This window comes from Mesobacillus subterraneus, from assembly GCF_000934845.1.
In the GTDB taxonomy this organism is placed as follows: domain Bacteria; phylum Bacillota; class Bacilli; order Bacillales; family Cytobacillaceae; genus Mesobacillus; species Mesobacillus stamsii.
Genome location: NZ_JXIQ01000020.1, coordinates 1 through 47,277 on the forward strand (window position 1 = coordinate 1; position 47,277 = coordinate 47,277).

Consider the following 47,277-nt stretch of genomic DNA (forward strand, 5'->3'; position numbering starts at 1 on the left):
GCATAAGGGTATCTTTCGGCATTTGGATGCAGTTTAGATACTAGTTCCAGTTTTTTTCTTTTGTATAAAGAATAGTGTCTTCCGTTCCAATCAATAGTCCCGATTATCATCCAAACCCAAAAAAAGACCGGGCGAAGTTTGCCCGGTTTTTCTCAACAATTACAATTATTGCAGCTGCTGCCCGCTATATGGGAATTGATTAGTATATCCCTGGAACTGCTGGTGGGATTGCTGCAACTTTTGAGCTTCGGCTGCTTCTACTCCATACCAGCCTTTTTTAAACATCAGATTATACAGGCTCCGCTGTGCGTTAGATGTTTCCGTGTAAATTGCGAGAATATCCTGATAAAGTTGGTCGTGGCTCAATTCTTTAAGAGCGGTATCATAGCCCTGAGTCATGTACTTTTCCGTTGTTAACATATCATTGATGAAATCGCGGTCATTCATCTGCGGTGTCTTCTGAACTTTTGTTTCCGGATTTTGGATTTTCTGTTCGTTCATGCGTTTTTTCCTCCTGTCTCCATTTTACTGCCTTCCAGGCACTTGAGGATTCATCTGGTTTTGCGGGCTGTTCAGGTGCGTAAGGATTTTCTCGTAATGCTTTTGGTGCATTCGCCCGCAATTTTCGATTTCCATTTTCAGCTCCTGATCCTGGCATTGCTGTGCAAAAAAATGTGCTTTTTTCATGGCTAGTAAATTCCAAGACAGCATATCTGTTAAGTAGAGAGAATCCTTTGTCGATACAACGGATGGCGGCGTTTGCAGGATTCCTTGCTGCTGGCTTTGAAAATTCATGTTTTGCTGCTGCATAGTAGAACCTCCTGTTTTCTAATCATTCCTACGAATAGTAGCGTTCCCGAGGCGAAAAAAAATATGCAATACAGGATTTATCAAAAAGAACATTCTCCTACAAAAGTCATATTCAAAATGATAAAAAAATGATAAAATGATTTTGCAAAATCGATAGAGATAGAGCAATTTTTTTACCACGTGTTGTAATCGTTTTCATTTAGGGGAGGAAAAAAGCTATGGAACAATTAATGAGGAATTTCTTTCTTTTTTTATCAAAAAATAAATTTTTCACGAAGATGGCAAAACAATATGGCCTGCGGCTAGGGGCAAAACGCTTTGTTTCAGGAGAGACAATCGATCAGGCTGTGACAGTCATCAAAGAGCTAAATGCAAAGAAGCTTGCGGCGACTGTCGATTATCTCGGTGAATTTGTGGACAGTGAACAAGAAGCCAACGAGAGAGCGGAAAGTTCAATCGCTACGATCAACGCAATTGGCCGGGAAAAACTAAATGCTCAGATGAGTGTCAAAATGACTTCTCTCGGTTTTGATATCTCTGAGGCAGTTCTCATGAACAATATGCGCCGAATCATGGATGCTGCCCAAAAAAACAATGTGTTTGTCACCATCGATATGGAAGACTACGAACGCTGCCAGAGGACGCTGGAGATTTTCAAGCAGCTGAAAACAGAATACGATAATATCGGAACCGTCATTCAGGCTTATCTATACCGGACGGAAAAAGATATCGAAGATTTGAATCCATACTCTCCAAATCTCCGTCTGGTGAAGGGAGCTTACAAAGAGTCACCGGAAGTAGCGTTCCCTGATAAAAAGGATGTCGATGAGAACTTTAAGAAAATCATTAAGATGCATCTGCTGAATGGAAATTATACAGCAGTTGCCTCACATGATGACAATATCATCAACTTCACAAAGGAATTCGCCAAGGCAAACAATATTCCGAAAAGCCAATTTGAATTTCAGATGCTGTTTGGAATCATGCCGGAAAGACAGCTCCAGCTTGCAGAAGAGGGCTATACGATGCGTGTGTATGTGCCTTTTGGAACGGACTGGTATGGCTATTTTATGCGCCGCCTCGCAGAACGCCCGGCAAACGTAGCCTTTGTTTTAAAAGGAATGCTCAAAAAGTAACCTTCAGGCTGACATGTGTCAGCCTGTTTTTCTTTATTTTTTGTATTGACTATTCTGGCTGTTTTGCTTTCTTTCGCCGCCCTGACTCATGGATGGTCCAGCGTTTCCTTTTACACTGGCAGCGCTGACTCCCGCTTTTGATGGATTCTTTTTCAATCTTGCCATGATGATCTCCCCCTGGTTAAAGAATTATTTATAGGGTACCCAAATCTTTCAAAATAACCAGGAGCACGAAAGTTTCAAAAAATTTTATTTTTTCCGCACCTTATTATTGCGCAAATTTTTTAAATATTTTATAGTAGTAAGTAACAGAACACATTTACATGCATATTTTTTTTGATGCAAAAATGAATGAGTATTCATTCAAAAAGAGTCAAAGGGGGAGACAAATGTGATGCGACAAATTCAAAAGGCAGCGGTGCTTGGTTCAGGTGTCATGGGATCAGGAATTGCCGCACATCTGGCAAATATCGGTATTCCGACATTGCTGCTGGATATTGTACCTCGGGAATTAACAGAACAGGAAAAAGCAAAAGGCCTGACACTTGATGATAAGCAGGTGCGCAACCGAATCAGTGCAGGCGCGCTGCAGAAGTTATTGAAGCAAAAACCGGCACCTCTGACCTCCAAAAAGAACCTTGCACTGATCGAAGCTGGCAACTTCGAAGACGATATGGAAAAACTCAAGGATGTTGACTGGGTGATTGAAGTTGTCGTTGAAAACCTTGAAATTAAAAAGAAAGTTTTTACAGATGTAGATCAATACCGCAAGCAGGGAAGCATCATCAGCTCCAACACCTCGGGAATTTCCGTCGAGGCAATGGCAGAGGGACGTTCTGAGGATTTCAGGAAGCATTTCCTGGGCACACATTTCTTCAACCCGCCGCGCTACCTGAAGCTGCTTGAAGTAATCCCAACGAAAGATACAGACCCGGAAGTCCTTGCGTTTATGAAGCAATTCGGGGAAGACAGACTTGGTAAAGGCGTTGTTGAAGCGAAGGATACCCCAAACTTTATTGCTAATAGAATTGGCACTTATGGATTGCTGGTAACAGTTAGAGAAATGGGAAAAGGCGGCTACAGTGTTGGTGAAGTTGACTCTGTTACTGGTCCAATGATTGGACGCCCTAAAAGTGCAACCTTCCGTACATTAGATGTGGTTGGACTCGATACATTCGCACATGTTGCAAAAAACGTTTATGACCAGGTGGAAGGGGAAGAAAAGGAAGTTTTCGAAGTTCCTGAATTTATGAAGAAGATGCTCGAGAACGGCTGGCTTGGCAGCAAATCAGGGCAGGGCTTTTTCTTAAAGCAGGGCAAGGAAATCCTTGAACTTGACCCACAGACATTGGAATATGGGCCGCGCAAGAAATTAAAAACAGCGTCTACTGAAACGGCCAAACAAGAAAAAGGGCTTGCCAATAAAATGAAAGCGCTTGTTTATGCAAAAGACAGAGCTGGCGAGCTTTTATGGAATATTTTCAGCCCAGTACTGATCTACTCTGCAGACTTATTGGGCACGATTGCTGACGATATTGTTGCGGTAGACCGTGCAATGAAATGGGGCTTTGGCTGGGAAATGGGGCCTTTTGAAGCATGGGATGCACTTGGCGTGGAAAAAGCAATCAGCAAGATGGAAGCAGAAGGCAAGGCCGTCCCTGCATGGGTAAAAGAAATGGTCGAAAAAGGCTTCCCTTCTTTCTACAAAGAAGAAGATGGCAAGCTGAACTATTACCATAATGGGGAGTATGTAGCTGTAGAAGAGAATGCAAAGGTCATCAACCTTAAACTTTTAAAGAAACAAAGAGGTGTCATTAAAAAGAATGGCGGAGCCAGCCTGATCGACCTTGGAGACGGGATCGCACTGCTCGAGTTCCACTCACACAGCAACGCAATCGGACCTGACATCCTCCAGATGATCCATTTCGCGATTGACGAAGTAGAAAAAAACTACAAAGGTCTGGTGATCGGCAATCAGGGCAAGAACTTCTCCGTTGGTGCGAACCTGGCGATGATTTTGATGGAAGCGCAGGATGATAACATTTGGGATCTTGAAATGGTCGTTCGCCAATTTCAGCAGACGACGATGAGAATCAAATATAGCTCCAAACCAATTGTTGTTGCTCCATTTGGAATGACACTTGGCGGCGGTGCTGAAATGTGCTTGCCGGCAGCCCATATCCAGGCATCAATGGAAACGTATATGGGACTTGTTGAAGCTGGCGTAGGTCTCATCCCAGGCGGAGGCGGAAATAAGGAATTATACATCAAGCACCTTCAAGGCCTGCCAAATGGTGTTGATTTTGACCTGCAGAAGGTAGCCAATAAAGTATTCGAAACAATTGCGCTGGCGAAAGTGTCTACTTCAGGAGAGGAAGCTCGTGAAAATAACTTCCTGAATGAAGCGGATGGCATCAGTGTCAACAGGGATCATCTGCTATATGATGCAAAACAAGCTGCATTGAATTTATACGAAAGAGGGTATCGAGCACCGGTTAGAAAGAAAGTGCCAGTAACAGGCGAGCCGGGGTATGCAACCTTATTGCTAGGTGCTCAAACGATGCACCTGTCAGGTTATATTTCTGAGTATGACCTGAAAATCGCCAAGAAACTTGCTTATGTTATTTCCGGTGGCAAAGTGCCATATGGAACAGAGGTAGATGAGCAATATTTGCTTGATCTGGAAAGAGAAGCGTTTCTGAGCCTTGTAGCTGAACCAAAATCACAGCAGCGCATGCAGCATATGCTCGTAAAAGGAAAACCATTGCGCAATTAATAGATGGTCAGTTTTACCATCCGAGGAAAGAGAGGGAATGAGATGAGAGAAGCGGTAATTGTAGCCGGAGCCCGAACACCGGTTGGAAAAGCAAAAAAGGGAACGCTTGCTAATGTCCGGCCCGATGATCTAGGAGCTCTTGTAGTAAGAGAAACCCTAAAAAGAGCGGGCAATTATGAAGGAAATATTGATGATTTAATCATCGGCTGTGCAATGCCAGAAGCAGAGCAGGGTTTGAATATGGCACGAAATATTGGTGCACTTGCTGGTCTGTCCTATGAGGTCCCGGCGATTACCATCAACCGTTATTGTTCTTCTGGACTTCAGGCAATTGCAAATGCATCCGAGCGCATCATGCTTGGCCATGCAGACACGATCATTGCCGGCGGTGCGGAATCAATGAGCATGGTACCGATGATGGGCCATGTCGTTCGCCCGAATTCGAAATTGGCTGAAACAGCCCCACAGTACTATATGGGAATGGGCCATACTGCCGAGGAAGTAGCCAAGAAGTACGGAATTTCTCGTGAAGAGCAGGATGCTTTTGCGGTACGAAGCCATCAGCGCGCGGCAAAGGCTATTCAAGAAGGAAAATTCGAAGAAGAAATCGTTCCGGTTGAGGTAACCCATCGTACAGTTGGGAAAGACAATAAGCTTGTCGAAAAAACCTTTCAATTCAAACAGGATGAAGGCGTGCGTCCGGATACGAACATGGAAACGCTCGCAAAATTGCGCCCGGCCTTTCATATTAACGGTACAGTAACTGCAGGAAACTCTTCACAGACTAGTGACGGAGCAGCGGCTGTCATGGTGATGGATCGTGAAAAGGCGGAATCACTTGGATTAAAGCCACTCGCTAAATTCCGTTCGTTCGCGCTTGGCGGGGTACCACCTGAAATCATGGGCATCGGCCCTATCGTAGCCATTCCAAAAGCATTGAAGCTTGCTGGACTGCAGGTCTCTGACATTGGTGTATTCGAACTGAACGAAGCATTCGCTTCCCAGTCGATCCAGGTTATCCGTGAGCTAAGCCTCGATGAAGAGAAAGTCAATGTTAACGGCGGAGCAATCGCTCTCGGCCACCCGCTCGGAACGACAGGTGCGAAGCTTACTTTAACCGTAATCCATGAAATGAAACGCAGAAAGGAGCAATTCGGCGTCGTGACGATGTGTATCGGCGGCGGCATGGGGGCAGCTGGAGTATTTGAACTATTGTAAACGAAATAATCCGGAGGGGTTCCATTCCCTCTAAAAAATAGATAGGAGGAATTAGCAATGAGCAATCAAACAGAAAACCTTGTAAAAGGCGGAAGCTTCTTAATCGAAGAGGTGTCATATGATCATGTTTTCACTCCAGAGGATTTCACAGATGAGCATAAAATGATTGCAAAAACAACGGAGGATTTCGTCACTAATGAAGTATTGCCTCAAGTGGAATACATTGAGCAGCACGAATTCGACCGCACGGTAAAATTATTAAAAGAAGCGGGAGAACTGGGCCTTTTAGGAGCAGACGTTCCTGAAGAGTATGGCGGCCTGAGCCTTGATAAAATCAGCTCCGCTTTGATTGCTGAGAAAATGGCTGTAGCAGGAGGATTCTCCATTTCTCATGGGGCACATGTTGGAATTGGTTCACTGCCAATCGTGCTTTTCGGAAAGGAAGAGCAGAAGCAAAAATACCTGCCAGAACTTGCGACCGGTGAGAAGTTGGCAGCATACGCCCTTACTGAGCCGGGATCAGGATCGGACGCTTTAGGGGCAAAGACTACGGCAAAGCTAAATGCTGAAGGAACTCATTATGTGCTGAATGGCGAAAAGCAATGGATCACAAATGCTGGTTTTGCAGATGTCTTCATTGTCTATGCAAAAATCGACGGCGAGCAATTCACCGCCTTCATTGTGGAAAGAGAATACCCTGGAGTGTCAGTAGGTGCTGAAGAAAAGAAAATGGGTATTAAAAGTTCCTCTACACGCACCTTGATTTTAGAGGATGCACAAGTACCTGTAGAAAATGTCCTTGGAGAACCAGGAAAAGGCCATCTGATAGCCTTCAATATCCTAAACATTGGACGGTATAAGTTAGGAGTCGGCGCAACTGGCGGTGCGAAGCATGCATTCGGGCTAACGGTAAAATACGCAAACCAGCGCCAGCAGTTCAAGACACCGATCTCCCAATTCAATTTGACAAAAGAAAAGCTTGCGACAATGGCTTCGAAAATCTATGCAACCGAAAGCTCTGTCTATCGTACAGTAGGCTTGTTCGAAGAAAGAATGAACCAGTTGTCTGAAGAAGAAATCAACAATGGGAAAGCGGTTGCTGACTCCATCGCAGAGTACGCAATTGAATGCTCAATGAACAAAGTCTTCGCAACAGAAACGCTTGACTATGTTGTAGATGAAGGCGTTCAGATTCACGGTGGATACGGCTTCATGCAAGAGTATGAAATCGAAAGAGCTTATCGTGATTCAAGGATTAACCGCATTTTTGAAGGTACAAATGAAATCAACCGCCTGCTGGTACCGGGAACATTCCTGCGCAAGGCAATGAAGGGCGAGCTTCCACTATTGCAAAAAGCCCAACAGCTTCAGGATGAGCTGATGATGCTAATGCCTGAAGAGCCAGGAGAGGAGCCATTGGCACAGGAGAAATACCTGGTGAAAAATGCGAAGAAAATTGGCTTGTTGGCAACTGGATTGGCTGCACAAAAGTTTGGCAAAGCGTTGGAGAAAGAACAGGAGATTCTCGTCAATATTGCGGATATCATTTCGAATGCTTATTCGATGGAATCTGCAGTGCTTCGTACAGAAAAGGCCATCGCTAAGGATGGAGTGGAGAAGAACAAACAAAAGCTTCTTTATACGCAAATTTTCTGTCAGGAAGCATTTAATGAAATTGAGCAGGATGCAAAGGAAACGCTTGTCGCAACAGAAGAAGGCGACACCCTTCGTATGCTGACTTCAGCATTGCGCAAGTTCACAAGACACACTCCAATCAATGTCATCGCAAAGAAGCGAGAAGCAGCAGAAAAGCTGATCACTGTCGAACGCTTTGTCGTATAACATTCGTACTTCCAACACTCCTCTCGATCTCGAGAGGAGTGTTTTGTTCAAATAGCAGGATTTTTGCAAACTTTGTTGAATTTATGAAAAGGATGTTAAATTCATGCGCTGAAAGATAGTATTGCACCTAGATTATATGTTACTATCCGTTTATAGGGTTTTCTTTATGGGATACTAGCAAGGGGTGGGGAAGTCTTGGGAAAAACATTTTATTGGTACCCTAAATGTAGTACATGCAGGAATGCGAAGAAATGGCTGGACCAGCATGAAGTGGCCTATAACGAAGTACATATAGTTGAAAATCCGCCACCTCAGTCGCAGCTGGAAGAAATGCTTGCAAAAAGCGGTCTCGAGATCAAGAAATTTTTTAACAGTAGCGGCCAAAAATACCGCGAGCTCGGGATGAAAGACAAACTCAAGACAGCATCCAAAAACGAACTGCTGGCGCTGCTGGCATCTGACGGTATGCTCATCAAACGCCCGCTCATGACAGATGGGGAAAAAGTGACCGTTGGTTTCAAAGAGGATGAGTATGAACAAGCGTGGCTGTAATTTTGGTCCCATCGATATTAATCGATAGAGATATACAATTGGAGGGATAGTCAATGAGTACACCAAAAGATTTACGTTATTCTGCAGAACACGAGTGGGTAAAAGTTGAAGGAGAAAAGGCTCGCGTGGGCATTACCGATTTCGCTCAATCCGAGCTAGGGGACATCGTCTTCGTCGAACTTCCAGAAGTCGGCGACGAGATCACTGTTGACCAGCCATTTGGAAGCGTGGAATCAGTGAAAACCGTATCAGAGTTATATGCACCGGTAAGCGGCAAAGTGATTGAAATCAACGAAGAATTGAATGACAGCCCTGAGTTCGTTAACGAATCTCCATATGAAAAGGCATGGATGATTACAGTGGAACTGACAGACAGCAATGAAGTAGACAAGCTGATGACACCAGAACAATACGAAGAAATGATCAAAGAATAATGTATTGCCGACGCCTTGAGCATTCAAGGCGTTTTTTTTCAAAAAATAAGGATCTGCTGCTTAGACCAAATCTTTGCAATCTCAAGTGGAAACAGTAACAATAGTTGTAAAGTAATTATTTTCTGGTGCATAGGTGGTTATGGCGATGGACAAAAATCTTAAGGTGATCATAGTAGAAGGTTCGTCAGATAAAAAGAAAGTACAGACCGTACTGAAAGAACCAGTGGAAATTATTTGCACGAATGGCACAATCGGTGTTTCAAAGCTTGATGAACTGATAGATTCGCTGGTTGATAAGGATGTTTATATCCTTGTAGATGCTGATGCTTCAGGTGAAAAGCTAAGGAAGCAATTCAAAAGAGAGTTTCCTGAGGCAAACCATTTATACATTGACAGGATGTACCGGGAAGTGGCGACTGCACCAGAAAAACATCTTGCAACTGTTTTAATTGGAGCAAATATTGATGTGCATGCAGAGTACTTAGAAAAAGGATGACTCAAAAATGGAAGATTGGAACAAAACGGAAATCGAAACTTTTCTTGCAGAAAAGCACACAGGGTACCTATACTTTTACACCCCAATATGCGGTACTTGTCAGTTGGCAAGCAAAATGCTGACGGTGATCGAACAGCTGCTACCTGAACTCCGATCCGGAAAAGCAGATTTGAACTTCCTTCCTGAAATGGCTGAACGATTTGAAATAGAAAGTGTACCATGTTTGATTTTAATAAAAAACGGAGAGGTACAGGAGAAAATCTATGCCTTTCAATCCGTTCCTTATTTATTTGAAAAATTAACAGAATTGCAAGGCTGATGGCAAGGGACAAAATCCGGCATTCCAATTATGAAAACCGCCAAATGACCGTGGTTCTTTGGAGATATTTCTCGGGAAATGAAGAATTTTGCCGAATTAGCAAATTCATTCTGAAAAATGAAAATAGATTGACCTACATTTTCGATCGTGGTATCATCACTTTAACGCAATGAAAACAAACTGAATATTCTTATCCAGAGAGGCGGAGGGACTGGCCCGAAGAAGCCCGGCAACCGGTTGGTAAAACACGGTGCTAATTCCTGCAGAGTAAATACTCTGAAAAGATAAGGAGAGTTGATAAATGGCCCTCTTCTTAAGAAGAGGGCTTTTTGTATCACCTTTCCGAAAATTTTATGATTGGAGAGATGAAGATGGCAAATGAGCAAAAAAATTACAGAATCGAAACGATTGGTGTACACGGAGGACAGTCTCCAGATCCGGTAACGGGAGCTAGAGCTGTGCCGATTTATGCTAGTAATGCATTCCAGTTTGAAAACACAGATCATGCAGCTGATTTATTCGCACTCAAGGAGCCAGGCTATATTTATTCGCGAATTCATAACCCTACCGTCACGGCACTGGAGGAAAAGGTCGCCTTGTTGGAGGGGGGAGTTGGAGCCCTTGCCTTGTCAAGTGGTATGTCTGCAATTACGTTGGCGATTTTAAATATCGCCCATGCAGGGGATGAAATTGTCGCTGCTTCTAACCTGTACGGAGGGACTTACAATCTATTTGCCGTAACATTGCCGAAATATGGAATTACCGTTCACTTTGTGGATTCCGATGATCCTGGAAATTTCAGGAAGGCCATTACCCCAAAAACAAAGGCGGTCTACGCAGAAACAATTGGAAATCCAAGTCTTAGGGTATTGGATATAGAAGCTGTCGCGGAGATTGCGCATGAAGCTGGTGTTCCGCTGATCATCGATAATACTTTTGCGACGCCCTATTTATGCCGGCCGATTGAATATGGAGCAGACATTGTCATTCACTCAGCTACCAAGTGGCTTTTAGGCAATGGTACAGTTATGGGCGGAATCATTGTCGACGGTGGGAAATTCGATTGGAAATCCCCTAAGTTTCCTGGTTTCAATGAACCCGACTCTAGCTACCATGATATTGTTTATAGTGAAGCCATAGGAGCCGCCGCATATATTGTGAAAGCAAGGGTCCAGCTGCTTCGTGATCTTGGTCCGGCCATCAGCCCGCAGAGTGCCTTCCAATTGAATCTTGGAATCGAAACATTGCATGTCCGGATGAAAGAGCATGTTGCGAATACGCGGAAGATAGTAGACTATCTTGAGTCACATCCAGCCGTTACTTGGGTCACCTACCCTGGCCATGACTCTCACCCTGATAAGCATCTGGCAGATCGATACCTTCCAAAAGGTGCTGGGTCAGTGGTGATATTTGGAATAGAAGGTGGCCGAGAAGCAGGTGCGAAACTGATCAACGCCTTGACATTATGGTCCCATGTTGCCAATGTCGGCGACGCGAAGAGCTTGGTTATCCATCCTGCAAGCACTACCCATCAGCAGCTCGATTCAGACGGACTCAAAGCTGCGGGTGTTCCGGAAGATTTAATTCGTCTTTCTGTTGGCATTGAAAATAGTGATGATATTATCGCTGACCTCGAGCAGGCTATTGAAAAGGCAACGGGAGTACTTGGGATACCTGCAAGAGTATAATATCAAAGGACCATGAGAAAAAGAATTTTGAAATAATTTTATTGACACCCATTTTTGTTCCGTGCTACAATCACATTCGTAACTAAAATAGCTAGTAAAAATTTAATAGCATACTCTTATCAAGAGAGGTGGAGGGAAGTGCCCGTTGAAGCCCGGCAACCATCAGTAAGCTTGCTTATCTGAAATGGTGCCAATTCACTCAAAGCTGATTGCTTTGGCAGATGAGAGAAAGGATACCGCCTACGACTATGCCTTTCTGCTTATTTGCAGAAAGGCTTTTTCATGAATTTTTTGGTTGCTGAATGGGAAAATAGATTGATAACCTTCCTATTATACTAGGGTATTTTTCAGGTGGATAGAACGGTTGCGAAAGAGGGGGAGTCAATTGATTACGATAAAAAAAGCTAGAAAGATTTATCCTTCAAAAAAAGGCGAAGTCAAGGCGGTAGATGATGTTAATCTTGAAGTAAAAGAAGGCGAAATCTTCGGGGTCATTGGATATAGCGGCGCAGGAAAAAGTACCCTAATTCGTATGTTAAATGGGCTTGAAATTCCAACATCAGGATCTGTCATTGTTGCAGGCAGGGAAGTTTCCAAGATTAAGGGTGCAGAATTAAGAAAAGCAAGACAGGAAATCAGCATGATATTCCAGCATTTCAATCTCCTTTGGTCGAGGACGGTTGCAGATAATATTGCATTCCCTCTCGAAATTGCAGGAGTGCCGAAAGCTGAAAGGGACAAAAGGGTAAAAGAATTGATCTCGCTTGTCGGTCTTGATGGCCGGGGAGATGCTTATCCTTCGCAGTTAAGTGGCGGGCAAAAGCAGAGGGTCGGGATCGCCAGGGCGTTGGCGAATAATCCAAAGGTTCTTCTAGGGGACGAAGCGACTTCCGCACTTGACCCACAGACAACCGACCAAATTCTGGATCTTCTTGTCGATATCAATAAGCGGCTGGGGCTTACCATCGTCCTGATCACCCATGAAATGCATGTCATCCGCAAAATTTGTCACCGAGTAGCAGTCATGGAGGGCGGCAGAATCGTTGAGACAGGACATGTCTTGGATGTGTTTAAGAATCCGCAGCAGCCAATTACGAAAAGGTTTGTCCAACAAGTAACGGAACCAGAGGAAACAAAGGAAACGGTAGACCATTTACTCGACCGGTATCCGCATGGACGGGTGATCCAGCTGACATTCGTAGGCGAAGGGGTCGAGCAGCCGCTAATTACCAATTTGATCCGTAAATTCGAGATAACGGTTACGATTGTACAAGGAAAAATTTCCCAGACACAAAACGGGTCATATGGAATTTTGTTCATCCATCTTGATGGAGAAGAAGAAGAATTGGACAATGCAATTACATTTATCGGCCAGCATGAAGTCGGAGTGGAGGTGATTTCAAATGGCTGAAACTTTGTTTCCAAATGTTAACTGGGACCGCATGTGGGGAGCGACAGTTGATACACTATACATGAGTGCCATTTCTGTGGTCGCTACCTTCCTAATAGGAGCCATCCTCGGACTGCTGCTCTTTTTAACTGCTACAGATAATATATGGGGAAACAAACTGATTCATGTGGTGCTGAGCGCTGTGGTGAATATTTTTCGATCGATTCCATTTATTATTTTGATCGTCCTGCTCATTCCTTTTACGAAAATCATCGTCGGATCAATGATTGGCAAAAATGCTGCATTGCCAGCGTTAATTATCGGATCCGCGCCATTTTATGCTAGGATGGTTGAAATTGGTTTGCGTGAGATTGATAAGGGAGTTATTGAAGCTGCAAGATCCATGGGAGCTAAAACGACAACGATCATCTGGAAGGTTCTTCTTCCAGAATCAATGCCGGCCTTGGTTTCAGGCATTACAGTGACAGCGATCGCGCTTGTAAGTTACACGGCGATGGCAGGAGTCATCGGTGCGGGCGGTCTTGGAAATCTCGCCTATTTGGAAGGATTTCAGCGAGGTCGCAGCGATGTCACACTGATGGCAACCATCATCATCTTAATCATCGTATTTTTAATCCAGATTATCGGTGATTCCATCACAAGGAAATTAGATAAAAGATAAAAGGAGAGAAAGAAAATGAAAAAATGGTTAGTAGCATTTTTAGTATTGATTTTGACAACAGGCCTTGCAGCATGTGGTTCATCTGCAGGAAAAACAGACAGCGGCAAGGAGGACAGCAAGAAAATTGTCGTTGGGGCGTCCAACGTACCTCATGCAGAAATCTTGGAAAAAGCGAAACCGCTTCTTGAAAAACAAGGATATCAAATGGAAATTAAGACATTCAATGACTATGTTGTTCCAAACCAGGCATTGGATTCAGGAGAACTGGATGCCAACTATTTCCAACATATCCCGTACCTGGAGTCACAAATGGCTGACAATGGCTATAAGTTTGAAATTGCAGGGGGAATCCACATCGAGCCCATCGGAGTATATTCTAAGGACTACAAAAGTCTTGAGGAACTGCCAAAAGGTGCGCTAATCATTATGAGCAGTTCAGTGGCCGACCATGGCAGAATTTTGACAATGCTGGAAAAAGAGGGTCTGATTACACTTAATGATGGCGTGGAAAAAGTAAAAGCAACCATTGACGACATTAAAGACAACCCTAAGGAATTGAAGTTTGGTACTGAATATGAACCAGCATTGCTTCCGCAAATTTTCAACAATGGGGAAGGCGATGCTGTTCTGATCAACTCAAACTTTGCGATTGACGCTGGATTGAACCCATTGAAGGATTCGATTGCGATTGAGGAAAGCGATTCTCCATATGTGAACGTAGTTGCCGTCCGTGAAGGCGATGCAGACAAGCCAGCAATCAAAGCGCTTGTGGAAGTTCTTCACTCAAAGGAAATCCAAGACTTCATCCTTGAAAAATATGAAGGCGCAGTCGTACCCGTCAAAGAATAATACCGGAAGAGAGCAGGCGAAAAACCTGCTCTCTTTTTTGACCGCTTCTTAACAGGAAAGGCTCTATTGGAGAGGATTTTGGCAGTATTGTAAGAATGGCAGAGATGAACTCCCCAGAGGCCTTCTTATTCCATTCCATCCAAATATTAACGGTTTTAATCGCTTTGATAGTGGTAAATAAAAGGTGTTACGATTGGAATGTCAAAAAAACGCTTCTTAAAAAGCGAAAAACCGAAGGGATGATTCACTATTAGTCAGCTAAAACTGAACTACACAAGTGAAATGGAAAAGGCAATGCATGGAGCACATGGGATTAGTTACGAAGTTTACAGCATGGACCATGACGCAAGAATGGAAGTCGAAAGAAAACGCGAGCAGGATTATATCAAAAGTCAACGGATGGTCGCCGATCTGGACAGAAGAGTCCACTCCTAAACAACGAAATAGTAAATGGAAACCAGTGTATAGTGCACTGGTTTCTTTGTTTTTGTTGTGAATATGGAAAAACCCGGTTATTTTGACAGGTTTGGGTCGATGGAGTGAAAAGTTGTCAAGAAAGCAACGGTTTCTTGACAACTTATTGGAACTAATAAAAAAAGCTGTCAAAATTATTCGAATGAGGATAACTGCCCAGATGCTTTCGAGTACATTTTTTTACAAGAGAAGGCAAAAATAATACAAGCTTGTGAAGCTTTGTCTGATAAAATATAGGTAGACTGTTGCAGCGCCGTTTTGCTCAAATAAACGAAGTGGAAAAAGGCCGGCTTGTGCTCCTTATTCGCAGCATTAATGAAAAATTCCTACTTTTCAAGTTTTGTCGTATTTCTTTTCACTGCTTAAGTGTTGCTATCACTTTTCATTTGTTATAAGATTGTAATGAGAATAAATTGAGAATAGAAATTTTGACGGCAAGAGCCGGCTTAAATCTTTTCTATATTGATGGAGGTAATAGTATGGCAGGATCTGTATTATCAATTAAGGACCTTGAGGTTGAGATTGAAGGCAAGCAGATATTAAATGGGATAAACCTGGAAGTAAAGGGTGGAGAGATTCACGCGATCATGGGACCAAATGGTACTGGCAAATCTACTTTGTCGTCCTCTATCATGGGTCATCCTAAATATAAAGTAACAAAAGGTACAGTTATGCTAGATGGCAAGGATGTTCTTGAAATGGAAGTAGATGAGCGAGCGCGTGCTGGTTTATTCCTTGCGATGCAGTATCCAAGCGAAATCAGCGGTGTTACAAATGCTGACTTCCTTCGTTCGGCGTTGAACAGCCGCCTTGGCGAAGGAAACGAAATTTCGCTAATGAAATTCATTCGCAAGATGGATAAGCAAATGGAATTCCTTGAAATGGATCTTGATATGGCACAGCGTTATCTTAACGAAGGTTTTTCCGGCGGTGAGAAAAAACGCAATGAAATCCTTCAATTAATGATGCTTGAACCAAAGATTGCAATCCTTGATGAAATCGACTCAGGTCTTGATATCGACGCTTTGAAAGTTGTTTCTAAAGGGATCAATGAAATGCGCAATGAAGATTTCGGATGCTTGATTATCACTCACTATCAGCGCCTGCTTGATTACATCACTCCTGACTATGTTCATGTCATGATGCAGGGACGCATTGTTAAATCCGGCGGACCGGAGCTGGCGCAGCGCCTAGAAGCAGAAGGATATGACTGGATTAAGAAAGAACTGGGCATCGAGGACGAAACAGTTGGGCAAGAAGCTTAAGCGGCGGGGGGATTTATAATGACTACGGAAACAAAATGGGCTTTTGACCAGGAGTACATTACTTCCTTCTCAAAAGAAATGAATGAGCCGGCTTGGCTGACAGAACTTCGGGTACAATCACTAGCAATAGCAGAAGACCTTTCCTTGCCAAGACCGGAAAAAACGAAAATAGATAAATGGAACTTCACTCAGTTTGAAAAACTTCTTGTGAAAAGCGATATTTTTTCAGCTGTCGATGATCTTCCAGAAGAGGTAAAAGCACTTGTGGACATGGAAGCAAAGGACAGCAGCCTGTATGTCCAGCGCAACAACAAGCCTGCATACCTCCAGCTTTCAAAAGAAATGCAGGAGCAGGGTGTGATTTTTACCGATATTTTCACAGCGGCACGCGAATACAGCGACCTGCTGAAGAAATACTTCATGACAGCTGTCAAATCTGACGAGCATCGCTTGACTGCTCTTCACACTGCATTCATGAACGGCGGGGCATTCCTTTATGTTCCGAAAAACGTACAGCTGAACAACCCAATCCAGGCAATCTTCCTGCATGATGATGCAGAAGCGAACCTTTTCAACCACGTGCTGGTTGTAGCTGAAGATAATAGTTCTTTGACTTATGTCGAAAACTATTTTTCTACAACAGGAAAAGTGAATGGATTGGTCAACATCGTAACAGAAGCATTTGCTGGCCAAAACGCGAAAATTCAGTACGGTGCAGTGGATACATTAGCGGAAGGCCTGACTACCTATGTGAACCGCCGCGGTATTGCCGGAAGAGATGCAAGGATCGAATGGGCTCTTGGCTTGATGAATGACGGCAACACTATTTCTGATAATCTTACCAATCTGATTGGCGACGGTTCCTACTGTGATATGAAAACAGTTGCTATCGGACGGGGCGAACAGACGCAGAACTTCACGACAAGCATCATCCATTTTGGCAAAAACTCGAATGGCTTTATCCTTAAGCATGGCGTTGTGAAGGATAGCGCTACCTCTATTTTTAACGGAATCGGAAAAATCGAGCACGGCGCTTCTAAGTCAAATGCGGAGCAAGAATCACGTGTGCTCATGCTCAGTGAAAAAGCGCGCGGAGACGCGAACCCGATTCTTTTGATTGATGAAGATGATGTAACAGCAGGTCACGCTGCTTCGGTAGGACGCGTTGATCCATTACAGCTTTACTACTTGATGAGCCGAGGTATTTCGAAGCATGAGGCTGAACGCCTTGTCATCCATGGATTCCTTGCACCGGTTGTTAATGAACTTCCAATTGAGGGAGTAAAAAAGCAGTTGGTTGAGGTAATCGAAAGGAAAGTTAAATAATGAACGCTCGCGAAATTCGTGAATTATTTCCGATTTTAAATCAGGAAGTCAATGGCAATCCGCTCGTCTATCTAGACAGTGCGGCAACATCACAAAAGCCAGTGCAGGTTATCGAATCGCTGGACAAATATTATCGTGAATACAACGCTAACGTACACCGTGGAGTTCATACTCTTGGAACAAGAGCGACCGATGGGTATGAAGGAGCAAGGGAAAAAGTTCGCAAGTTCATAAACGCAAAATCAATGGAAGAAATTATTTTTAACAGAGGAACTACTACTGCCATCAACACGGTAGCTGCAAGCTATGGCCGTGCACATCTCAAAGAGGGCGATGAAATTGTTATCTCCTACATGGAGCATCACAGCAATATTATCCCCTGGCAGCAGGTGGCGAAACAGACGGGCGCAACATTGAAATATATTGACTTGCAGGAAGATGGCACGATTTCACTGGATACTGTCAGAGAAACGGTGACAGAGAATACAAAAATTGTTTCGATCATGCACGTATCCAATGTCTTAGGTGTCATAAACCCGATCAAACAGATTGCCGAAATTGCCCACGAAAATGGAGCAATAATGGTTGTCGATGGGGCTCAAAGCGCTCCGCATATGAAAATCGATGTCCAGGAGCTTAATTGTGATTTCCTTGCTTTTTCAGGTCATAAGATGTGCGGGCCGACAGGTATCGGCGTACTATATGGCAAGAAGGCACTTCTTGAAAAAATGGAGCCGGTCGAGTTTGGCGGTGAAATGATTGATTTCGTAGGTCTCTACGAGTCAACCTGGAAAGAGCTTCCATGGAAATTCGAAGGCGGAACACCGATTATCGCAGGTGCAATTGGTCTTGGTGCCGCAATCGACTTCCTGAACGAGATTGGACTCGATAATATCGAAAAGCACGAGCACGCTCTAGCGGCTTATGCGATCGATAAAATGTCTGAAATCGATGGCATGACCATCTATGGCCCGAAGGATGCAGGCATGCGTGCAGGCTTGGTAACATTCAATCTTGATGACGTCCATCCACATGATGTGGCAACAGTACTTGATGCGGAAGGAATCGCTGTTCGGGCGGGCCATCATTGTGCCCAGCCACTGATGAAATGGCTGAAGGCATCCGCGACAGCACGAGCAAGCTTCTACCTGTACAACACAGAAGAAGATATTGACAAACTTGTAGCCGGACTTGTTAAAACAAAGGAGTATTTCAGCGATGTCTTTTAATAATTTAGATAACCTTTATCGGCAAGTTATTATGGATCACTATAAGAACCCACGCAATAAAGGTGTTTTGGAAGAAGGCAGCCTGACAGTTAATATGAACAACCCGACATGCGGCGACCGCATCCAGTTGACGATGAAAGTCGAAGAAGGCAAGATCGCGGACGCAAAATTCGAAGGGGAAGGCTGCTCGATTTCCATGTCCTCGGCTTCGATGATGACGCAGGCAGTAAAAGGAAGATCCATCGAGGAAGCTTTAAAGCTTTCGACGGTTTTTTCTGACATCATGCAGGGTAAAGAATATGAAGAGGAGGATCTTGACCTCGGGGATATTGAAGCACTGCAAGGGGTGGCGAAATTCCCAGCCAGGATCAAATGTGCTACTCTTGCATGGAAGGCAATGGAGCAAGGTCTGAAGGAAGAGGAAGACACCCAATAAGAAATCATCTATTCGATGGTTTTTACAGAAAGCCTGCAGGAGATTGGCTTGCGGGGTCGGACTATTACAAAGCAGGAAACTTAGTTTCCTTGCTTTAAGAATGGAGGAATTGGACGATGGCTAAAAAAATGCCAGAGATCGGTGATTATAAATACGGGTTTTCCGATAAAGACGTTTCCATCTTCCGGTCAAAACGCGGCCTGACGCGTGAAATCGTGGAAGAAATTTCAAAAATGAAGGAAGAACCCCAGTGGATGCTAGATTTCCGATTAAAATCACTGGAGCATTTCTACAACATGCCAATGCCTCAATGGGGCGGAGACATGGCTTCCTTGAACTTTGATGAAATCACCTATTATGTCAAACCATCAGAGCGCTCTGAAACATCGTGGGATGAAGTTCCAGAGGAAATCAAGGCGACTTTCGATAAGCTTGGAATTCCTGAAGCGGAGCAAAAATACCTTGCGGGTGTTTCTGCGCAATACGAATCAGAGGTTGTATACCATAACATGAAGAAAGAGCTGGAAGATCTGGGGATTGTTTTTAAAGACACAGATTCAGCATTGAAGGAAAACGAAGATATTTTCCGTGAGCATTTCGGAAAAATCATCCCACCAACAGACAATAAGTTTTCAGCGTTAAACTCAGCAGTCTGGTCTGGCGGATCTTTCATTTATGTTCCAAAGGGAATCAAAGTGGATACACCACTTCAAGCGTACTTCCGCATCAACTCTGAAAACATGGGGCAATTCGAACGTACATTGATCATCGTGGATGAAGGCGCGCACGTACATTATGTAGAAGGATGTACGGCTCCAGTTTACACAACAAACTCCCTTCACAGTGCGGTTGTAGAAATCATCATCAAAAAAGACGCATATTGCCGCTACACGACGATCCAGAACTGGGCGAACAACGTCTTCAATCTTGTTACAAAGCGTGCGGTCTGTGATGCGAACGCAACGATGGAATGGATCGATGGCAACATCGGTTCCAAGCTGACAATGAAATACCCAGCAGTCATCCTTAGGGGAGAAGGCGCTCGCGGCTTGACATTATCTATCGCCATTGCCGGCAAAGGCCAGCACCAGGATGCCGGCGCAAAAATGATTCACCTTGCGCCAAACACATCATCAACGATCGTATCAAAATCCATTTCAAAGCAGGGCGGAAAAGTAACATACCGCGGTAGGGTCCACTTCGGACGCAAAGCGGACGGCGCGCGCTCTAATATTGAATGCGATACGCTGATCATGGATAACAAGTCTACATCAGACACCATTCCATACAACGAAATCCTAAACGACAACATTTCTCTTGAGCACGAAGCAAAAGTTTCCAAAGTATCAGAAGAACAATTGTTCTACCTGATGAGCCGCGGAATCTCCGAAGAAGAAGCAACAGAAATGATCGTCATGGGCTTCATCGAGCCATTCACAAAAGAATTGCCAATGGAATACGCAGTCGAAATGAACCGCCTGATCAAGTTCGAGATGGAAGGGTCGATTGGGTAATAGATAATCACGGTAATCCACCTGCTCAGCAGGTGGATTTTTTTACCGTAAAAGCATATATTCAAATGGAATAAGGGCAATACCGATCTCTGAAAATGAGGTTGGAGCATGTCTTAGTTCTTATTTTGCGCTTCAGTATGCTATTATGAAGATAAAATGGAGGTGCACAGCTGATGATTGTTGGCTTAACGGGCTGGGGAGACCATGAAAGTTTATATGAGGGCAAGATTAAATGGAAGAAATAATCCATATATACCATACGAATGATTTGCATAGCCATTTGGAGCACTGGCCGAGGATTCATAAGCTTGTAACTGAGCGACGGCGCTGGCATGTGGAAGAAGGCGACGAGGTTTTTGTGTTTGATATTGGCGATCATATGGACCGCTGGCACCCTTTATCAGATGCCACTCGGGGGAAGGCAAATTGCCGACTGCTGAATGAAGCAGGCTATGACGCCGGAACCATTGGGAACAATGAGGGGATTACTCTCCCATTCGAGGATTTGGATTCGATGTATCAGGAAAAAGAATTTGAGATGCTGGTCGCAAATTTGTACAAACAGGATGGCAGCCGTCCAGCTTGGGCAAAACCATATCAAGTTTACATAAGCAAGAAAGGTACAAGGATTGGAGTGATTGGTGTCACGGTCCATTTCGGGCGATTCTATGAGCAGCTCGGATGGAAGCTGACCGATCCGATGGAGGAAGTCAAGAACTGCGTTGAGGAGATTAAGGGAGAAAGTGATATCATCATTCTATTATCCCATCTAGGGATTCATGATGATGAAAGAATTGCCTCTCTGTTCCCGGAAATCGACATCATTCTTGGCGGACACACCCATCATATTTTGCATCAAGGCAAGGAGGTAGGCTCCAGTTTGCTTGCGGGAGCCGGCAGATTTGGTTATTTTGCCGGTCATGTAACTGTCAAACTGGACGTTGATACGAAGCAGATTTTGGAGAAAACAGCTGTTTTGTATGAAATGATGGAAGAAGGCTTGAGTGATCGCGAAAAAGAAAAGGCTGCAGCCTTTTACAAGGAAGGGAAGGAATTGATGAGTGAACAGGTGACAATCCTCCCTGTTGAGTTAGCAGCAGACCCTATGCAGCATAACGAACTGGCAAGTCTGCTCGTTCAAGCTTTAAAGGAGTGGTGCAATGCGGACTGCGCGTTCATGAATGCTGGCATGATTCTCAAGGGGCTGAAGCAGGGGGAAGTTACCAGGTTCGACCTTCTCGAAATCTGTCCGCACCCGATCAATCCTTGTACGATCACCATGTCAGGTGCGGAATTGAAAGAAATCCTCCTTCAGACGAGAGATGAAACATGGCCGCATATGCAGATAAAAGGATTTGGGTTTCGCGGCACTGTGATGGGGGTGATGGAATACGCTGGGATTGAATTTCGTCAAAAAGGCAATGTCCCGCAAGTGTTCATCAACGGGGAGCTAATTGCTGCGAAAAAGCAATACTTGCTAGCGATTCCCGATATGTTTACATTCGGCCGGTTTTTTCCGGAAATCCAGCGTGCTGAGGAAAAGCAATATTGGCTACCCGAGTTCCTCCGCCATCTGCTAGAGTGGAAGCTAACAAATAGGAAGATTACTATTTGAGAAACGTCACGCTTTTCCTGCCACCCTCATAGAGTGTTATTGGGATGGAAGGGAGGAGTTTTGGTCATGATCGATTTGTCACCCATTGAAATCGAAGGCAAAACATTTTTATCCATATCTGTAAAATTGCCGAAAACAAACCTGTTAGTCGTAACCGGCGACAAAGGCTATATAATGTGCGGAGCTCTTGATGTCGCGCTTCTCAATGAAAAGCTCAAGAGCAGGAAAATCATTGCAGGCAGGGCTGTTGGCGTTAAGACGATTGAAGAATTGCTTGAAGCACCACTCGAGTCTGTAACAAACGAGGCGGAGAATCTCGGCGCTGCAAAAGGAATGATCGGCAAGAAAGCATTGCTGCTAATGAACTAACCCGCTTCTGCGGTTATAGCACGGAAAAAAGACAGCCTTATTAGTTGTCTTTTTTTATTGGCAAGAGGCGAAGTCGAAAAGAGGGTCGAGGAGTTTCTGGCCAATGGCTTGCCTAAGCATTGGTGCTGCGCAAGAATCCGACGTTATTTAAACAGCTGCCCAGGTTACGAGCAGAAAGTTGTCGAGAAAACCCCGTTATTTTGACAGGTTTGGGGGTTACGAGCAGAAAGTTGTCGAGAAAACCCCGTTATTTTGACAGATTCGTTTGAAATTCCGTTCCAAGGATTTTAAATAGGATTTTGCGAAGCCAGCTTTTGCTGCTAACTCGGATAGGGGAATTCTTTTTTCGTGTACTCTTTGTGAAATCATCCTGAAGCAGTAAAAAAAGTAGGCGTTTAAGCCGATATAGAAAACAAATGAACCAATGATTTGGAATTGTGGTAGAATATAAGAAAATATTGTCGTATTATGTAAATATTTCTTTATTTTACGATCAGGCACTATAGCCGCCAACAAACAGATAAAGTGGGAATGAACATGAGACTTGTAGCCACCACATCGGTAGCAGAAGGGGCTTTACTTGGAAAAGCCATTTATAATGACAAGGGCCAGACCCTGCTGAATGTAGGGGTAAGGCTAGAGCGGAAAATGCTGAAGCGCCTTGAAGAGTTTGGGATTAATTATATCTATATTATGGATCCGGATACGGATGATATTGTTTTTAAGAACTCGATATCAGAGGAATTGCGGATCAATGCGATCATGACGATCGGTGAAACCTTCAAACAAGTTCAAATGGATTCCAAGATCTCGCACACCTTCGTTTTGGAAAAATCAGCTAAAAAATTTAAGATGCTAATTGTTGCTTTACTTGATGAATTAAATAGCAGCAAAGCGTTATTGAACCTTCTTTCGGACGTATTCTTGCATGATCATTATATCTTTTCGCATAGTTTGAACGTCACGCTTTACTCCCTTGCAATTGGAATCGAAATGAAGCTGTCTCCGAAAGAATTGGAGCAACTCGGACTTGGGGCGATTTTGCATGATGTAGGCAAAATGAAGGTTCCTGAAGCTATTTTAACGAAGCCGGGTAAATTGACTGCAGAGGAATTCGAGATTATCAAGGAGCATGCAGAGGACGGCTTCCAGATGCTCAGGAATATACCCACTATCTCGCTGATTGTTGCTCATTGTGCGTATCAGCATCATGAACGTTTGAATGGCGGGGGTTACCCGCGAGGACTGAAAGAGGAAGAAATCCATTTATTTGGAAAAATTCTCGGAGTCGCGGATGTATTTGATGCAGTTACCTCGAATCGGGTTTACCGGCCAGCGATGCTGCCGCATGAAGGTTTGGAAATTCTTTATTCCGGTGTAGGAAGCCTGTTTGACCCAAAGATTGTCGACGCCTTTCGCAGAGCTGTCGCAATCTACCCAACCGGTTTGACTGTCACCTTGAGTGATGGCCGAGTGGGAGTAGTTGCTGAACAGAATGCCGGTTTGAGTGAGCGGCCGATTATCCGAATTCTTGAAGAAGGTGGCTGTAGAGTAGAGCAGCCATACCACCTTGATTTAAAATCAAATCTCTCATTGATGATTGTCAGCTGCGACACGATCATTCAATATGAATACGCCAATAATTATTAGATTTTAAGGCAAGTTCCCCCTTATGAAGCATACATATAGCTTTAGAGGGGGGATTTGTTTTGCCAAAATTCGGTCGGCGGATGCCTCGCAAAGGCCCTTTGCCATTAAGGTACGTCATCCTGCTTACGTTCGTTTTTTTTTCTTTTTCCACAGCGGCAGGACTTTGGATCATAGATAAAGGGCTCGAACCGACATTGATGAGATATGCAGAATCACAGACGAGAAAAATTGCCACGATGGTCATCAATAATGCGATTAATAAAGAAATCGCCAGTGGGATGGATATTGATAAAGTACTCGAGTTTGTGCCAATAGATGGCGGAACAACCACAATCGTAAAATTTAATACCGAAATTATCAATCGGGTAAAAGCAGAAACCACCAATTTAGTACAAATGAACCTGAAAGAAGCGGAAAGAGGAAATCTTAGCTCGCTTGATTTGGGCTCTAATATAGAAAATGTTCCAAATGAAGAAGACAGGAAAGCGGGCATCGTCTATTATATTCCACTGGGGAAAGCTACGAAAAATGTACTACTCGGGAATACGGGCCCAATGGTTCCGGTGAAGTTCACTGCAATCGGCGATGTGACAGCGGATGTTGTCTGGGATACAGAAGAGTATGGAATCAACAACAGCCTCATTAATGTTTCCGTGCGAGTTAAGGCAAATGTGCAAATCATTATTCCTTTTGCGACGGAGATCGCAACCGTCCAGGAAGATATTCCAATTGGAAGTTTTTACTATCCTGGAAAAGTTCCGCAGTTTTACAATGGCGGTGGAGTTGCTTCCCCAGCCATTCAGCTTCCAGGAAAATAAGGCATTTGTGAAAAGAAAATTATTATGAATCCAATAATATTTTGACAAGTCGTTGAAAACTAGCTATACTACTTTTAGACTAAATTAATAAATCTGAAAATATTAAACTTTCTAATTCATCTAGTTAGTTAGTGCAACGAGGAGGAGTCAAAATGGAAAATCGTCCGCAGTGGGGAACAAGGGCGGGGTTTATTTTAGCGGCAATCGGATCTGCAGTTGGGTTGGGAAATATTTGGAGGTTCCCGGCAGTAGCCTATGAAAACGGAGGCGGTGCATTCTTCATACCGTATTTGTTTGCGTTGCTGACAGCAGGTATCCCGCTGCTGATCATGGAGTTTACCATCGGCCATAAGTATAGAGGTTCATCCCCATTATCATTGGCTCGAATGAATAAAAAGTGGGAATGGCTTGGCTGGTGGCAGGTTGCAGTTTCGTTTGTGATCTCAACCTATTATGCAGGAATAATTGCATGGTCCGGTTCATATGCATTTTTCTCATTTGGCGAGAAATGGGGAAAAGATCCAGAAGGTTTCTTTTTTGGGAATTATCTAAAGCTTGCAGAAACTCCAGGGGATATCGGCGGCATCGTTCCAGGAGTCTTTTGGCCTATGGTTCTCGTTTGGGGAGTTACGTTCTTTGTCCTTTTAAAAGGTGTGAAAAAAGGAATTGAAGTTGCAAGCAAAATTATGATTCCTACACTAATCGTGCTTTTCCTGATCATTGTTATCAGGGCGTTGACTTTAGATGGCGCAGCACAAGGTCTGGATGCATTCTTCAAGCCGAATTGGGATACCATTGCCGATCCAAAAGTATGGGTGGCTGCATATGGTCAAATTTTCTTCAGTTTATCAATTGGTTTTGCTATTATGATAACTTATTCTAGCTATTTGCCTGAGAAGACAGATTTAACGAATAGTGCATTTATCACGGGTTTTGCTAACTCAGGGTTCGAATTATTAGCAGGTATCGGTGTATTTGCCGCCCTCGGCTTCATGGCTAATCAGGCAAATGTACCGGTAAGCGAAGTAGTAGCAGGAGGTGTGGGACTGGCATTCGTGGTCTTCCCGCGCATTATCAGTGAGTTCCCGGCCTTTAACGGGTTCTTCGGGTTTGCGTTCTTTACTTGCCTAGTGCTTGCCGGGTTAACATCCTTGATTTCCATTGTCGAAACGTATGTTGCTGGTGTGCAAGAAAAATTCAATATCAGCAGAACGAAAGCGGTTCTAGTTGGCGGCGGTTTATCTGCATTGCTTTCCATCTTGATTGCAACAAGGGGCGGTTTGTACTTTCTTGATGCAGCGGATTATTTTATTAACCAATTCGGTGTTGCTCTTGCAGGCCTAGTTGAAGTAATCGCGGTTGTATGGGTAATGAAAGAATTGAAAAATCTGCAAAATCACACAAATGAAATTTCCGATGTAAGCGTTGGTACATGGTGGAGATTCAGCCTTGGCATCATCACCCCTGTTGTCTTGGGCTATATGATGGTACAGAACCTTGTGACAAACATCAAGGAAAATTATGAAGGCTATCCAACTAGCTTCCTCCTTTACAGTGGTTGGGGAGTAGCTGTTGCTGCAATAATAATTGGGATTGTCCTTGCTGCAATCAAGTGGGACAAGGATATTACCATTTCCTAAAAAGAAGGGGGTTTCATCATCATGTCAGCAAGTGCGATCGCAATGATGCTAATCGGAATGATCATTATTTGGGGCGGCCTAATTGCAAGCGTGGCCGTAGCGGTTAAAAAGGGAAGAGAAGCAAAATAAAAAGGACCGGGCGCAGTTTGCCCGGTTTTCTTAATTTTTTAATCTTGCTCGTTCTTTTCTGGCCCATATTTTCAAATGAGGGTATGGATCAAACGACCATTCAGTATAGCCATTGTCCTTGTACATTCCATAATGAAGGTGGGGCGGGAATTTTCCGCTTGTTCCAGGAGGACCATAACCTGAGCTCCCAACACCGCCAATTATTGTACCAGGTTCAACGATTTGCCCTGCCTTAAGATCCTTAGCAAAGCCGCTCAAGTGGGCATAATAATGGTAGGTATTATTAATATCGCGTATGCCGACACGCCATCCGCCGTATTTATTCCAGCCCTTCATTTCGACGATCCCGTAGCCTGTGGCCCGAACGGGAACACCATAACCAGCAAAAATATCTGTTCCTTCATGGATCCTTCTGCCCCCCCAGCCACGGGCATCACCCCAGGTGTTGTTATAGCTGTGAATGCTCCTAAGAGGGAGAGGGAAGACATGGGTATCAAGATCTAAACGTCCAAAGTGTTTATAGATCATCGCTTTTCCGATGATGATCCCGACAGTCTTGTCACGTTTATAGTAGCTCCAGAGGCCGATTTTTATATTCTCATGGTCTGTGCCATACTTTAAGAGATATTGGGCGAAAGCATGCACTACATCTTCATCGTCCTTCCGGCTTGCTTTTCCGTCCCCATTTCCATCGAAACCAATTCCATTAAAAAATTGGATCGACACTGGGTTTTCATCTTCCGGGTTTGGATTCAGAAGTCCAGCCCATTCTTCCGGCTTAAAGTAAATTCCGGCAATTCCCTCCGCTTTCGGCAAATCCTTTCGTGCCTGACGCACATTCCGCTCGTATTGATCGACAGCAGCAAGATAATACCAGGGGATTTGCGTAACAGCTTCCACTTGGGTGTATAGATCCATTCTTTTTTTATAAATATCCTGTTCCTGTTCCTGCTCTGCTGCAGACGCGAGATCCACCGTAAGGACAAGGGATAGAAATAGAAAACCGATAACTGCTTTAAGAGATTTCACTGTAATCCTCCCTTCATGATTCATTCCTTTTCATAATGTAGTTTGCGATGGTGAGGGATTTTCATAAATATCAAATAATGGTAATCGCAGAATATCGTACTTGTCGATCGATTTTCATTATGTTAAAGTGACATCAGAAGCTGTATGCTGGCCCTGATTTTTCATGGTGTACTTGATGAGTGCAGCGGGAATGGAGTGAAAATAATGAGCAAAAAAGAGGTACAGAGAAAGCCTGAATGGCTGAAAATAAAGTTAAATACGAACGAAAACTATACGGGCTTGAAAACGATGATGCGCGAAAAAAATCTACATACTGTTTGTGAAGAAGCAAAATGCCCGAACATCCATGAATGCTGGGCTGTGAGACGGACTGCAACCTTCATGATCCTTGGAGATGTATGTACGCGCGCATGCCGTTTTTGTGCCGTGAAAACAGGATTACCTACGGAACTTGACTGGCAGGAGCCCGAAAGAGTTGCTGATTCCGTTGTGCTTATGAACCTTAAGCATGTCGTCGTCACAGCGGTAGCCCGCGATGATCTGAAGGATGGAGGAGCAGCGGTTTTTGCTGAGACGGTAAGGGCAATTCGCAGAAAAAATCCATTAACTTCAATCGAAGTCTTGCCTTCTGATATGGGAGGAGTCGCAGAAAATCTGAAGATGCTGATGGATGCTCGTCCAGATATTTTGAACCACAATATTGAAACCGTGAAGCGGCTGACGCCAAGAATTCGTGCACGTGCAACTTACGAACGATCTCTGGAATTTTTGCGCAGAGCAAAAGAGATGCAGCCTGACATTCCGACGAAGTCTAGCATTATGGTCGGATTAGGAGAAACGAAGGAAGAACTGATCGAAGCGATGGATGATTTGCGTGCAAATAATGTGGAGATCGTTACATTGGGCCAATATTTGCAGCCTTCCAAAAAACATTTAGAGGTGCAAAAGTACTATCATCCAGATGAATTTGCTGAGTTGAAAGAAATCGCACTTGCAAAAGGTTTTAGCCATTGTGAAGCCGGCCCGCTTGTCCGGTCCTCCTACCATGCAGACGAGCAGGTCAACTCTGCTGCAAAACATAGACAACAGCTCGCAGAACAAGAAGCGAAGCAAGCATAAGAAAAAGAGTTCAGCATCGATCATGCTGAACTCTTTTTCTTATTTCCCATTTTTTGTTTGTGTTGATAATTCGTCTTTGTCGGTTGCTTCGTTTAGTTCACCTGTTGCTTCGCCATTGGCATTCTCCCCAGTGGTCATAGGCCGACCTTGTGGAGACTTAAGCATCTGTTTGATTACACCATCAACCAGATTGTCCACATTTCGGCTGTCCGTATCCAATGTCGCAAAGTTCTCGACTTCTTTTCGTAGGCTAGTATCGTCCGAAACGTACACATGGAACCAGCGCGGAACGACTGACATTGCCATCCGTTTCACTTGATCTGCAGTCTCGTTTCGATTTTGAGAATCAGTTGCATAGACAATCAGCACTTCCTCATCTGTCACAAGAGTAGACACATCATCCACATTCTGTGCCATCAAGCTGAATCTGCTGATCATGTCTGCAATTTGTTCGCGATCGATCGCTTGGTATGGTGCAGTCTGCGCTTCATTCGCACCCATCACACCTGTTTTCTGATGGCGCACATATCCGAAATCTTCACTTCTGTTCCGCAATCCCTTGCGTTCCTTTTCATTATATAATTCTGGCCGGTTATCGTTTACATTCAGTGTCGTACCGCTTCGCTGGTAAATACCTGCCCCGCCATCGTTTCCGCCAGATGGTGAGGCATTATCATTCCCAGCCCCGCAGCCAGTCAAAACAACCGTACCACAAATCCCAACAGCCATTAATGCTTTTTTCATTAAAAACACCCCCTATAGATTAGAATGGCTCCAAAATTATTTTTTTTGCTTAGTAATTGATGGGGAATAAGTTATAATTAAGAAAAGCTCAGGAGATCGTTACGGAAAAAGAGGTGGACCAACCAATGATTTGCATCAATAACCTATGCTATGAAATAGTGGATGAAGAACGGAATGGCTTTAACGAAGAAGCCTTTCGCGCCAGATACAGCGAGATACTGACGAAATATGACTATATAGTTGGTGACTGGGGTTACGGGCAGCTTCGCTTACGAGGTTTTTTCGATGACCAGAACCAGAAATCAACATTTGATACGAAAATCAGTACGATAAGTGAATATTTATATGAATACTGCAATTTTGGCTGTGCCTATTTTGTCGCCAAGAAGGTAGCAAAGCCTCGTCAAACAGATTAAGAAAACAAGGAATGCTCCAATGATGTGTTGGAGCATTTGTTTTCTTAGAGATCGCTATATGGCGGCTGTTCACTTTCAGTCGGGTCATCATGGGTTGGATGGGCACCTGCTTCTTTTCGGGGAGTTCCCTGATGAAGAGACTTGAACTCGTAATTGAAATTACTGTAGGATCGTTGCCCCTCATGCCATGGTGTGCTTTTGCCCTGAATGAGTTCGTTTTTTCGAAACGGCGATCCGTATGGCCCTTCTGGAAAGTCTTCGGCCGTTATATAGTTTCTTTGCTTCTCCGCATTTGAAAAATCAGAGTATTTTTCGCTGTCTTCCTTGCTCATCAGTCTCACCTTCCTTTGCTTGTTTTTCTTTTCGTTAGTATTTCTAAAAAAAGTCAAATCTAACAAGCAGTTTGTTTCCAAATTAAAGGATGGGGCGCAGAAAGGAGCGAAGTTCTTCCGCATCTTCTTCTGTTAAGTTGTAGGCATATTCGAGGTAGCCTTCTTCATCCAGATCATCGAGGCCAAGAATGGCGAATTTGCTGCCCTGGATATCCATCACGATGCTCTTGCCAAAGTATCTGCCAGTCTGCAAGATGGCGAGATCAAAACGCTGGTTCTCACCTACAAAGCTGATGTAGCGTGTTTTTGTAGCTTCTGTTTCATCGTATAAAAAAAATCGTTCTGTCATTGTGAACCCCCTAAGATGGAATTTGAAGCTTGCGGTTTGAAAAACGAGTTGGGATTCTCATTCCATTAGTCTCTCTTCCCAATTTCCACTGCACGCTCACTCCTCATCAATCTTACCAGAAAACCTTTTAGCTTTGCCGAAATTTCCATCATACTATGTGTATAATTAATTCGAAATTACTATCTAGTAAAAAAGGTCTATTTTAGCGAAATATGGTACAATAAAGAAAACGTTCTAGTCATCATCTGAGAGGATTGAAACCTATGGCCCGCCGTGTTACTAGCATTTTGGACAACCTGCTTGGTTGGGGGAAGATTATTCTGCCTCATTCATCGCTTTGTTATTATCCGCCTCAGTTCGTCTTGAGAGATCCTGTTGTAGCCGGGGTAAAGAGGGCCTTAAACAGTGGATATGAGGTAGCAGTCATTGCCTATACGATCAAAAATCACCGCGAGCTGGCGGCTCAGCTTGGTGAGGAGACAAGGAAGCACCATAAGGCTTTGAAGCGTCATTTCAAAGCGGTCATTGAATGGGAAGTGGAAAAAAAAGACATGATTGTTTTTCACGATTACTACAGTGACAGCCTCAGTCTTTTTTTACGTATTGACCGAAACAAACATTGTGTTTCAGAGATTGAAACGAAAATGAAGAAAATTCTCAGGGAAGTGGAAAGTAGGATTTTTCTGGAGTATCCTACTGTTCAGCCTATCTTTGACACGGGATTTATTTTTATTGATAAATCAGTGGAGTCCGTCCATGAAGCAGTTTTGAAGGCCCACCAGCAGGCATTTGCGATGGCGGAAAAACGGATTCAGACGGAATTCAACGAAATGGTGTATGAGATCAACAAAATTGTTTCCCAACAAAACATTAAAATTCTTGCGCAGCCGATCATTGACGTTGCCACAAAAGAAGTTCGCGCATGGGAAATGCTGACTCGCGGTCCAGAAGGCACGGCACTTGAAAGTCCCCTTCAGCTTTTTTCAGTTGCGAGACAGACGAATATGCTGTATGAGCTAGAGATGATTGTCCTAAAGAAAACTCTTGAGCAAATTACGTTAACAGGCTGCTCGAATGATGTTTTCATTAATTTTACGCCGATCACGCTTGGCAATTTCCGGTTCGTGCGTGACTTGAAAGCAATGATGAAATCCTATGAAAGTATCAAACCAAATCAAATCACGCTGGAAATTACCGAACGGGATTCGATTGAGGGAATCGACAATTTTATCTATAATATAAAGGTGTTAAGAGGAATGGGTATTAAAATTGCGGTGGATGATACCGGAGCGGGATATGCCAGCCTGAATACCATCTGTGAAATCATGCCAGATGTTATCAAGATCGATCGATCCGTCATTCAGAACATCGATACGAACTCGGTGAAGGAGTCGATGCTGAAAGGACTTTTGCTTATTGCAAGGGAAGCAGGCTCTATTGTCATTGCCGAAGGAATTGAAACGGAGCATGAAGCATCAGTCCTAAAGCGGAACAAGGTCGAGCTGGCGCAAGGCTATTTTTACGCCCGCCCTGGATTGTTGCAAACCGTCTAGCATCTTTTAAGAGGTGAGAAGGATGTACTTTGTCGACAGGGATCAAATAGAACAAACTTTAGAATTTTTGGATGGGCAAATTGAATTTTTTGAAGGCAATAAATCTTGGGAAACGCCAATGGAAAAAGCGGCGCTGGAACGTGTGGCGCATACGATGGTGGAAGCCATTCTTGACGTGGGCAACGCGATGATTGATGGCTTCATTATGCGGGATCCCGGCAGCTACGAAGACATTATCGATATCCTCGATGATGAAAAAGTCGTGACGCTGGAGATAAGTGCAGGCTTAAAAAAAATGGTTTTATTCAGAAAGATGCTAGTTCAGCAATACACTGCCGTAGATCATGCCAGCCTGATCCAAACTTTCCAATCAGAACTTCCGCAACTCAAACTGTATTCGAAAAAGGTCAGGGAATATTTAACCAATGAACTGGGCCCGGTGTCCGCTTTTAAAAAATAAAGCTAGGAAAAAGAGTCTGATCAGCTGAACTGAACAGCAGTTCACCAATCGGCCTCTTTTTGTTTGCAGGGCTTTTCCTATACGCCAGTTCTGTTTTCCTAAAATGGAAGTATTCATTTACATTCAGCGAGGGAATATTATTCATAGGAGTGATCATCATGACAAAATATAAAGGCTATTTGATTGATTTGGATGGCACCATGTACAAGGGTTCAGAACGAATCGAGGCGGCTTCGGATTTTATTAAAAGGCTGATTGCAGCGGAAATTCCTTATTTATTCGTTACAAATAATTCATCGCGTACCCCGGCCCAGGTAGCGGAAAAGTTGCGCGGCTTTGATATCCCTGCAACTGAGGAGCAGGTCTTTACGACAAGCCAGGCGACGGCCAATTTCATTTATGAAAAAAAACCAGATGCAACTGTTTATGTAATTGGCGAAGAGGGAATTCAAATTGCGATTAAAGAAAAAGGCTTGAAGTTTGCCGGAGAGAATGCGGATTTTGTTGTATCTGGAATCGACCGGGGCATAACTTATGAGAAGCTAGCGGTAGGCTGTCTCGCGGTAAGGAACGGGGCAAGCTTTATTTCGACGAACGGAGATATCGCCATTCCGACAGAGCGCGGCCTCCTCCCTGGGAATGGTTCTTTGACAGCAGTCATCGCCCTCTCCACGCAAACAGACCCAATCTATATTGGCAAACCGGAATCGGTTATTATGGAACAAGCGTTGAAGGTTCTCGGAACGGCAAAAGAAGAAACATTAATGGTCGGGGACTATTATGATACCGACATCCTTGCAGGCATAAGGGCCGGGATGGATACCCTGCTTGTGCACACAGGGGTCACAACAAAGGAAATGCTAAAGGGCTACGAGGAAATGCCAACCTATACCATCGATTCACTGGACGATTGGGAAGTATAGGAAAAGTAAAATTTTCAGCAAAGTTTCTGATTTTTAAATTGGTCCAAAAATTTAGGGCTAAAGTGTAAGTAAAAAGGAGCATCCTCTCAGGTTGCCCTTTTTGCTATAAGAATGTATGTATGATATCCAAACACGCCTGAACGATTTCTTCTGGGGCTTCACCACGAGGACTGAAATTTCGTGTTCGCCAATTCACGCTTTTTACTTGATCGGTCAACACATACCCTTATATTTATTCCCGTTTTTATTCATACATACGCAAATTACGAAAAATGTTCAAAGACCCAATGTATACAGGAGGGAATGTTCGCATAAGGGTATCTTTCCGCATGAACGGTACCCTTATGGAGGAGGGAATGCTCACATAAGGGTATCTCTCCGGATGAACGGTACCCTTATGTAGGTGGAAATGCTCGCATAAGGGTATCTTCCGCATGAAAGATACCCTGATAGCAGTTGGTATAGTAAAAAAACACGAAACATCGCCAGCCACAGGACGTGGCGTTCTAGGCGCCCTGAGCTTTTCTTATTCCTCTACATTGGCCGCTCTGTGAGCGAGGCGGCTTGATGCAGCTGCAGCGACAGCACCGACGATATCATCGAGAAATGTATGGCATTTGCCTGAAGCTTCTTTATCATTAAGGAACCCAAGGATTCCTGGCTTTGCTTTATCAATGAACCCGTAGTTTGTGAATCCGATCGACCCATAGATGTTGACGATGGAAAAAGCGAGGATTTCATCTACGCCATACAAGCTCTCATCTGTTTCAATAATGGATTGCAGCGGTTCGCTAAGTAACTTCTGCTCAGCAAGGATATCAAGCTGGATTCCTGTCAAGATGGCATTCTGGACCTCGCGTTTCGACAATACTCGTTCGACGTTAAGGATGCAATCCTCCATCTGTAGGTTTGGGTGGTATTTCTCCTGCAAAAAGTACACAAGCTTAGCTATATCTTCTATTTCAACCCCGCGTTCCTGAAGCCACTTTCGGGCAGTTTCCTCTGTCATTTGGATGGCACTTTTCTTTTCTATCATCTGTATCACCTTTCTGTGTTTAATCGCAGCTTTCTTCCTCCTGTTTAACCTAAATTATTCCGCTTAATCCATTTTAGTGAAAGAATTCCTCTTTTAAATCATTTCCAGATGGAAGCCAGTTATTCATTTCATTGTTTTGCAGTCTGGTACATATATTTGTAAAAGAATGGCTTGGAAAGAGGTGCTATTTGATGTTACAAAAGATGCTAAAAGAAATATATGGAATTTCTCCTGACTCAGAAGTATCGCTTGGAAGATACAATGGGTATAAACAGAAGGAAGGACTATATTTGATTATGGACGCTAATGGCGCAAAAGAGCAAGAAATAAGCGAGCTTTCAAGGATCGCAGACCATATGCAAAAAGCTGGCGACCGCCATGTATCGAAACTGCTGACAGACAAAGAAGGACGGCAAATTTGCGAATGGGAGGGAAAGAAATACTGTGTGCTGGAAAATCGTGCCGCACCGATACCGGAAAAAATGCGCACAGGCAGGAAGCTGGCAAGATTTCATGCAAGAGGCCGACTAATTCCTTTCAAGGTGGAAAGCTTGAACAGGGTCGGACAGTGGAAACAGCTGTGGGAAATGCGCTTAGACCAGATGGAGAAGGTATGGAGCAGCAAGCTTTATACGGAGCCCGAGAACGATTTTGAGCGTATGTTCATGGAATCTTTTCCCTATTATATGGGATTAACAGAAAATGCGATTCAATACTTGGCTGATACGGAGATCGACGATAAGCCGACGAATGCCGACCACGGTACTGTCTGCCACGAGCGCTTCACCAATACAGTCTGGAGAGGGCCTTATTTTATCAAAAATCCGTTTGAGTGGGTGTTTGACCATCGAAGCCGCGATTTGGCTGAGTGGGTCAGGGAGCGCTATTTTGCCAACATCCAGACGAGTCAGCCTGAAATAAAGAACTTCCTTAACGAATATCAGAGCCTGACGGTATTAACGCCGTTTTCATGGAGGCTGCTGTACGCTCGGCTTCTGTTTCCGCTTCATTACTATGAAGCTGTTGAAAATTACTATAGTATCCCATCTGAACAGACAAAGCGCCAGCAAGAGGATCGCTTGCGGAAGTACTTGGACCAGAGTGGTGATTATGAAAGGTTTTTGAGTCACTTTTACCAGATTGGCGATGCCCCGGTGAAAATTGGAAAGCTTCCGCCGGTGGATTGGTTATTACGGTAGTCGAGACTTTAGCGAAAATGTGATAGAATAATTATTATTCTATTATATTAAACGCTTACAAAGGAGCTAGACATGAAGCCGTATATTTTTATCACTAGGAAACTTCCTGAAGAAACCATTCTTGAGCTTACGGAGAAATTTGACGTGAAAATGTGGGAGCAGGAAGATTTCCCCGCACAAAGGGAAGTATTGCTCGCGGAAGCAAAAAAAGCCAGTGGGATCATCACAATGCTGTCTGATAAAGTAGACGAGGAGCTGCTGTCTGCGGGTGAAAACCTGAAAGTTATTGCGAACCTTGCTGTTGGTTTTGACAATATCGATCTCAAAGCAGCTACCGAGCGCGGAATCATTGTCACCAATACGCCGGATGTGCTGACCGAGACAACCGCTGATTTAACCTTTGCTTTATTGATGGCTACGGCAAGGCGCATTGTCGAAGCCGCTGATTATATCAAGGCAGGCAAGTGGGAAGGCTGGAGCCCATACTTGCTTGCCGGGCATGATGTTTATGGGAAGACGATTGGGATTGTTGGGATGGGGAAAATTGGGGAGGCTGTTGCCCGCCGCGCCAAAGGATTTGGGATGGAAATTCTTTACCATAACCGTTCCCGCAAACCGGAAGCGGAAAAAGAGACAGGTGCGGTCTATCGTTCATTCGAGGATCTAGTATCTACCGCTGATTATGTTGTGTCCCTGGCTCCGTTGACTGATGAAACGAGACACCTTTTTACCGCAGATGTTTTTGCGAAAATGAAAAAAAGCGCGATTTTCATCAATGCTGGCCGCGGGCCGGTTGTGGACGAGCAGGCATTATATCATGCGCTCCAAAAAAAAGAAATTGCCGCTGCAGGACTGGATGTCTTTGAAAAAGAACCGATTCCAACGAATCATCCGCTGCTTGAATTGCCAAATGTAACCGCGATCCCACATATTGGCTCCGCAAGTACGGACACAAGGACCGCGATGATTAAGCTTTGCTGCACGAACGTCAAAGCTGTTCTCACCGGAGACAGCCCGAAGTCTATTGTCAATAATGCGGTGCTTCAATAAGGTGGAATCCTCCTTCTAACATCAAGGGGAGGATTTTTTTTACCCTTAGAACAGCTTGATGTTAAGCGGTTTCATGAAATATTTCTTTCCAATTATCTCTTGTAAAAGCACTGAGTCGTCGATATAATGTCTACTATATAAAAACAAATGTGTTTTTAAAAAACACAAAGAGAGAGGGAAGGGAAAATGCAGGCAATCTCGGTAGGACTTCTTGGATTAGGAACAGTAGGGTCGGGGGTAGTAAGAATCATTGAAAACCACCAGGATAAATTAATGCACCAGATTGGTTGTCCGGTGAAAGTAAAGAAAATCCTCGTTCAGGATATAGAAAAGGAAAGGTCGGTAAAGGTTGATCCTTCTCTCTTAACGATGGACCCAGCGGATATCATCGAAAATCCGGAAATTGAAGTGGTGATTGAAGTAATGGGCGGAATCGAAAATACCCGTGAATATATGCTGCAGGCACTGAGAAATAAAAAAAATGTCGTGACTGCAAATAAGGATTTAATGGCTGTCCATGGCTCGGAGCTTTTGACAGCAGCAAGTGAAAATGGCTGCGATTTATTCTATGAAGCGAGTGTCGCAGGAGGCATCCCAATCTTGCGCAGCCTCGTGGATGGGTTAGCGTCTGACAGAATCACAAAAATGATGGGAATTGTGAATGGAACTACAAATTATATTTTAACAAAAATGAGCCTGGAGGGACTTCCGTATGATAGCGTGTTGAAGGAAGCCCAGGAACTAGGATATGCAGAGGCGAATCCGGCAGCTGACGTGGAAGGGCTTGATGCTGCAAGAAAAATGGCGATTTTGGGAACACTTGGATTTTCCATGAAAATTGACCTCGATGATGTAAAAGTGAAAGGAATCACTGAAGTCACAGAGGAAGATCTGCAGTATGCGAGACAGCTTGGCTATACGATGAAATTGCTTGGGATCGCTGTCCGTGAAGGCGACAAAGTCGAAATATGTGTGGAGCCATCGCTGTTGCCGTCCTCCCACCCGCTAGCTTCTGTCAATAATGAGTACAACGCGGTATATGTGTACGGCGAGGCAGTCGGAGAGACGATGTTCTATGGACCAGGGGCAGGCAGTCTGCCAACGGCAACAGCCGTTGTGTCAGATCTTGTTGGGGTCATCAAGAACATGCGCCTCGGAGTGAATGGCCATTCTATGGTCACTCCGCAATACGAAAAACAGCTAATGGATGATGGAGAAATGAGTTCGAAGCATTTCCTCCGTCTGCATGTCCTTGATGAAGTTGGTGTCTTTTCGGAAGTCACCTCGCTGTTCGCTAAACATCAAGTCAGCTTTGAAAAGATTCTTCAAATGCCTTTGAAGGAACAAGGACTTGCGGAAATTGTCGTGGTTACACATCGAGCTTCACTTAAAGACTATCAAACCATTCTAATGGAGCTGCGTGACCTCAGGGTCGTGAAGGAAATCAAAAGTTCCTACAGAGTGGAAGGGAGTGTCAATCGATGAGGTGGCAAGGATTATTGAGGGAATATCGTGAATACCTGCCAGTTAATGACCATACCCCGATGCTAACCCTGAATGAAGGGAACACTCCGCTGATCCGGCTAGACCATTTGTCAGAGGAATGGGGCATTGATTTGCATGTAAAAGTAGAGGGAGTCAATCCGACGGGTTCATTTAAGGACCGGGGCATGGTGATGGCAGTCGCAAAAGCGAAGGAAGAGGGCAGTGATACGGTCATCTGTGCTTCTACAGGCAATACATCTGCCTCGGCGGCTGCCTATGCGGCGAGAGCAGGTATGCGGTGCATCGTCGTGATTCCTGATGGAAAAATCGCGATGGGGAAACTTGCTCAGGCGGTAATGTATGGAGCAAGCATCGTTTCGATCGAAGGCAATTTTGATGAGGCGTTAAAAATGGTCCGATTTATCAGCGAAAACGAACCAGTCACGCTCGTCAATTCGGTTAATCCATACCGGCTGGAAGGCCAAAAAACTGCCGCCTTTGAAATCTGTGACCAGCTGGGCGGAGCACCTGAAATCTTGGCAATTCCAGTCGGGAATGCAGGGAATATCAGCGCTTACTGGAAGGGATTCAAAGAGTATGATGCCATTAAGCAGACCGGTTTGCCGAGGATGTTTGGCTTTGAGGCAGAAGGTGCGGCAGCAATTGTGCAAGGAAAACCGATTGAACAGCCGGAAACAATCGCCACTGCTATTCGAATTGGCAACCCGGCAAGCTGGAACCTGGCTGTTGCTGCCCGGGATGAATCTGCGGGGACAATCGATTTCGTCACTGATGAAGAAATACTACAAGCATATAGCAAACTTGCCTCCACAGAAGGGATATTTGCTGAGCCAGGGTCATGTGCCTCTTTGGCTGGCATTCATAAGCTTCTGAAACAGGGAGGAATTCCTCGCGGTTCTCGAATTGTTGCTGTACTGACCGGAAATGGCCTGAAGGATCCTTCCACTGCCATCGATATCAGCACGATCTCACCGGTGCTGCTCCCAAATGACGAGAGGATCGTCAGCGAACATATCAGGGGAGTGGTCAGACAATGAACGAAGTCGGCGAATCGCAAGCTGATCGCATGATGCCAAGACAGGTTTTTGTAGTAAAAGTTCCGGCTAGCTCTGCGAATCTTGGCCCTGGATTTGATTCCCTTGCCGTCGCATTGAATCTTTATCTGGAACTGGAAGCTTTTCGAAGCGATCAGTGGGAGGTAGAATTGCTGTCTCCTTCCTTAATGGACTTTCCGCGGGATGAAAAGAATTATATCTGCCAAGTGGCGCTTCAAACCGCTTCCTTGTACAAGCAGAAAATGCCGCCGCTCCGAATGACTGTCAAAAGTGAGATTCCGCTGGCAAGAGGGCTTGGTTCCAGTGCGGCGGCGATTGTTGCCGGAGTGGAGCTAGCCAATGAATTTTGCGGATTACAATTGTCCGAACGAGAAAAATTAGCGATTGTTACCGAATTTGAAGGCCATCCGGATAATGCCGGGGCCAGCCTTTTTGGCGGTGTAGTCGTGGGCAGCCAAATAGGAACGGAAGTCGATTTAACGGTACTTGACCAGATTCAGTTTGATCCAATTCTTGTTGTCCCCCAGGAGGAATTATTGACCGAAATTTCACGGGATGTTTTACCGCAAGACGTGAAATTTTCGCGAAGTGTCCAGGCAAGTGCCGTTGCCAATCAGCTGCTTGCATCCTTGATGGTACAAAATTGGAAGCTTGCAGGCAAGATGATGGCTGCCGACTTGTTCCATCAGCCATACCGAAAGGAACTTGTGCCATTTTTTGATGATGTACGGGAAAAAGCAATTCAATCAGGTGCGTTCGGTGTTGCACTGAGCGGTGCTGGCCCGTCCATATTGTGTCTAACGGAACCAGGTAACGGGGATCAAGTCGCGGAAAAAATGAAACAGTGTATAAACGGAATGGAAATTATGAACTTGACCATCGACTGGACAGGGTGCAGAACGAGCATGAAAAAAAGCGGTTTTGCCTTATAAGGCAAAACCGCTTTATGATTCGTTCAATTAAAATACCTGTTCAACCTCAAGAACACCTGGTACTTCCTCTAAAAGGGCGCGTTCGATTCCAGCCTTAAGCGTGATGGTGGAGCTTGGGCAGCTTCCGCATGCACCCAGCAGGCGAAGTTTTACAATGCCATCATCCACATCCACTAGTTCGCAGTCTCCTCCATCGCGAAGAAGGAATGGACGCAATTTATCTAATACTTCCTGTACTTGCTCAAACATTTGCTGTTCAGTCATGTAAATCGACTCCTTTCATAATACTTATTATAATCTCAACGGCCGGAAAAATCTATTCAATTGAATAAAAACCTTAGAATACCAGCGTTATCCTTAGGCAACCCTCTCATCGGTATAGTAAAATAAAAGAAAATAGTAGGGGGTAATTGAAAATGGAGTGCAAAGAAGTAGAAATTGTTATATACGGCGCAGAAGTCTTATGTTCAAGCTGTATCAACCTGCCATCCTCAAAAGAAACATCCGAATGGCTCGAAGCAGCGATCAGCCGTAAATACAAAGATCAACCCTTCAAAATCACGTATGTCGATATTCATAATCCACCATCAGCGGGCGATAAAAAGGAATTCGCTGAAAAAGTTATCGAAGAAAACATGTTTTATCCCGTTGTCCTGATCGAAGGCAAAATCGTTGGCGAAGGGAACCCGAAATTGAAGAATATTTATGCTGAATTAGAGAAATATGGGTACATCCCAGCTTAAAGCATTCCGATTTGGAGTGCTTTTTCTATTTTACGTATTAGACCAGTTGCAAATAAAGCTTGGTCCTGCAAAAAAACCCGGGATTCCCCGGGTTTCACTATCAACCGTTATGATATTTATACATCCATAAAATACCTGACTTTAGCAGGCGTGCGGCTCGACCGGTAATCGGGCGGTCGGAGACAAGGCCAAAGCCGTGCTTTTTTCCGAGTGAACCGATCACACCTTTCAGCTTGATCGGCGGAAATGACTCAGGAGGTTCTTCGTTTTTCCAACGTTTTTGCAGCACTTGGACAATTTGCTCTGCTTGACCTTCTGCAAGCTGTGCGCTTGGTGCGTGGGGCAGGCTGGCGCAATCTCCGACTACATAGACATTATCATAGCCCGGCAAATTATGCTGTGGAGTAACCGCGGCGCGTCCCATCTCATCTTTTTCGACATTCATTTCGCGGACAAGGCGGTTTGCTTGAATACCGGCAGTCCAAACAATCGCATCACAGACAATCGGTTCATCGTGATTATAAAGGACGTTTTCCTGCACTTCGGTAATATTGGCATTGTTGATGATTTCGACATTGTGATTATCAAACCAATTTTCCACATACGTACTGAGACGCTCGGAAAATGCTGATAAAATATAATTTCCACGATCAAAAAGCATGATTTTTAAGTCTTTGCGACTTTCAGCTAATTCACTGGCAAGCTCGACACCGCTCAGGCCGGCACCAACGATGGCCACACTCGATCCGGTTGGCAAATTGTTTAGTGCCTGATAAGTAGCACGTGCTTTTTCAATCGTTTGGATGCTGCATGTGAAAGTGTCGGCACCGGGGACATTGTGATATTTGTCTTCACAGCCAAGGCCGATAATCAAGTCATCATATGCCACTGCGTCATTGTCTTGCAGTTCAACCTTATTTTCCTCAAGATTGATGGCGGTCACTTCAGCATATTGAACCTGAAGGCGGGGGTGTTCAGGGAAAGAAACGCGGATATGCTGATCGGAAATCGTGCCTGCAGCCAGTGCATAATATTCTGTTTTTAAGCAGTGGTAAGGAACGCGGTCAATCAATGTAATGGATACATCTTTCGGCAGCTCATTTGGCAGCAATTTTTGCAGGACGCGCATGCCACCATAGCCGCCGCCAAGAATAATGAGATTTCTCATGTGAATTTCCCCTTTTTTCACTCATCATGTATAGTTTATAAGCTCAATAGTAATGGAAGAATAACGATGAAAATTTATATCCTTTTTTTATTCCTTTAATCCATAAAAAGTATAACGAAATTGTGACGAAATAACAACAAGTTTAGACATTGACGAACTTCATGAAAAACGGTACGATTAAAAATTAGTAGAGAGGTGAACCAAATGATTAAGCCGATTGTTGAATTTTGTATCAGCAATCTTGCGAGCGGTTCTCAGCCAGCCAGGGCAGAGCTTGAACGGGATCCCGATCTTGACGTGATAGAATATGGATGCCTTGGATACTGTGGAAAATGCGCTATGTCCATGTTTGCACTTGTAAACGGAGATCCGGTAGCTGGGGACACTACAGAAGAACTGATTGAAAATGTTTATAAATACTTGGATGAAAATCCAATGTTTTAATAGGAAAAAAGCTGGCATGGAGATCCCTCGCCAGCTTTCTATTTGGGTTATGGAAACAATCAGTTTCCTGAATTAGCAGTTGATTCCCGCATTTCCTGCCAGCGATCTTTTGCAAGCTGAATGATTTGTGGCTCGACAGACTGTCTTTGTTTTTCGATGACCCTTGAGAAAAAGCGGACCGCGTCCTGAGTGAGCCCAATTCTTCGTGAAAGCTCGCCAATTAAATACATCAGGCGCAGCTCGGAAACTTGAGTGCCTTTATAATCTCCTGTGCTGTAAGACTCGGTATATTCCTTCAAGGCAAGTTTTAAAAAACGGTTTTCCTGTTCGATGTTTTCAGTAGAGCGGTACAGCCAGGCAAGCCTTATGTACAAGCCGGCGGAAACAATATGTTTTTCTTTCTTTAGTGAAGAACTATAGGCTGCTAACTTGAATGTATTCATTGCTTCCTGGACGGTCCGCTCCCCGCCATAGTGATGAGGAGCCCACTGATGGCAGATTTGCTCCTGGATGATCTGCTTTGTGCCTGGCGCAAAATAAGTGCTGAACTCATCGGTAAAAGAATAGCCGCACTCAGGGCATACATTGATATAATAAAAATTAGGATCTTGAAAACCATCGGCATACTGAGGAGCAAAGTCAGAATCAAAGCGGAGGATCTTCACGAAACGGGAGCGTACTTTCTTGGTCGTAAAAGAACTTTCACACATGGCACAAGTGTATTTTTTATCATAGAGAGGTTCTAGCTGAGCCATCGTTGTCACCTGCCAAATTTCCTATCGTTTTTTAAGAATGGTTAAGACTATTATACCAATTTATTTAGCTGCTGGCGGAAAAATTGTTAAAGATTATTCTTTTTCGGCTCAATTGGTTGAGGATTGGAAAAATGCTGTATATACTATAAGAAAAGCGCAAGTGGAGGTTTTCATCAAATGGAAAATATCGTAATCATTACAGAAGAAGCTGCATTGCAGATTAAAGATATGATGAAACAAAATGAGACCGAAGACGCTTTCCTGCGGGTTTCCGTAAAAGGTGGCGGCTGCAGCGGCCTGTCTTACGGAATGGGTTTCGCGCATGAAGTAGAAGATGGTGACAACCAGCTCGAACAGTATGGCATAAAAATCCTAGTCGATAAGGAAAGTGCTCCAGTTCTGAACGGCACGAAAATCAGCTATAAGCAGTCTTTAATGGGCGGCGGATTCACGATTGACAACCCGAATGCGATTGCTTCATGCGGTTGCGGCTCAAGCTTCAAAACAGCCATTCGTGAAGGAACACCTGAAGAATGCTAAATTTCTTCTTTAAAGTTAAAAACACAAAGAACAATATGTCCTTTGTGTTTTTTTCATTGCTATTTAAACATGGACGAACTGTGTAGTGGCTGTGTCTTCGCTTTTGGATCCATATAGGATTTTGCGTTGTTGACGGCTGTAGGTGCTTCGCCAAATCCTGTTGCGATCAGCTTGACTTTGCCTTCGTAGATGCAAATATCGCCGGCAGCATAAACGCCAGGGATATTCGTCTCCATTTTCGAGTTGACGGCGATGGCATTCTTTTCGATGTCAAGGCCCCATTCCTTAATTGGTCCAAGAGATGAAACGAATCCGAAGTTGCAGATGACCGAGTCCACGTCAACAGTAACTAATTCATCGCTGTTTGCGTCTTTAAGGACAAGCTGGCTGATTCTTTCGCCATCACCGATCAGTTCAGCTGGGATATAAGGTGTTTTGATATCAACTTTTGAATTTTCGAGGTTTTCAACACTGTGCTCATGAGCGCGGAACTTATCACGTCTGTGAACGATGGTTACCTGCTCGGCAATTGGTTCGAGCATTAATGCCCAGTCAACAGCAGAGTCTCCACCGCCGAGAACAGCGACCTTTTGGCCAGCGAACTGGTGCAAGTCTTCGATGAAATAATATAGGTTCTTTCCTTCATATTGGGCAGCACTTTCAAGTTCCAGTCTGCGCGGCTGGAATGCGCCGTTTCCAGCAGTGATGATGACTGTTTTTGTGTAGTGGACTTCCTTATCAGTAGTCAACTTAATATTTCCGTCCTCCAGCTTTTCCAGCTTTTCAACAGATTGCTCCAGAGCCGTAGTTGGTTCGAACTTCTTCATTTGCTCCTTAAGATTATGGACCAGCTCCTGTGCGCGGATTTTTGGAAAACCGGCTACATCATATATATACTTTTCAGGATAAAGTGCTGATAATTGCCCGCCTAATTGTGGCAGACTTTCGATAATCTTAACGGATGCTTGTCTCATCCCGCCGTAGAAAGCAGTGAACAGACCAGCAGGACCCCCGCCGATAATCGTGATGTCATAAACTTTTTGATCTTCTTTCACTCCATATCCCCCTCACTATGTAGTAAAATTGCTCCAAGTTTTATAATACCATAAATCGAAAAAATAAACTGCAAATCATAAACTATGGAATGGATGTACACACTATAATTCGTAGGAGAATCTCTTTTTCAAAAAGATAGTTATTGAAAACTAGTTATTTTCTGAATATTTCCAAGTTATATTAATTGCTTGAAAATGCGCCGTAAAAAGAATAAGATGGATGATAAGCAAGAATGTTAAGATTTTGTGACATTTTCAGGACATTTTTTTGAACGTTTTAGTGAAAAATATCACAAACTCATACAGGAATAATGGCTACCAAGAAAAAGGAAACCAAAAATATTTTAAAAAGGTGGAAGTGATCACTTTGAGAAAGCCAAAGATCGTAATTTTAGGAGCAGGATACGGGGGATTAATGACAGCAACCCGTTTACAAAAAACTGTTGGAGTAAACGAGGCGGACATAGTCCTTATCAACAAAAATGATTACCATTATGAAACTACATGGCTCCATGAGGCATCTGCTGGTACCTTGCATCATGACAGAGTCCGCTATGATGTTCGTGATGTAATTGATCGGCATAAGGTGGAGTTCATCCAGGGATCTGTTGAAGAAATAAAGATGGACGAAAAGCGGGTCATCCTTGAGAACGGGGACATTGAATATGATTACCTTGTCATCGCCCTTGGTGCTGAATCTGAAACTTTCGGTATCAAAGGTTTGAAAGAGTATGCTTTCTCGATCGTCAATGTCAACTCAGCTAGACAAATTCGGGAGCATATTGAATATCAATTTGCAACATACAATACAGAAGTCGAAAAGAAGGATGAGCGCTTAACGATTGTGGTAGGCGGTGCGGGCTTTACTGGAATCGAGTTTCTTGGTGAACTGGCAAATCGTGTTCCGGAGCTTTGCCGAGAATATGATGTAGATTACCATAAAGTCAAAATGATATGTGTGGAAGCTGCTCCGATGGTTCTGCCTGGATTTGACCCCGAGCTAGTGGACTATGCGGTTGCTACTCTTGAGAAAAAAGGGGTGGAATTCCGCATCGGTACAGCAATTAAAGAAGCGACCCCAGAAGGCATCATTGTTGCTAAAGGCGAAGATGATGTAGAAGAAATCAAAGCTTCCACAGTTGTTTGGGCAGCAGGTGTCCGAGGAAACTCTGTTATCGAAAAATCAGGAATCGAAGCTATGCGCGGCCGTGTGAAAGTGCAGCCAGATCTTCGTCTCCCTGGTTCTGAAGATGTATTCATTGTCGGTGACTGTTCGTTGATCATCAACGAAGAAATCAACCGCCCATATCCTCCGACTGCCCAAATTGCGATGCAGCAGGGTGAAGTGTGTGCGAGAAATCTTGCTGCATTAGTCCGTGGCAAGTCAGAACTTGAAACATTCACTCCAGACATTAAAGGAACAGTTTGCTCGCTTGGTGAGGATGACGCGATCGGGGTAGCGTTTGGCAAGAAAATGGTTGGTACAAAAGCATCCTTCATGAAAAAAATGATCGACAACCGTGCGCTTTATATGATTGGCGGACCATCAATGGTGCTTAAAAAAGGGAAATTCAATATACTTTAATCGATGTACTAAAACAGGCTCTAGCGGTGGGCCTGTTTTTCTTTTGGCCAAGACCAGTAAATGCTTTCTATTAAGAAAAGCACAGCTAATGGCATGCATCAGTGTTAACTTCGGACAGGTTTAGTGGAAAAAGCGGACAAGTAGTCCGAACTAGGGCCAAGTTCGGACAGGTTTAGCGGGAAAAAGGGAAAAGTAGTCCGAACTAGAGTCAACTTCGGACAGGTTTAGCAATTTTCACTAGTTTGTAACATTTTTATAATTTTCTGAAATTTAACGAGAACGGTAGGAAATCAAAGAAATAATAGGATGTATTCGCTTTCATATATGGTTTTCAGACTTTTTCATCACTTTGCAAATAGAAAGAGTTTCTGATATATTATCTGAAAGTTTAAAAAATTATTAGGAGGGATTTTTGATGAAGATGCAAGCCTCTGATCAAAAGGATTGTCCTTACTGTTCTGGAAAAGGCTATTTTCAATTGCTTCTTGGCGGTTCAGAAACATGCACCTGTTGTAGTGGTTCAGGAAAATCAAAATAATAACGCAAAACCATTTTGACCTTCGCAGCTTGCGGGGTTTTTCTTTTTTGTTTCGATTAGATGATACACAGCTTTGAGGAGTAAAAATT

General features: G+C 44.0%; 51 protein-coding genes and 2 riboswitches. Of the genes, 39 read left to right on the plus strand and 12 right to left on the minus strand.

What is annotated here, in order from left to right; genetic code table 11:
- Window positions 1-165 precede the first annotated feature (165 nt).
- Both UB32_RS03575 and UB32_RS03580 read right to left on the minus strand, forming a co-directional pair.
- On the minus strand, window positions 166-501 hold the full coding sequence (locus tag UB32_RS03575; RefSeq protein ID WP_044391261.1) for a spore coat protein: 336 nt from the start codon (window positions 499-501) through the stop codon (window positions 166-168).
- Window positions 502-525: 24 nt separating this feature from the next.
- Window positions 526-810, minus strand: coding sequence for a hypothetical protein (locus tag UB32_RS03580; RefSeq protein WP_044391262.1), 285 nt, complete (start codon window positions 808-810; stop codon window positions 526-528).
- Window positions 811-1,028: 218 nt separating this feature from the next.
- Here UB32_RS03580 and UB32_RS03585 point away from each other — a divergent pair, with 218 nt between their 5' ends.
- Window positions 1,029-1,946 (plus strand): proline dehydrogenase family protein, encoded by a 918-nt coding sequence (locus tag UB32_RS03585; RefSeq protein ID WP_044391263.1) that lies wholly within the window; start codon window positions 1,029-1,031, stop codon window positions 1,944-1,946.
- A gap of 33 nt (window positions 1,947-1,979) precedes the next feature.
- Here the strand turns inward: UB32_RS03585 and UB32_RS19270 are convergent, their stop codons facing one another.
- Entirely contained in the window at window positions 1,980-2,111 is a 132-nt protein-coding gene (locus UB32_RS19270; RefSeq protein WP_084221708.1) for a YuzL family protein, read from the minus strand.
- 229 nt (window positions 2,112-2,340) lie between these two features.
- Here UB32_RS19270 and UB32_RS03590 point away from each other — a divergent pair, with 229 nt between their 5' ends.
- From UB32_RS03590 to UB32_RS19275, 23 genes are all read left to right on the plus strand, one after another.
- A complete protein-coding gene (locus tag UB32_RS03590; RefSeq protein WP_044391328.1) occupies window positions 2,341-4,722 on the plus strand; it encodes a 3-hydroxyacyl-CoA dehydrogenase/enoyl-CoA hydratase family protein in 2,382 nt (793 codons plus the stop codon).
- Between the two features lie 42 nt (window positions 4,723-4,764).
- Entirely contained in the window at window positions 4,765-5,940 is a 1,176-nt protein-coding gene (locus UB32_RS03595) for an acetyl-CoA C-acetyltransferase (protein WP_044391265.1), read from the plus strand.
- A gap of 57 nt (window positions 5,941-5,997) precedes the next feature.
- A complete protein-coding gene (locus UB32_RS03600; RefSeq protein WP_044391266.1) occupies window positions 5,998-7,782 on the plus strand; it encodes an acyl-CoA dehydrogenase family protein in 1,785 nt (594 codons plus the stop codon).
- Window positions 7,783-7,977: 195 nt separating this feature from the next.
- Entirely contained in the window at window positions 7,978-8,334 is a 357-nt protein-coding gene (locus UB32_RS03605) for an arsenate reductase family protein (RefSeq protein WP_044391267.1), read from the plus strand.
- 53 nt (window positions 8,335-8,387) lie between these two features.
- Window positions 8,388-8,768 carry a glycine cleavage system protein GcvH gene (gene gcvH / locus UB32_RS03610; protein WP_044391269.1) on the plus strand — a complete coding sequence of 127 codons (381 nt, stop codon included), beginning with the start codon at window positions 8,388-8,390 and terminating at the stop codon, window positions 8,766-8,768.
- A 145-nt stretch (window positions 8,769-8,913) separates the two neighbouring features.
- Window positions 8,914-9,264 carry a toprim domain-containing protein gene (locus UB32_RS03615; protein WP_044391271.1) on the plus strand — a complete coding sequence of 117 codons (351 nt, stop codon included), beginning with the start codon at window positions 8,914-8,916 and terminating at the stop codon, window positions 9,262-9,264.
- Between the two features lie 7 nt (window positions 9,265-9,271).
- The gene (locus UB32_RS03620) at window positions 9,272-9,583 is read left to right on the plus strand and encodes a thioredoxin family protein (RefSeq protein WP_044391273.1); all 312 of its coding nucleotides are present in this window, start codon (window positions 9,272-9,274) and stop codon (window positions 9,581-9,583) included.
- A 187-nt stretch (window positions 9,584-9,770) separates the two neighbouring features.
- A riboswitch (SAM riboswitch) is annotated at window positions 9,771-9,874 on the plus strand.
- Window positions 9,875-9,954: 80 nt separating this feature from the next.
- Complete coding sequence (locus UB32_RS03625; protein WP_044391330.1) at window positions 9,955-11,271, plus strand: O-acetylhomoserine aminocarboxypropyltransferase/cysteine synthase family protein; 1,317 nt, start codon at window positions 9,955-9,957, stop codon at window positions 11,269-11,271.
- 113 nt (window positions 11,272-11,384) lie between these two features.
- Window positions 11,385-11,499, plus strand: a riboswitch (SAM riboswitch).
- Window positions 11,500-11,656: 157 nt separating this feature from the next.
- The gene (locus UB32_RS03630; RefSeq protein WP_044391275.1) at window positions 11,657-12,682 is read left to right on the plus strand and encodes a methionine ABC transporter ATP-binding protein; all 1,026 of its coding nucleotides are present in this window, start codon (window positions 11,657-11,659) and stop codon (window positions 12,680-12,682) included.
- Window positions 12,675-13,343, plus strand: coding sequence for a methionine ABC transporter permease (locus tag UB32_RS03635; RefSeq protein WP_044391277.1), 669 nt, complete (start codon window positions 12,675-12,677; stop codon window positions 13,341-13,343). Before UB32_RS03630 ends, UB32_RS03635 begins: the two co-directional genes overlap by 8 nt.
- 15 nt (window positions 13,344-13,358) lie before the next feature.
- Window positions 13,359-14,192 (plus strand): MetQ/NlpA family ABC transporter substrate-binding protein, encoded by an 834-nt coding sequence (locus UB32_RS03640; RefSeq protein ID WP_044391278.1) that lies wholly within the window; start codon window positions 13,359-13,361, stop codon window positions 14,190-14,192.
- Window positions 14,193-14,474: 282 nt separating this feature from the next.
- Window positions 14,475-14,627, plus strand: a complete 153-nt coding sequence (locus UB32_RS20150; RefSeq protein WP_198528152.1) for a hypothetical protein — start codon at window positions 14,475-14,477, stop codon at window positions 14,625-14,627.
- A gap of 518 nt (window positions 14,628-15,145) precedes the next feature.
- Complete coding sequence (sufC, locus tag UB32_RS03650) at window positions 15,146-15,931, plus strand: Fe-S cluster assembly ATPase SufC (RefSeq protein WP_044391281.1); 786 nt, start codon at window positions 15,146-15,148, stop codon at window positions 15,929-15,931.
- 18 nt (window positions 15,932-15,949) lie between these two features.
- Window positions 15,950-17,257, plus strand: coding sequence for a Fe-S cluster assembly protein SufD (gene sufD, locus UB32_RS03655; RefSeq protein WP_044391283.1), 1,308 nt, complete (start codon window positions 15,950-15,952; stop codon window positions 17,255-17,257).
- Window positions 17,257-18,486 (plus strand): cysteine desulfurase, encoded by a 1,230-nt coding sequence (locus UB32_RS03660; RefSeq protein WP_044391285.1) that lies wholly within the window; start codon window positions 17,257-17,259, stop codon window positions 18,484-18,486. The genes sufD and UB32_RS03660 overlap by 1 nt, the downstream gene beginning before the upstream one ends.
- Window positions 18,476-18,922 carry a Fe-S cluster assembly sulfur transfer protein SufU gene (sufU, locus tag UB32_RS03665; protein WP_044391286.1) on the plus strand — a complete coding sequence of 149 codons (447 nt, stop codon included), beginning with the start codon at window positions 18,476-18,478 and terminating at the stop codon, window positions 18,920-18,922. Before UB32_RS03660 ends, sufU begins: the two co-directional genes overlap by 11 nt.
- A gap of 116 nt (window positions 18,923-19,038) precedes the next feature.
- Window positions 19,039-20,436 carry a Fe-S cluster assembly protein SufB gene (gene sufB, locus UB32_RS03670; RefSeq protein ID WP_044391287.1) on the plus strand — a complete coding sequence of 466 codons (1,398 nt, stop codon included), beginning with the start codon at window positions 19,039-19,041 and terminating at the stop codon, window positions 20,434-20,436.
- A gap of 232 nt (window positions 20,437-20,668) precedes the next feature.
- Window positions 20,669-22,051 carry a bifunctional metallophosphatase/5'-nucleotidase gene (locus UB32_RS03675; protein ID WP_044391289.1) on the plus strand — a complete coding sequence of 461 codons (1,383 nt, stop codon included), beginning with the start codon at window positions 20,669-20,671 and terminating at the stop codon, window positions 22,049-22,051.
- A gap of 66 nt (window positions 22,052-22,117) precedes the next feature.
- Complete coding sequence (locus UB32_RS03680) at window positions 22,118-22,420, plus strand: YunC family protein (RefSeq protein WP_044391291.1); 303 nt, start codon at window positions 22,118-22,120, stop codon at window positions 22,418-22,420.
- Window positions 22,421-22,957: 537 nt separating this feature from the next.
- Window positions 22,958-24,070, plus strand: a complete 1,113-nt coding sequence (locus UB32_RS03685; protein WP_044391294.1) for an HD-GYP domain-containing protein — start codon at window positions 22,958-22,960, stop codon at window positions 24,068-24,070.
- 59 nt (window positions 24,071-24,129) lie between these two features.
- On the plus strand, window positions 24,130-24,888 hold the full coding sequence (gene yunB, locus UB32_RS03690; RefSeq protein WP_044391296.1) for a sporulation protein YunB: 759 nt from the start codon (window positions 24,130-24,132) through the stop codon (window positions 24,886-24,888).
- Window positions 24,889-25,040: 152 nt separating this feature from the next.
- Window positions 25,041-26,528, plus strand: a complete 1,488-nt coding sequence (locus tag UB32_RS03695) for a sodium-dependent transporter (RefSeq protein ID WP_044391298.1) — start codon at window positions 25,041-25,043, stop codon at window positions 26,526-26,528.
- Window positions 26,529-26,549: 21 nt separating this feature from the next.
- Window positions 26,550-26,657: a methionine/alanine import family NSS transporter small subunit gene (locus UB32_RS19275; protein WP_084221709.1), complete on the plus strand. Its 108-nt coding sequence runs from the start codon at window positions 26,550-26,552 to the stop codon at window positions 26,655-26,657.
- A 30-nt stretch (window positions 26,658-26,687) separates the two neighbouring features.
- Here the strand turns inward: UB32_RS19275 and UB32_RS03700 are convergent, their stop codons facing one another.
- A complete protein-coding gene (locus UB32_RS03700; RefSeq protein WP_241768416.1) occupies window positions 26,688-27,632 on the minus strand; it encodes a M23 family metallopeptidase in 945 nt (314 codons plus the stop codon).
- Window positions 27,633-27,890: 258 nt separating this feature from the next.
- Between UB32_RS03700 and lipA the strand changes: the two genes are divergently transcribed.
- Complete coding sequence (gene lipA, locus UB32_RS03705; protein WP_044391301.1) at window positions 27,891-28,805, plus strand: lipoyl synthase; 915 nt, start codon at window positions 27,891-27,893, stop codon at window positions 28,803-28,805.
- A 39-nt stretch (window positions 28,806-28,844) separates the two neighbouring features.
- Here lipA and UB32_RS03710 read toward each other — a convergent pair whose 3' ends face one another.
- Window positions 28,845-29,549 (minus strand): YhcN/YlaJ family sporulation lipoprotein, encoded by a 705-nt coding sequence (locus UB32_RS03710; RefSeq protein WP_044391303.1) that lies wholly within the window; start codon window positions 29,547-29,549, stop codon window positions 28,845-28,847.
- A 125-nt stretch (window positions 29,550-29,674) separates the two neighbouring features.
- Between UB32_RS03710 and UB32_RS03715 the strand changes: the two genes are divergently transcribed.
- Complete coding sequence (locus tag UB32_RS03715) at window positions 29,675-29,965, plus strand: YutD family protein (RefSeq protein ID WP_044391305.1); 291 nt, start codon at window positions 29,675-29,677, stop codon at window positions 29,963-29,965.
- A 44-nt stretch (window positions 29,966-30,009) separates the two neighbouring features.
- Here UB32_RS03715 and UB32_RS03720 read toward each other — a convergent pair whose 3' ends face one another.
- Both UB32_RS03720 and UB32_RS03725 read right to left on the minus strand, forming a co-directional pair.
- Window positions 30,010-30,297, minus strand: coding sequence for a hypothetical protein (locus UB32_RS03720; protein ID WP_044391306.1), 288 nt, complete (start codon window positions 30,295-30,297; stop codon window positions 30,010-30,012).
- Between the two features lie 82 nt (window positions 30,298-30,379).
- Entirely contained in the window at window positions 30,380-30,646 is a 267-nt protein-coding gene (locus UB32_RS03725; protein ID WP_044391307.1) for a DUF3055 domain-containing protein, read from the minus strand.
- 263 nt (window positions 30,647-30,909) lie between these two features.
- Here UB32_RS03725 and UB32_RS03730 point away from each other — a divergent pair, with 263 nt between their 5' ends.
- The 3 genes from UB32_RS03730 (at window position 30,910) to UB32_RS03740 (ending at window position 33,582) form a co-directional block, all read left to right on the plus strand.
- Complete coding sequence (locus UB32_RS03730; RefSeq protein ID WP_044391308.1) at window positions 30,910-32,199, plus strand: EAL domain-containing protein; 1,290 nt, start codon at window positions 30,910-30,912, stop codon at window positions 32,197-32,199.
- A gap of 22 nt (window positions 32,200-32,221) precedes the next feature.
- On the plus strand, window positions 32,222-32,659 hold the full coding sequence (locus tag UB32_RS03735; protein ID WP_044391309.1) for a DUF86 domain-containing protein: 438 nt from the start codon (window positions 32,222-32,224) through the stop codon (window positions 32,657-32,659).
- Between the two features lie 158 nt (window positions 32,660-32,817).
- Window positions 32,818-33,582 (plus strand): TIGR01457 family HAD-type hydrolase, encoded by a 765-nt coding sequence (locus UB32_RS03740; RefSeq protein ID WP_044391310.1) that lies wholly within the window; start codon window positions 32,818-32,820, stop codon window positions 33,580-33,582.
- A gap of 526 nt (window positions 33,583-34,108) precedes the next feature.
- On the opposite strand, the gene UB32_RS03745 is transcribed toward UB32_RS03740, so the two are convergent.
- Window positions 34,109-34,618 carry a phosphatidylglycerophosphatase A family protein gene (locus UB32_RS03745; protein ID WP_044391311.1) on the minus strand — a complete coding sequence of 170 codons (510 nt, stop codon included), beginning with the start codon at window positions 34,616-34,618 and terminating at the stop codon, window positions 34,109-34,111.
- A gap of 191 nt (window positions 34,619-34,809) precedes the next feature.
- Here UB32_RS03745 and yutH point away from each other — a divergent pair, with 191 nt between their 5' ends.
- From yutH to thrB, 5 genes are all read left to right on the plus strand, one after another.
- Window positions 34,810-35,817, plus strand: a complete 1,008-nt coding sequence (yutH, locus tag UB32_RS03750) for a spore coat putative kinase YutH (RefSeq protein ID WP_044391312.1) — start codon at window positions 34,810-34,812, stop codon at window positions 35,815-35,817.
- Between the two features lie 72 nt (window positions 35,818-35,889).
- A complete protein-coding gene (locus UB32_RS03755) occupies window positions 35,890-36,867 on the plus strand; it encodes a 2-hydroxyacid dehydrogenase (protein ID WP_044391313.1) in 978 nt (325 codons plus the stop codon).
- Between the two features lie 186 nt (window positions 36,868-37,053).
- Window positions 37,054-38,352 carry a homoserine dehydrogenase gene (locus UB32_RS03760; RefSeq protein ID WP_044391314.1) on the plus strand — a complete coding sequence of 433 codons (1,299 nt, stop codon included), beginning with the start codon at window positions 37,054-37,056 and terminating at the stop codon, window positions 38,350-38,352.
- Window positions 38,349-39,410, plus strand: coding sequence for a threonine synthase (thrC, locus tag UB32_RS03765; protein ID WP_044391316.1), 1,062 nt, complete (start codon window positions 38,349-38,351; stop codon window positions 39,408-39,410). The genes UB32_RS03760 and thrC overlap by 4 nt, the downstream gene beginning before the upstream one ends.
- Entirely contained in the window at window positions 39,407-40,360 is a 954-nt protein-coding gene (gene thrB / locus UB32_RS03770; RefSeq protein WP_241768415.1) for a homoserine kinase, read from the plus strand. The genes thrC and thrB overlap by 4 nt, the downstream gene beginning before the upstream one ends.
- Before the next feature lie 27 nt (window positions 40,361-40,387).
- Here the strand turns inward: thrB and UB32_RS03775 are convergent, their stop codons facing one another.
- Window positions 40,388-40,624 (minus strand): NifU family protein, encoded by a 237-nt coding sequence (locus UB32_RS03775; RefSeq protein ID WP_044391318.1) that lies wholly within the window; start codon window positions 40,622-40,624, stop codon window positions 40,388-40,390.
- Window positions 40,625-40,776: 152 nt separating this feature from the next.
- Here UB32_RS03775 and UB32_RS03780 point away from each other — a divergent pair, with 152 nt between their 5' ends.
- The gene (locus UB32_RS03780; protein WP_044391320.1) at window positions 40,777-41,103 is read left to right on the plus strand and encodes a YuzD family protein; all 327 of its coding nucleotides are present in this window, start codon (window positions 40,777-40,779) and stop codon (window positions 41,101-41,103) included.
- A gap of 100 nt (window positions 41,104-41,203) precedes the next feature.
- Here UB32_RS03780 and UB32_RS03785 read toward each other — a convergent pair whose 3' ends face one another.
- Entirely contained in the window at window positions 41,204-42,271 is a 1,068-nt protein-coding gene (locus UB32_RS03785; protein ID WP_044391321.1) for an NAD(P)/FAD-dependent oxidoreductase, read from the minus strand.
- Between the two features lie 204 nt (window positions 42,272-42,475).
- Here UB32_RS03785 and UB32_RS03790 point away from each other — a divergent pair, with 204 nt between their 5' ends.
- Window positions 42,476-42,715: a YuzB family protein gene (locus UB32_RS03790; protein WP_044391322.1), complete on the plus strand. Its 240-nt coding sequence runs from the start codon at window positions 42,476-42,478 to the stop codon at window positions 42,713-42,715.
- 59 nt (window positions 42,716-42,774) lie between these two features.
- Here UB32_RS03790 and UB32_RS03795 read toward each other — a convergent pair whose 3' ends face one another.
- Window positions 42,775-43,470 carry a DUF2225 domain-containing protein gene (locus UB32_RS03795; protein ID WP_044391324.1) on the minus strand — a complete coding sequence of 232 codons (696 nt, stop codon included), beginning with the start codon at window positions 43,468-43,470 and terminating at the stop codon, window positions 42,775-42,777.
- A 177-nt stretch (window positions 43,471-43,647) separates the two neighbouring features.
- On the opposite strand from UB32_RS03795, the gene UB32_RS03800 reads away from it, so the two are divergent.
- Window positions 43,648-44,010 carry a HesB/IscA family protein gene (locus UB32_RS03800; protein WP_044391326.1) on the plus strand — a complete coding sequence of 121 codons (363 nt, stop codon included), beginning with the start codon at window positions 43,648-43,650 and terminating at the stop codon, window positions 44,008-44,010.
- Window positions 44,011-44,069: 59 nt separating this feature from the next.
- On the opposite strand, the gene UB32_RS03805 is transcribed toward UB32_RS03800, so the two are convergent.
- A complete protein-coding gene (locus UB32_RS03805; protein WP_044391327.1) occupies window positions 44,070-45,065 on the minus strand; it encodes an NAD(P)/FAD-dependent oxidoreductase in 996 nt (331 codons plus the stop codon).
- Between the two features lie 367 nt (window positions 45,066-45,432).
- Here UB32_RS03805 and UB32_RS03810 point away from each other — a divergent pair, with 367 nt between their 5' ends.
- On the plus strand, window positions 45,433-46,650 hold the full coding sequence (locus tag UB32_RS03810) for an NAD(P)/FAD-dependent oxidoreductase (RefSeq protein WP_044391334.1): 1,218 nt from the start codon (window positions 45,433-45,435) through the stop codon (window positions 46,648-46,650).
- 415 nt (window positions 46,651-47,065) lie between these two features.
- On the plus strand, window positions 47,066-47,188 hold the full coding sequence (locus UB32_RS19960; protein ID WP_157841608.1) for a YuiA family protein: 123 nt from the start codon (window positions 47,066-47,068) through the stop codon (window positions 47,186-47,188).
- Window positions 47,189-47,277: the final 89 nt, after the last annotated feature.

Excerpts from the sequence above, each read along its gene's own strand:
- UB32_RS03775 (WP_044391318.1), bottom strand. The coding sequence starts at position 40,624 with ATGACTGAACAGCAAATGTTTGAGCAAGTACAGGAAGTATTAGATAAA.
- UB32_RS03785 (WP_044391321.1), bottom strand. The coding sequence starts at position 42,271 with ATGAGAAATCTCATTATTCTTGGCGGCGGCTATGGTGGCATGCGCGTC.
- UB32_RS03595 (WP_044391265.1), top strand. The coding sequence starts at position 4,765 with ATGAGAGAAGCGGTAATTGTAGCCGGAGCCCGAACACCGGTTGGAAAA.
- gcvH (WP_044391269.1), top strand. The coding sequence starts at position 8,388 with ATGAGTACACCAAAAGATTTACGTTATTCTGCAGAACACGAGTGGGTA.
- UB32_RS19275 (WP_084221709.1), top strand. The coding sequence starts at position 26,550 with ATGTCAGCAAGTGCGATCGCAATGATGCTAATCGGAATGATCATTATT.
- UB32_RS03800 (WP_044391326.1), top strand. The coding sequence starts at position 43,648 with ATGGAAAATATCGTAATCATTACAGAAGAAGCTGCATTGCAGATTAAA.
- UB32_RS03635 (WP_044391277.1), top strand. The coding sequence starts at position 12,675 with ATGGCTGAAACTTTGTTTCCAAATGTTAACTGGGACCGCATGTGGGGA.
- UB32_RS20150 (WP_198528152.1), top strand. The coding sequence starts at position 14,475 with ATGGAAAAGGCAATGCATGGAGCACATGGGATTAGTTACGAAGTTTAC.
- UB32_RS03625 (WP_044391330.1), top strand. The coding sequence starts at position 9,955 with ATGGCAAATGAGCAAAAAAATTACAGAATCGAAACGATTGGTGTACAC.
- UB32_RS03660 (WP_044391285.1), top strand. The coding sequence starts at position 17,257 with ATGAACGCTCGCGAAATTCGTGAATTATTTCCGATTTTAAATCAGGAA.
- UB32_RS03680 (WP_044391291.1), top strand. The coding sequence starts at position 22,118 with ATGATCGATTTGTCACCCATTGAAATCGAAGGCAAAACATTTTTATCC.
- lipA (WP_044391301.1), top strand. The coding sequence starts at position 27,891 with ATGAGCAAAAAAGAGGTACAGAGAAAGCCTGAATGGCTGAAAATAAAG.
- UB32_RS03780 (WP_044391320.1), top strand. The coding sequence starts at position 40,777 with ATGGAGTGCAAAGAAGTAGAAATTGTTATATACGGCGCAGAAGTCTTA.
- UB32_RS03580 (WP_044391262.1), bottom strand. The coding sequence starts at position 810 with ATGCAGCAGCAAAACATGAATTTTCAAAGCCAGCAGCAAGGAATCCTG.
- UB32_RS03640 (WP_044391278.1), top strand. The coding sequence starts at position 13,359 with ATGAAAAAATGGTTAGTAGCATTTTTAGTATTGATTTTGACAACAGGC.
- UB32_RS03720 (WP_044391306.1), bottom strand. The coding sequence starts at position 30,297 with ATGAGCAAGGAAGACAGCGAAAAATACTCTGATTTTTCAAATGCGGAG.
- UB32_RS03620 (WP_044391273.1), top strand. The coding sequence starts at position 9,272 with ATGGAAGATTGGAACAAAACGGAAATCGAAACTTTTCTTGCAGAAAAG.
- UB32_RS03745 (WP_044391311.1), bottom strand. The coding sequence starts at position 34,618 with ATGATAGAAAAGAAAAGTGCCATCCAAATGACAGAGGAAACTGCCCGA.
- sufB (WP_044391287.1), top strand. The coding sequence starts at position 19,039 with ATGGCTAAAAAAATGCCAGAGATCGGTGATTATAAATACGGGTTTTCC.
- UB32_RS03615 (WP_044391271.1), top strand. The coding sequence starts at position 8,914 with ATGGACAAAAATCTTAAGGTGATCATAGTAGAAGGTTCGTCAGATAAA.
- thrC (WP_044391316.1), top strand. The coding sequence starts at position 38,349 with ATGAGGTGGCAAGGATTATTGAGGGAATATCGTGAATACCTGCCAGTT.
- UB32_RS03685 (WP_044391294.1), top strand. The coding sequence starts at position 22,958 with ATGAGACTTGTAGCCACCACATCGGTAGCAGAAGGGGCTTTACTTGGA.
- UB32_RS03735 (WP_044391309.1), top strand. The coding sequence starts at position 32,222 with ATGTACTTTGTCGACAGGGATCAAATAGAACAAACTTTAGAATTTTTG.
- sufU (WP_044391286.1), top strand. The coding sequence starts at position 18,476 with ATGTCTTTTAATAATTTAGATAACCTTTATCGGCAAGTTATTATGGAT.
- UB32_RS03725 (WP_044391307.1), bottom strand. The coding sequence starts at position 30,646 with ATGACAGAACGATTTTTTTTATACGATGAAACAGAAGCTACAAAAACA.
- UB32_RS03730 (WP_044391308.1), top strand. The coding sequence starts at position 30,910 with ATGGCCCGCCGTGTTACTAGCATTTTGGACAACCTGCTTGGTTGGGGG.
- UB32_RS03795 (WP_044391324.1), bottom strand. The coding sequence starts at position 43,470 with ATGGCTCAGCTAGAACCTCTCTATGATAAAAAATACACTTGTGCCATG.
- yutH (WP_044391312.1), top strand. The coding sequence starts at position 34,810 with ATGTTACAAAAGATGCTAAAAGAAATATATGGAATTTCTCCTGACTCA.
- sufD (WP_044391283.1), top strand. The coding sequence starts at position 15,950 with ATGACTACGGAAACAAAATGGGCTTTTGACCAGGAGTACATTACTTCC.
- sufC (WP_044391281.1), top strand. The coding sequence starts at position 15,146 with ATGGCAGGATCTGTATTATCAATTAAGGACCTTGAGGTTGAGATTGAA.
- UB32_RS03590 (WP_044391328.1), top strand. The coding sequence starts at position 2,341 with ATGCGACAAATTCAAAAGGCAGCGGTGCTTGGTTCAGGTGTCATGGGA.
- UB32_RS19270 (WP_084221708.1), bottom strand. The coding sequence starts at position 2,111 with ATGGCAAGATTGAAAAAGAATCCATCAAAAGCGGGAGTCAGCGCTGCC.
- UB32_RS03755 (WP_044391313.1), top strand. The coding sequence starts at position 35,890 with ATGAAGCCGTATATTTTTATCACTAGGAAACTTCCTGAAGAAACCATT.
- UB32_RS03740 (WP_044391310.1), top strand. The coding sequence starts at position 32,818 with ATGACAAAATATAAAGGCTATTTGATTGATTTGGATGGCACCATGTAC.
- UB32_RS03575 (WP_044391261.1), bottom strand. The coding sequence starts at position 501 with ATGAACGAACAGAAAATCCAAAATCCGGAAACAAAAGTTCAGAAGACA.
- UB32_RS03600 (WP_044391266.1), top strand. The coding sequence starts at position 5,998 with ATGAGCAATCAAACAGAAAACCTTGTAAAAGGCGGAAGCTTCTTAATC.
- UB32_RS03585 (WP_044391263.1), top strand. The coding sequence starts at position 1,029 with ATGGAACAATTAATGAGGAATTTCTTTCTTTTTTTATCAAAAAATAAA.
- UB32_RS03790 (WP_044391322.1), top strand. The coding sequence starts at position 42,476 with ATGATTAAGCCGATTGTTGAATTTTGTATCAGCAATCTTGCGAGCGGT.
- thrB (WP_241768415.1), top strand. The coding sequence starts at position 39,407 with ATGAACGAAGTCGGCGAATCGCAAGCTGATCGCATGATGCCAAGACAG.
- UB32_RS03675 (WP_044391289.1), top strand. The coding sequence starts at position 20,669 with ATGGAAGAAATAATCCATATATACCATACGAATGATTTGCATAGCCAT.
- UB32_RS03710 (WP_044391303.1), bottom strand. The coding sequence starts at position 29,549 with ATGAAAAAAGCATTAATGGCTGTTGGGATTTGTGGTACGGTTGTTTTG.
- UB32_RS19960 (WP_157841608.1), top strand. The coding sequence starts at position 47,066 with ATGAAGATGCAAGCCTCTGATCAAAAGGATTGTCCTTACTGTTCTGGA.
- UB32_RS03715 (WP_044391305.1), top strand. The coding sequence starts at position 29,675 with ATGATTTGCATCAATAACCTATGCTATGAAATAGTGGATGAAGAACGG.
- UB32_RS03695 (WP_044391298.1), top strand. The coding sequence starts at position 25,041 with ATGGAAAATCGTCCGCAGTGGGGAACAAGGGCGGGGTTTATTTTAGCG.
- UB32_RS03760 (WP_044391314.1), top strand. The coding sequence starts at position 37,054 with ATGCAGGCAATCTCGGTAGGACTTCTTGGATTAGGAACAGTAGGGTCG.